The organism is Shewanella sp., assembly GCF_041630135.1.
Classification (GTDB): Bacteria; Pseudomonadota; Gammaproteobacteria; order Enterobacterales; family Shewanellaceae; genus Shewanella.
In genome coordinates this window covers 1-43,845 of the sequence record NZ_JBFKLW010000030.1, presented here as the reverse complement: position 1 = coordinate 43,845, position 43,845 = coordinate 1, and the positions used below count along the sequence as shown (strand labels likewise).

38 protein-coding genes, 1 tRNA gene and 2 pseudogenes are annotated in these 43,845 nt (G+C 46.9%); 13 read left to right on the top strand and 28 right to left on the bottom strand.

Going from position 1 to position 43,845, the window contains the following annotated elements; genetic code table 11:
- Positions 1-82: pseudogene (locus ABYK60_RS10170) on the top strand (IS200/IS605 family transposase); the annotation flags it as partial.
- 73 nt (positions 83-155) lie between these two features.
- On the opposite strand, the gene ABYK60_RS10165 reads toward ABYK60_RS10170, so the two are convergent.
- Together ABYK60_RS10165 and ABYK60_RS10160 are read right to left on the bottom strand one after the other, a co-directional pair.
- Entirely contained in the window at positions 156-1,187 is a 1,032-nt protein-coding gene (locus ABYK60_RS10165) for a porin (RefSeq protein ID WP_372871909.1), read from the bottom strand.
- Between the two features lie 387 nt (positions 1,188-1,574).
- Entirely contained in the window at positions 1,575-2,642 is a 1,068-nt protein-coding gene (locus tag ABYK60_RS10160; protein ID WP_372871908.1) for a porin, read from the bottom strand.
- A gap of 324 nt (positions 2,643-2,966) precedes the next feature.
- Here ABYK60_RS10160 and tcdA point away from each other — a divergent pair, with 324 nt between their 5' ends.
- Positions 2,967-3,791: a tRNA cyclic N6-threonylcarbamoyladenosine(37) synthase TcdA gene (gene tcdA / locus ABYK60_RS10155; protein ID WP_372871906.1), complete on the top strand. Its 825-nt coding sequence runs from the start codon at positions 2,967-2,969 to the stop codon at positions 3,789-3,791.
- A 5-nt stretch (positions 3,792-3,796) separates the two neighbouring features.
- Here tcdA and ABYK60_RS10150 read toward each other — a convergent pair whose 3' ends face one another.
- Positions 3,797-5,437, bottom strand: coding sequence for an ATP-binding protein (locus ABYK60_RS10150; protein ID WP_372871905.1), 1,641 nt, complete (start codon positions 5,435-5,437; stop codon positions 3,797-3,799).
- Between the two features lie 154 nt (positions 5,438-5,591).
- Here ABYK60_RS10150 and ABYK60_RS10145 point away from each other — a divergent pair, with 154 nt between their 5' ends.
- Positions 5,592-6,212, top strand: coding sequence for a superinfection exclusion B family protein (locus tag ABYK60_RS10145; RefSeq protein WP_372871904.1), 621 nt, complete (start codon positions 5,592-5,594; stop codon positions 6,210-6,212).
- A gap of 92 nt (positions 6,213-6,304) precedes the next feature.
- Here ABYK60_RS10145 and ABYK60_RS10140 read toward each other — a convergent pair whose 3' ends face one another.
- The gene (locus ABYK60_RS10140; protein ID WP_372871903.1) at positions 6,305-6,433 is read right to left on the bottom strand and encodes a DUF3149 domain-containing protein; all 129 of its coding nucleotides are present in this window, start codon (positions 6,431-6,433) and stop codon (positions 6,305-6,307) included.
- A 774-nt stretch (positions 6,434-7,207) separates the two neighbouring features.
- Between ABYK60_RS10140 and ABYK60_RS10135 the strand changes: the two genes are divergently transcribed.
- Positions 7,208-7,294 (top strand) — tRNA-Leu (locus ABYK60_RS10135).
- A 196-nt stretch (positions 7,295-7,490) separates the two neighbouring features.
- On the opposite strand, the gene ABYK60_RS10130 is transcribed toward ABYK60_RS10135, so the two are convergent.
- The 6 genes from ABYK60_RS10130 to ABYK60_RS10105 all read right to left on the bottom strand — a co-directional run bounded on the left by ABYK60_RS10130 (position 7,491) and on the right by ABYK60_RS10105 (position 12,769).
- Positions 7,491-7,895 (bottom strand): DUF2787 family protein, encoded by a 405-nt coding sequence (locus tag ABYK60_RS10130; protein ID WP_220066646.1) that lies wholly within the window; start codon positions 7,893-7,895, stop codon positions 7,491-7,493.
- A 12-nt stretch (positions 7,896-7,907) separates the two neighbouring features.
- Positions 7,908-8,354 (bottom strand): JAB domain-containing protein, encoded by a 447-nt coding sequence (locus tag ABYK60_RS10125; protein WP_144224912.1) that lies wholly within the window; start codon positions 8,352-8,354, stop codon positions 7,908-7,910.
- 72 nt (positions 8,355-8,426) lie between these two features.
- Complete coding sequence (locus ABYK60_RS10120; RefSeq protein ID WP_372871902.1) at positions 8,427-8,936, bottom strand: DUF6641 family protein; 510 nt, start codon at positions 8,934-8,936, stop codon at positions 8,427-8,429.
- Between the two features lie 22 nt (positions 8,937-8,958).
- Positions 8,959-10,980 (bottom strand): AAA family ATPase, encoded by a 2,022-nt coding sequence (locus ABYK60_RS10115; protein ID WP_372871901.1) that lies wholly within the window; start codon positions 10,978-10,980, stop codon positions 8,959-8,961.
- Positions 10,977-11,906, bottom strand: a complete 930-nt coding sequence (locus ABYK60_RS10110) for a tyrosine-type recombinase/integrase (RefSeq protein ID WP_372871900.1) — start codon at positions 11,904-11,906, stop codon at positions 10,977-10,979. Before ABYK60_RS10110 ends, ABYK60_RS10115 begins: the two co-directional genes overlap by 4 nt.
- 140 nt (positions 11,907-12,046) lie before the next feature.
- The gene (locus ABYK60_RS10105; protein WP_372871899.1) at positions 12,047-12,769 is read right to left on the bottom strand and encodes a hypothetical protein; all 723 of its coding nucleotides are present in this window, start codon (positions 12,767-12,769) and stop codon (positions 12,047-12,049) included.
- Positions 12,770-13,197: 428 nt separating this feature from the next.
- Here ABYK60_RS10105 and ABYK60_RS10100 point away from each other — a divergent pair, with 428 nt between their 5' ends.
- The 4 genes from ABYK60_RS10100 (at position 13,198) to ABYK60_RS10085 (ending at position 18,381) form a co-directional block, all read left to right on the top strand.
- A complete protein-coding gene (locus ABYK60_RS10100) occupies positions 13,198-15,192 on the top strand; it encodes a DUF3987 domain-containing protein (protein WP_372871898.1) in 1,995 nt (664 codons plus the stop codon).
- 210 nt (positions 15,193-15,402) lie between these two features.
- Positions 15,403-16,605, top strand: coding sequence for a hypothetical protein (locus ABYK60_RS10095; protein ID WP_372871897.1), 1,203 nt, complete (start codon positions 15,403-15,405; stop codon positions 16,603-16,605).
- 107 nt (positions 16,606-16,712) lie between these two features.
- A complete protein-coding gene (locus tag ABYK60_RS10090) occupies positions 16,713-17,120 on the top strand; it encodes a LexA family protein (RefSeq protein ID WP_372871895.1) in 408 nt (135 codons plus the stop codon).
- Position 17,121: 1 nt separating this feature from the next.
- Positions 17,122-18,381: a Y-family DNA polymerase gene (locus tag ABYK60_RS10085; protein ID WP_372871893.1), complete on the top strand. Its 1,260-nt coding sequence runs from the start codon at positions 17,122-17,124 to the stop codon at positions 18,379-18,381.
- Positions 18,382-18,853: 472 nt separating this feature from the next.
- Here the strand turns inward: ABYK60_RS10085 and ABYK60_RS10080 are convergent, their stop codons facing one another.
- The 4 genes and pseudogenes from ABYK60_RS10080 to ABYK60_RS10065 all read right to left on the bottom strand — a co-directional run bounded on the left by ABYK60_RS10080 (position 18,854) and on the right by ABYK60_RS10065 (position 25,740).
- The gene (locus ABYK60_RS10080; RefSeq protein WP_372871892.1) at positions 18,854-21,055 is read right to left on the bottom strand and encodes a DEAD/DEAH box helicase; all 2,202 of its coding nucleotides are present in this window, start codon (positions 21,053-21,055) and stop codon (positions 18,854-18,856) included.
- The gene (locus ABYK60_RS10075) at positions 21,052-22,362 is read right to left on the bottom strand and encodes an ATP-binding protein (RefSeq protein ID WP_372871890.1); all 1,311 of its coding nucleotides are present in this window, start codon (positions 22,360-22,362) and stop codon (positions 21,052-21,054) included. Before ABYK60_RS10075 ends, ABYK60_RS10080 begins: the two co-directional genes overlap by 4 nt.
- Positions 22,359-24,638, bottom strand: a complete 2,280-nt coding sequence (locus tag ABYK60_RS10070; protein ID WP_372871889.1) for a TerB N-terminal domain-containing protein — start codon at positions 24,636-24,638, stop codon at positions 22,359-22,361. The genes ABYK60_RS10075 and ABYK60_RS10070 overlap by 4 nt, the downstream gene beginning before the upstream one ends.
- Before the next feature lie 201 nt (positions 24,639-24,839).
- Positions 24,840-25,740, bottom strand: a pseudogene (locus tag ABYK60_RS10065) (IS5 family transposase).
- Between the two features lie 261 nt (positions 25,741-26,001).
- Between ABYK60_RS10065 and ABYK60_RS10060 the strand changes: the two are divergent.
- Together ABYK60_RS10060 and ABYK60_RS10055 are read left to right on the top strand one after the other, a co-directional pair.
- Positions 26,002-26,163 (top strand): YhfG family protein, encoded by a 162-nt coding sequence (locus ABYK60_RS10060; RefSeq protein ID WP_372871888.1) that lies wholly within the window; start codon positions 26,002-26,004, stop codon positions 26,161-26,163.
- The gene (locus ABYK60_RS10055; RefSeq protein WP_372871887.1) at positions 26,156-26,746 is read left to right on the top strand and encodes a putative adenosine monophosphate-protein transferase Fic; all 591 of its coding nucleotides are present in this window, start codon (positions 26,156-26,158) and stop codon (positions 26,744-26,746) included. The genes ABYK60_RS10060 and ABYK60_RS10055 overlap by 8 nt, the downstream gene beginning before the upstream one ends.
- Positions 26,747-27,440: 694 nt before the next feature.
- Here the strand turns inward: ABYK60_RS10055 and ABYK60_RS10050 are convergent.
- From ABYK60_RS10050 to ABYK60_RS10000, 11 genes are all read right to left on the bottom strand, one after another.
- Positions 27,441-27,836, bottom strand: a complete 396-nt coding sequence (locus ABYK60_RS10050; RefSeq protein WP_372871886.1) for a hypothetical protein — start codon at positions 27,834-27,836, stop codon at positions 27,441-27,443.
- A gap of 73 nt (positions 27,837-27,909) precedes the next feature.
- Positions 27,910-28,242, bottom strand: a complete 333-nt coding sequence (locus ABYK60_RS10045) for a DUF6488 family protein (RefSeq protein ID WP_372871885.1) — start codon at positions 28,240-28,242, stop codon at positions 27,910-27,912.
- A 26-nt stretch (positions 28,243-28,268) separates the two neighbouring features.
- Positions 28,269-28,793 (bottom strand): hypothetical protein, encoded by a 525-nt coding sequence (locus ABYK60_RS10040; RefSeq protein ID WP_372871883.1) that lies wholly within the window; start codon positions 28,791-28,793, stop codon positions 28,269-28,271.
- Between the two features lie 23 nt (positions 28,794-28,816).
- Positions 28,817-29,512 carry a HupE/UreJ family protein gene (locus ABYK60_RS10035; protein WP_372871882.1) on the bottom strand — a complete coding sequence of 232 codons (696 nt, stop codon included), beginning with the start codon at positions 29,510-29,512 and terminating at the stop codon, positions 28,817-28,819.
- The gene (locus tag ABYK60_RS10030; protein ID WP_372871881.1) at positions 29,502-32,651 is read right to left on the bottom strand and encodes an efflux RND transporter permease subunit; all 3,150 of its coding nucleotides are present in this window, start codon (positions 32,649-32,651) and stop codon (positions 29,502-29,504) included. The genes ABYK60_RS10035 and ABYK60_RS10030 overlap by 11 nt, the downstream gene beginning before the upstream one ends.
- Positions 32,652-32,662: 11 nt before the next feature.
- Complete coding sequence (locus tag ABYK60_RS10025; RefSeq protein ID WP_372871880.1) at positions 32,663-33,916, bottom strand: efflux RND transporter periplasmic adaptor subunit; 1,254 nt, start codon at positions 33,914-33,916, stop codon at positions 32,663-32,665.
- 8 nt (positions 33,917-33,924) lie between these two features.
- The gene (locus ABYK60_RS10020; protein ID WP_372871879.1) at positions 33,925-35,211 is read right to left on the bottom strand and encodes a TolC family protein; all 1,287 of its coding nucleotides are present in this window, start codon (positions 35,209-35,211) and stop codon (positions 33,925-33,927) included.
- A 13-nt stretch (positions 35,212-35,224) separates the two neighbouring features.
- Positions 35,225-36,205, bottom strand: a complete 981-nt coding sequence (locus ABYK60_RS10015) for a M56 family metallopeptidase (protein WP_372871878.1) — start codon at positions 36,203-36,205, stop codon at positions 35,225-35,227.
- 4 nt (positions 36,206-36,209) lie between these two features.
- Positions 36,210-36,590, bottom strand: a complete 381-nt coding sequence (locus ABYK60_RS10010; protein ID WP_372871877.1) for a BlaI/MecI/CopY family transcriptional regulator — start codon at positions 36,588-36,590, stop codon at positions 36,210-36,212.
- Between the two features lie 138 nt (positions 36,591-36,728).
- Positions 36,729-37,646 carry an IS5 family transposase gene (locus ABYK60_RS10005; protein WP_372871876.1) on the bottom strand — a complete coding sequence of 306 codons (918 nt, stop codon included), beginning with the start codon at positions 37,644-37,646 and terminating at the stop codon, positions 36,729-36,731.
- A gap of 457 nt (positions 37,647-38,103) precedes the next feature.
- Positions 38,104-39,408, bottom strand: a complete 1,305-nt coding sequence (locus ABYK60_RS10000; RefSeq protein ID WP_372871875.1) for a DUF2628 domain-containing protein — start codon at positions 39,406-39,408, stop codon at positions 38,104-38,106.
- Between the two features lie 158 nt (positions 39,409-39,566).
- Between ABYK60_RS10000 and ABYK60_RS09995 the strand changes: the two genes are divergently transcribed.
- On the top strand, positions 39,567-39,809 hold the full coding sequence (locus ABYK60_RS09995) for a helix-turn-helix domain-containing protein (protein WP_372871874.1): 243 nt from the start codon (positions 39,567-39,569) through the stop codon (positions 39,807-39,809).
- On the opposite strand, the gene ABYK60_RS09990 is transcribed toward ABYK60_RS09995, so the two are convergent.
- Positions 39,785-41,065 carry a tyrosine-type recombinase/integrase gene (locus tag ABYK60_RS09990; RefSeq protein WP_372871873.1) on the bottom strand — a complete coding sequence of 427 codons (1,281 nt, stop codon included), beginning with the start codon at positions 41,063-41,065 and terminating at the stop codon, positions 39,785-39,787. The genes ABYK60_RS09995 and ABYK60_RS09990 overlap by 25 nt on opposite strands.
- A 501-nt stretch (positions 41,066-41,566) precedes the next feature.
- Positions 41,567-41,758 (bottom strand): DUF2787 family protein, encoded by a 192-nt coding sequence (locus ABYK60_RS09985; RefSeq protein ID WP_372871872.1) that lies wholly within the window; start codon positions 41,756-41,758, stop codon positions 41,567-41,569.
- A gap of 132 nt (positions 41,759-41,890) precedes the next feature.
- On the opposite strand from ABYK60_RS09985, the gene ABYK60_RS09980 reads away from it, so the two are divergent.
- The gene (locus tag ABYK60_RS09980) at positions 41,891-42,463 is read left to right on the top strand and encodes a hypothetical protein (protein WP_372871871.1); all 573 of its coding nucleotides are present in this window, start codon (positions 41,891-41,893) and stop codon (positions 42,461-42,463) included.
- A gap of 6 nt (positions 42,464-42,469) precedes the next feature.
- Here ABYK60_RS09980 and ABYK60_RS09975 read toward each other — a convergent pair whose 3' ends face one another.
- Positions 42,470-42,667 (bottom strand): hypothetical protein, encoded by a 198-nt coding sequence (locus ABYK60_RS09975; protein WP_372871870.1) that lies wholly within the window; start codon positions 42,665-42,667, stop codon positions 42,470-42,472.
- 144 nt (positions 42,668-42,811) lie between these two features.
- Between ABYK60_RS09975 and ABYK60_RS09970 the strand changes: the two genes are divergently transcribed.
- Positions 42,812-43,845, top strand: a 1,034-nt coding sequence (locus ABYK60_RS09970) for a histidine kinase dimerization/phospho-acceptor domain-containing protein (protein WP_372871869.1), incomplete at its 3' end; no start/stop codon positions are given.

The following is a 43,845-nucleotide window of genomic DNA, read 5'->3' as shown; positions in this document are numbered from 1 at the left end:
TAACGAAGAGATAATTCGCCGATATGTGAGACATCAAGAGAAAGCGGAAAGGCAAGAGCAAGCTGAGCTTGCTCTGGAATAGAAGGCCCCCTTTTAGGGGGTTAACGCAAAGCCACCTTCTTCAGAAGGTGGATTATTTACATCACAGTGGATGATTAGAAATCGTAACGCACACCCACGGTGAATACGTTATCGTCTTTCAGGTCAACCTTGTTTCCGGCAACCATGTGGTCACCTTCATACATGGCATAGTGACCGAATACCAGCGTTGACTTGGAAACGCGATAGTCGGCACCCAGGGTAATGTTGGTGACGTTAATGTCAGATGCGGCTTCTTTGCCTTTCAGAGAAGAGTAGTACTTACCGAAACCGGCTTCATCTTTGCCGTACTCAGCCTTCAGGTTTACACCATTGAGGTTGTAAGCCACGTTTACAAAGTAGGTGTTGTTGTCGTCACCGCTGTCTACTTTTTCACTGTTCTGGAACAGGCCGCCAATCTTGAACTCGCCCAGTTTAACCTGAGCTACGGCGCGATATGCGTCGATGTTGCTGATACCTTTGTTGTAGGCACCGGCAATATAGAAGTTTTGCTTCTTCAGGCCTTTGTCACCGAGAGTAACAGACAGGGCGTATTGGGCATCATCACTGCCGTTGTTATCTTCCATCAGGTAGGTGGCGTTGATGGTAACAAGGTCAGCAATAACCGGAGAGTGATACCAGATACCATCGGCACTGCGGGTTTGGCCGCCAACCAGGCGGTCGATGTCGGCGTTGGTGTTGCCGAACAGGTCTACGCCACCTTCGGCCTGTTTGAATACGGTGTCGTTACGGCCGACCAGTACGGTACCTGCCGATGTTTTCGCACCCAAATATGAGTTACGGGCCTTGAAGGTATCGCCTGTGGAAGAGGTGTTTTCAACCTGGAATTCCAGTTGGTATACAATATCGATACCTGAGCTGATGGTTTCGCTGCCTTTTACGCCAACGTTGGAAAAGTTGTTTTCAAAGTAGGTTCCGCTTTCGCCAACCGTTACACCATTGGTGCCGCTTTGCAGGGTTGAGCTGGCATCAGAATTGGTAACAGAAATATCGATACGGCCATAGAACTGTGGACCTTCGGCCAGCGCGCCGAATGATGCCAGGGCCATTACCGACGCAACAGATGCAGAGATAAGGGTCTTCTTCATTTTTTCATGCTCCCTAGAACCGAAGTTCTAATCCATTTTTATGGTTATTAATTTGTTTCACGCTATTTTGTTACGCTGACAACAGGCCGTAACAAAGTTGCCGTCAATTTTTACAGGTTTATCGGATGTAAGCTGTGGAGTGGATCAAGCTTTTGGCCACCATATGAAGGATTTAAGACAAAATTATTACGCAGTCCCATCTTGGAGGCTTTTTACGCTAAAAGCATTCAAAAACACGGCATTATGCTGCTGGAATCAACCGGATACAGCAGCTTTTTCGATATAACTTTAGCAGTGATTAATGTAGCTGCAACAAAAATGACATATTGCTGACATAAAAAAAGCGGCTGAAAAGCCGCTTGGAATGTTGTTTATGACGGTTTAGGGTCAGAAGTCTACGCGCAGACCAACAGTCACTACATCGTCGTCCAGATCCACTTTCGCTCCACCCAGGGACATATCGCCGTTAAATCGGGTGTAATGGCCATAAATCAGGGTGTTCTTGCTGAGGCGATGATCGGCGCCCACGGTGTACTGCTTGAGCGTCACATCGCTGACATCCTCCATGCCCTGTTCGGTGTCACCAACGAAGCGGCTTACATATTTACCCATCCCTGAGTCATCCTGGCCATAAGTGGCTTTCAGCGTGGTGTTGCCAAGCTTATATCCGGCGTTGATAAACCAGGTGTCACCTTCAAGGTTGCTGTAGCGGTCAGCCACGTGCTCAGAATTCTGATACAGGGCACCGAGCAGCAACTCACCAAATTTAACCTGTGCGACAGCCCGGTAAGCTTTGATACCATCCAAGCCATCGTTGTAGGCCGCGGCAACATAGTAGTTTTGCGCCTTCAGTGCCTTATCACCCAAAGTGGCGGACACGGCGTAATTATTGCTGCTCCATTCGTCATCCTTACCCGGGTTGTACCAACTGCCTTCACTGTAGTTGTCAGACATGATGTAAGTGGCATTCAGGGTCAGGATGTTGGCGATTTTGGGCGAGTAGTAAGTGATACCGTCGGCCAGACGGCTTTGACCGGCGGCCAGCAGGTCGATATCGGCGTTGGTGTTGCCAAAGAGGTCGAAGCCTCCTTCGGCTTGCTTGAATACTGTGTCATTACGACCAACCAGTGCGGTACCGGCCTGTGTTTGCAATCCTACGTAGGTATTACGGGCGTTGAAAGTATTACCGGAGTTGTCGAAGTTATTAACGCCAAACTCCATCTGATAGATTACTGCGATGTTATCGCTCAGCGCTTCAGAACCCTTTACTCCCAACCAGGAGAAGTTGTTCTCAAACACAGTGCCGTCCTTTTGGTTTTGGGTTGCATAGCCCAAATCCGAGTTGGTCAGAGCCAGATCTGCGCGGCCGTAAAATTCAGGACCTGCGGCCAGTACGCCAAAAGATGACAGGGCGGTTGATGAAGCGATGGCCATGGCCAGAACGGATTTTTTCATAGAAGCGTTCCTTGTATTGAGTAAGTTGTTTATGGGGGGAGCCCATATTTGCTAACTTGGAAACCGGCCGCAGTTTGGCAGGAGAAAACGGCTTTGAGTGTGATAATGCTCACATCACCCAAAAAGGTGGTGTGGTTCTATCATTATGTTTTACTTGAATAAAACAGCTGATTTATGGTGCGGCAACCCATGTGAGGTTAAGTTCGTACTCATTGCTGACAGCAGCAACAGTTCGGCTACAGTCGCAAAGGCGTGTATCACCTGTTTGCCTGGTGCGACAGGCTTTATGCTGCTGTGGGTTTACGCTAAAATGCGGCGTTTTTTATGGCGCGGGGTAACAGGGTGGAACAGCAACTTTCTCAGGCTTATTTAAGTCGCTTCGGTGGCATTGGCAGGCTGTATGGCCAAAAAGCGCTGACCCGTTTCCATCAGGCCCATGTGATGGTCGTGGGCATTGGCGGTGTGGGCACCTGGGTTGCTGAGTCGCTCGCCCGCAGCGGTATTGGCCAGATAAGTCTGATGGATCTGGATGATATTTGCGTTACCAACACCAATCGCCAAATACATGCGCTGGCGGGCACGATTGGCCAGTCCAAAGTGGCGGTGATGGCTGAGCGCATTCGAGAGATTAACCCTGAGTGCCAGGTTAATGAACTTGAAGACTTTCTCACCACCGATAATCTCGTCGATTACCTGCCACGGGATGGTGGTATCGACTATGTGATTGATTGTATTGATGCCGTAAAGCCGAAGGCGGCACTGATTGCCTGGTGTAAGCGTAATAAAATACGGATAGTGACCATAGGCGGCGCAGGTGGGCAGATGGACCCTTCTAAAATTCAGGTGACGGATTTGTCCCGCACGGTACAGGATCCGTTACTCGCCAAAGTGCGTAACATTCTGCGCCGTGAATATAACTTTTCCCGTAATCTTGAACGCAAGTTTGCCATTGAAGCGGTATTTTCTACCGAGCCGCTGACTTACCCTGGCAGCGACGGAGAGGTATGCGCCACCAAGCCTGAGAATGGTGGCAGTATGCGGATGGATTGCTCGTCCGGTTTTGGCGCAGTCACCGTTGTTACCGGTACTTTTGGTTTTATGGCGGTCAGCCGCGTATTGGCCAAATTACGCCAGCAGGCAAATTCCTGACCATTTCAGATATGGTAGTGGTATCCGGCAGAGGGTGGTGTGCCTTGTTGTAAGCCTTCCTGCGTTATGGGAATGCTCAGTACAAAAGTAGCGCCACCCAGCGTGGAGTGCCCTTCGTATCTGAGGCTGCCCTTTAGCAGGGTTGCAGCATTAAAAGCCGCCGATAGCCCCAGTCCTGTGCCGCCTTTTGAGCGGCTTGTAGTGTAAAAAGGCTCAAACATATGCTCAGCAACATCGGAGCTGATGCCCTTACCGTTATCTTCCAATCGCACTATCAACATGTGGCTGTCCAGATACGCTTCAATCCGGAATTTGTTTTCGCGGTTGGGACTGAAGGCATGGGCATAAATGTTAGACATCAGATTGTTGAGGATTTGATTCAGCAGGTTGTAGTTTGTTTCAACGGTTAGCTCGTCCGGAATTGACAGTTCCAGCGTGGCTGACATGGGGGCATACATAACCTGCGTCGCTTCATAGATGTCACGACATACCTGTGACAGCAAAATCTCTTCATGGGCGTCGTTGCTTTGCTCAGCAGCAATGGTTTTAAATTTTTGGATAAGATTACTGGCGCGGGTGATATTACTGACAATTAACTCACAGCTCTGCTGATATTCTTCCAGAATGCCATTGATCTCTTCCAGGGTTGCATCTTCGCTGTGGATGAGTTTTATCAATTCATCTATATGTGCAAGCTGGGCGCTGGCGGCAGTGAGGCAAATGCCGATGGGGGTATTTATCTCATGAGCTACCCCAGAGACAAGCCCACCAAGTGCAGCCATTTTTTCCTGTTCAACCAGGGCTTCCTGAGCTCGTTTGAGAATGAGCAGTGACTGCTCCAGCTCCATGGTGCGTTCTTTGACTTGTTTCGCCAATTCATCTTTATAGGAACGTTCAAGCTCCAGTAAGCGTTCCCTGTCTTCGAGTGCTGTTTGTAACTCAGATTTCGAGCGTTTGAGTGCGCCGAACGAGCGATGCAATTGCTCCTGCATCTCATTGATAGCTAACGCGACCTGATCGAACTCATTTTGTGAGCCGCGTTTGCTGAATTTGAGGGGGTTATAGTCTTTTTCTACGTCGATATTTTGGCAATAGGCCGCCAGTGAGTTCAGGTGTCGGGTGATATTAAGCCACACCAGAATGAGAATCATGCCTGCCACAAGGAAAGTCTTAATGGCGTTAGATAGCAGGATAACTATCGCTTTGTCATAGAGCCGATGATAAACCTCATTGAGATCGGCCTGTATGACAAGCTTACCAACGGAAATGTTTTCAGTGCCTGAGTTGTAGTTAAGGGCAAACACCCGTTCTATGATGTTTTTTTCAATAGCGACGCCGCGACTCCAGTGTTGCCCACTGTCGTCATCAATAGAAATATAAGTAATATCAGGTAATTGTATTAGCCCTTCAAGCTGGGTGTTAATAAGGCGCTCATCGATTACCCAAATGCTTGCTGCCAGCACATCAAGGCTGACTTTTTCGATGTTGGAAAAAGCACGATCTATACGGTGCAGATCGCCATTGTAATCATTGTAGAGTTGGTAGCCAGTAGTGATCAGAGTGATCAGCGAGCTGAACAGAACAATCGAAATCATCAGCTTCCGACCAATTTTGCTGCTTACCGCCTGGCGAGAAAAAACCAGCATTTGTTTCCTTGCATCCTGGTCTCATTGATTTAGATATAAGCATAGTTGGGATGCGAAAAAAACACAGTTTTTGTGGACTTATCTTATCTTTCCGTGATGGCCTCAAATTTGCTTGTAAGCTGGCATGTACAATTTTTTGACGGACGGAATTGCCATGTACAAACCAAATTGGGGTGCGTTGAAAGGGGCTTCTGCTAAAGAGTGGGGATTCAGAGCCATGTTGTGGCTGCTTATCGCTACATCGGCTTTGAAGTTTGCGCCTATGGATTGGCTGGCGTTATTGCACCTTGATGGATGGACTGGCGCCAACTCATCCCTGTTGGGGTTGGGGCTGATCATCTCGGTGGCGTTTTTTGTGGCGCTGCTGGCTAATTTTCTGCTGGATGAAGCGATAGGTTACCTTGGCAGCAAACGCAAAAAAGAAATCATTGAACATAAGGTTCAATTACTCGATCCGGCTGAGCGTGCGTTGCTGCGGGAGTTTTTTTTACAGGGCAAAACCATTTTGACTTTGCCTGTTGAAGAATTGGCGGTACGCAGTTTAGTTGAAACCAACATCCTTGAGTGTATCGGTAATATCAAACATTATGCGATACAGGGGGCTACTGCAGATTACAAGATAAGTATGCTGGCCAGGGTTTACCTGAACCGCAGCGTACTGAGATTGCCAAATGGTGAGCTGAGTCAGGAAGATATGCTGAATCTGATAAAAGCTCGCCCCGGATTTGCCAGCAATGTTGTTGCTCACCGCAAACCTCCCCAGCGAGCGGCCTAAATTTTCACTGCGAGCAGATAAAAAAGGGGGGCCATTTGGCCCCCTAATTCACTCTTGAAACATGCACAGTTAAGAACATTGAAAGCAAAAAACTAAGGCTTTGCAGACTTCGAGAACAACATCCACGTGATGTAGGAAACAATTCCAATAGTGGAGAAAATTACAATCATTGAGAGTAACCCAATCGGGTTGCCAAACATCAAATCCAGCCAAAACGCCATGATTGAAATCCTCTTTCTCTCGAAGTCAACGCTAACTTACTCCCAGAGATGTTTTGCTTTTCTGATCTCGATCAATAAAGCCCCCTAATTGATTACACCACTGAAAAACAAGTGTTAATAAATTGATGTGCATCAAGTTTTGCTTAACTTCAAAACCCTGAATCACGCCTGTTACTGAGCGGGGGGCGGTCTTCAGACGTGCATATCACTTTGGAGGTTAATGGTGCTGGATTTGCCGGGCCGGAGTGCCAAGCATTTCAGTTACGAAAAAGCGTTGTTCACAACCTTCGGCTTGCCTCAGCAGCACAACCAGGCGGCTAATAAATTGTTGTTGCGGTATTGGATTATCAGCGCAGATTTGGCCAGGAAGAAGATTTCAATGCTGAATTAATGTGATTGTTCAGTGTCTGGCTAATAGAACCTATGCCTGCCAGTGACGTAGGTTGTTGCCCATTTTTTATCAGTAAAGGTATCAATTCACTATGTTGGCTGATTTTTTAAGCGATTGACTGTCAGTGGCATTTAAACTCAGGTAAAGGGCTTGCCAAGTGATGGGGCACAGGTATAATCCATGCCCAGAGTCGATGACCGAATTCGGTTACGACCACACAATATGATGCCAGAGTGGTGAAATTGGTAGACACAGGGGATTCAAAATGCGCTGCGTCTTCTCAAAAAATTTCGCTAAGCTGTTGAAAGTCAAAAGTTAGTTTTAAAAAGTTAACATGTGAAACCCTTGCAAAGTTTTGCAAAGAATTTCGCGAAAAAATTTGTGCCAGAGTGGTGAAATCGGTAGACACAGTGGATTCAAAATCCACCGCCCTTAAAAGCGTGACGGTTCGAGTCCGTCCTCTGGTACCATCCTTAAAGCCGACATTAAGTCGGTTTTTTTGTATCTAAAATAAGGTGTTACACGCTTACGCCTTAGTCCGGAATCGGTTCCGTTTTCTGCTTTTTTTACCCTTCAGTCCTTCCAAATTTACCATCCTTTGCAAGGCACTCCGGCACCTTTTTGCTCTCGATTTTGCCCCTAAATTGACTATCTCAGCTTTGCACATCATTCCGGCGAAATGGTTACGGTAAATACGTCCATTTCGAGCCAGTAACTGAGGAAGTTTGACTCCCATACTTGGTATATCTCCACAGCTGACTTGATGCTGTAGACGCCAACCATGTTCTGAAACACCTTGCAGTCGAAGTCAAAGTCCAACTCCTTCGCGAGCTCCCAGCTGTCACCCATACCGACATAGCAAAAGTCGGTGATGTAACTTAGGCGCAGGTATTCTCCCTGCCGTTCAAGACGGATTTCCACTGGATGAAAACCGCCTTTGCTTGGACTGTAGTTCGGATCTTTAAAGCTGATTGTGATGACTGAGCCGACCGTGTTGCTGACACGCTGCTCAAGCGCACTCAGCATTTTCTCCGACACAGGTAAGACTAACTTTCTGATGATGGTATTCATGGTGTGGTTTCCTTATTCAAAGATGTCGCTGTGCGACTCACGTAGGCTATGGTGTTGGTTTAATCCGATAATCACGTGATCAATCACAGTGATATCCAGCAACTTGCCGGCCTCGACGACTTTGCGCGTGAACGCAATGTCATGACGGCTGGGCTCTGGGTTTCCCGACGGGTGGTTATGGATGAGGATGACGCTCGGCATATTGAGGATCACAGCGCTGCGTAGCACTTCTACTGCGCGCATACTGATGCTGTTGACTGTGCCTGTCGCCACCACTTCAACGCAGTTAATCGTGTTCTGTGACGTCAGATTCGCGACGACAAACACTTCCTTCGACTCGTACTTGAGATAGTCGAACACTTCTGCAGTCTGCGCAGGACGCTTGAGCTCCTTTTCAGCGAGCTCGGAATTTATCTCGCGGAATTGATACTTCACGTTGATTTCCCGAATGATAGCCATTGGATTTCTCTCCTTATCAAACGCCAGAAACAACAAAGGGGCCGAAGCCCCTTGCTGGAGTCGGCAATAGCGTCATGCGTTAGCTTTGGTGGTGTTGGTGGCAGTAGGTTTTGACTTGGCGGCTGTCTCTGACTTCGCAGTAGATTTGCTGTCATTTACAGGCTTCTGCTTTTCAGGCGGCAGTAAAAAGTCATCCAGCTCTCCTTTCTCAACTGCATCTATCAACAGTCGCAGGATCTCCGGCAACTTGGCTTTGTCTCCCACATCAATGGTGGGCTTCCCCTTTTCCAGCTCAATGACTTTTCCACTGACTCTGACTTCGAGAAAGTAGTGTCCATCACTGTCGTAGTACCAGGGCCGGACATTGTATTTCCGGCGAATAGTCTTACGCTCTCCTGTCTCGGGATCTTTCACGGTCTTCTCGCGGAAGGCTTCAAACGGCTTTCCGGCAACATCGCACTCTGCCATTTCCAGTTGCATGTCGAGCTTATCCAGCATCTTCATGCGTTTCCCAAGCACAGGTGGCTTCGGGGCAATTTCAGGGCGAACGACGACCTTGAGCGAACTCAATACATTAGACATGGTGTTTTCCTCTATCGGTGGGTTATCGGATGAATCCGATGGGGCGCTGTACTTGCTTGCGGTTGTTCTCCGCACTTAGCAAAGCAACAGCATTGGCTCTGTGGTTCTGGTTGGGTTGAAACATCATCCTGCGCGCAAGAATGGCAAAGTCTCCGGGCGTCAGATACGTAAGCTTGGCAAGGGCAGACTGCTCATCTACTGTCAGCTTTCGCAGTTGCAGCGTCTGTCGATACAGCAACTCCTTTTGCTGCTGAGTGAGATAGTCACACTCCAACTTGAAGTCGAAACGACGCATCACAGCGCTATCGAGCGCATTCAGATGATTCGTCGCTGCAAACACAGGCACTTGGCAGCATTCGAGCTGGGACAGCAATTCATTAACGAGTTGCACTTCGTGAACTGCATTCGCGCTCTCTCGCTTCGATAAGATGCTGTCGACTTCATCAAGTAATATGAGCTGCTGCGACTGCTGAGCACTGCGAAACAGCGCAGCGAGCTTTTGCTCACTGTCCCCAACATATTTGCTGAGTACATCCGAGCTTTTAATGTGCAGTACATCGAGTCCCATGCACTCTGCGAGATAGTGCGGCCAGGCGGTTTTCCCTGTCCCTGGTGGTCCGGTGAGTAGCACCCGTACCGGAAGTCCTTCACTGACTGCAAATTCAATGTCAGCAAGTGTTGCATTCGCTTCCTGTCCTTTGAGATTGAACAGCGCAGGATCGAACGCAATATCGCCTTGATAACGCGTGTTGGATACCTCCTTGCCGCTTGCCTGCTGTGTTGATGCAATCACGCTGTCTATCAGCGCTTCTGCTTCTTCTCCTTGAAGCTCCAATGTCTTCGCAATATGCGCAGCATTTGCAATAACGGCAGGTGATACGTGAAGACTTCCTGCGAGCTGCAACATGAACTCCTTGGAGACATTGAGCGGACTCAGAATCGGCTTATTCATCCGATAATAGAAGTGCTCATCCGGTACAGGCAGTTCCATCACAAGCTTGAAGCGACGCACATAGCTTTGCTCCAACAGCTCCACATGGTTGGTAATCCAAATAGCAGGAACAGCATTGGATTCCAGTAGACGCACAAACGCTTCCTTCGTGTAGACAGTGCTGATGTCATCAAACAGTCCTTCACATTCATCGACGAGCAGGACAGTGCTGTGACTGTGCTTCAGCAGCGATTGCAGCATATTCATATAGCCGAGCCGCCTGCGTGACGGAGAGCCTGTACCTATGTCATCGAGTAAACGTCCTTCTTCGACATGCACACTTCGGACTTCCAGTAATTGCCTGTTAATGGACTTTGCGAGTGTACGCGCTAACTCCGTTTTACCAGTGCCAGGCTCGCCATACAGCAGGATATTGATCCCTTTAAGCTGCTGCTTGGTCGCGGCAGCAAGATAGCGTTGCAGCATCTGTGCATCGACATGCTCAAACTGCTTCAGCGTGAATTGCGCAGCAGGACTTTGGACAGTGACTTCCGACAGTAGCTCGGCAGGTTCACTCAATTTATGCGTCGTCAGCGTATTCGCTAAACGCCCGGAGAGACGCAGTAATCCGAGATGATATGTCGATGACGCACAGATTAGCTGGAAGTCCGTCAGCGTTTTGAGGATGTTATTGAAGTCGTCTTGCGTGATGTTGTAATGCGCACAGAGCGTACGTTCCAACACCATAGGATCTGCATCTGACAGTTGCTGCATCACATGCTGTAATCCATCGTTGCTGCTCAGTACTATCATGAACTCCAGCATCTTTTCAGCATGTTTCGGCAGTTCGAAGGTGCGGCTCAGAAACGCAGAGTTGTGCTGCACAGTCTCGGATACGACAGGATTGCTATCCTTCGCTGGAAGCAGCGCAGTGATGTCATCCCACTGATAGCGCTGATGCACACTTGCGTCTTGTCCTGTCAGGATCCTGAGTGTTGTTCCCGACAGCGAGAAGTCCTTTTGCCATGCCTCATTTACGAGTAGCTGAGCGTAATGGGATGCGAGAAACTGACACTGCTTGTTGTTTCTCAAGCAACGTTTTCGCTTAATCATGTCTGTCTCCTGCGCTTGCGTATCGGCGGCGCATCAAAGTTCAACTGCGCTGCAGCTTGTCGCATAAAGTCATCGCTGCGTTTGTCATACAGCGTTGTTGTACTGATATCAGCGTGTCCCGCCATTTGCCGGACTGTGTTGATATCCACGCGCTGGGACAACAAGCGGGTAATAAAGGTGCGGCGAAGGTCATGGGGAGAAACGCCTGGAACGCCGAGCTCTGACAACGTTTCCCGGACGATGCGATATAACGTATCTGGACTGACAGCCGTACCCGTTCGCTTAATCCCTGTGAGACTGCATTTGCAGATCAGATAGCCTTGCTGCTGCCCACGGACCTTGAGCCATGTAACCAGTGCCTGCTCTACCCATGCTGGGAGAAACAGAATGCGACTCTTGTTACCTTTACCTGCGAGTACTGTCAGCGTCTGCTTCTCTAAGTCCAGCTCTGAGAGCTTGAGCGCTGCAAGTTCGCTGCGTCTTAGCCCTGTGCCGAGGAACAGCGCGAAGATTGCGAATGTCCGTTTTCCGTAGTCAGTCTTTCGCTCTTTCAGTCGCGTAAACAGTGCTGTCACTTGTTCGTTTGTGAGTGGATTTCCCTGATGCTGTCCATGCTTCATCTGTCCTATCGTCTCGATATGCGCAACTTGGGAAACATCTGCTTTTCCCATCAGCGCTGCGACTTTGACGATATTCCGAATAGCTGTCATTGCTCTGTTGATGGAACGCGCTGACCAGCCAGCATGCACCATCAGCGCCCGAAGCTGCATTGCTTGCTGATAGTCGATCGCAGAGAGCTTTAGTTCCAGTTCGCTGCTGTGCCAGTCCATCAGTTTGCCGATGCTGCGCATCTGCGAATGGATAGAACGCTGACTTGTCGCCGATAACCGGCTCAAATACAGCGCGTACGGAGTCGCTGCAGTCATAGTTAACTCCAGTGGATTCAGATTGAGATGTTGAGATAGTGGATTGAATAGATGTGGGATAGCGATACCACGCTATAAAGCCATGGTATCACTGGAAAAGCGGTGTTTCAGCCGGTGTTTTTGACACGGCTGAAGCTCGACTATTTTTTCCTGGACTTAAGAATAGCCTTTGCGTTACCAGCTATAGATTGACTTTCGCCAATGTTCTTTTCCTTTGAATTTGTTTGATTTTTTTCTTGTTTTTGCATGCCCCAACGCCTGTTTATCTTGACGTTAATAACCCCACGATTTAATTCGATGAACGCATAACGTGTGCCCTGGCACTTTGCATCTACATTCGGGATATCATTTCCATATGGGACAGTTGTAAGGGTAAGCAATCCTAAGTCATGTAACTTTGTCAGATACATATGAATCTGCTCAGGAGCATCTAAAATGATGTTTTCTTTCTTTAGCATGTGAAAAAACGAGGTTTTAGGTTTTAGGTATTTTTTGACCTTTTCTAGGGCGGGAGACTTGGCATATATGTACTTTGGCGATGGGTTTTCTTGTTGGTTATCAATGCTTAACGTGATATCGATTAATTCGATTTCAGAGATTTTCTCGAAGCAATACAGTTCATAAAGGAAAAGAGCAAGCTTAATTTCATCTGCATTGATCTCTTTTGCTGCAATGATGTTTAATACATGATGTAGATACTCCGAATTCTTTGAAAATCTTGCAAAATCAGGTGTTTCTGAGGTTGGCATGTGTTTTTTGAGTAGTGCTCTCTCAGTAATTTTTTTTGTTAAAATGATGGGGTGGTCTTTAGTTCCCAACTTTTCTATATCCATATCTATATCCATATTTTTGCTCTCCAACATTGCATCTCATTGTATTTAAAATACATTCTCTATTTTACTCATGAAAGTGTGAATGCATGCCGCAATCATGAAATTTGTCAATACACGAGCTTTCCATCTCCCCTAAGCATTGAATCTACTGGATTCCAACCACTTTCATGAAGAGATATTTTTAAAAAAATTCAGAGCGATAGATGTAGAACGGTCGGCATTCGTTCTCAAAAAACAAAATCTCTCTATGTCATTGTTTTTAAATACCATTATTTGAACTCTGTGTAGCTACCAAAGTTCTCCCACCTTTTTAGACTCAATTTTGTTACGAGACCTTATGTGATCCAGAAGTGGGAGTCGGAGGGAATACCTTATTTTTCATAATGATATTGTATTTCCGTTGACGAAGTTCTGAGCTTCTCTCGACCAGCCATTGAATAGCTAAGGAGTTATGACAAATGAGTATCAATAACGCAAAAAACCTAGAGATCGTTGAAGCCTGTCCGACAGAAATGCGGACGATTGCTCATGAAACAATCTTGTGTCTGATGGGACTTAAGGACGGAATTAACCACCTGAAATTTTTTACTTATGGTTCCGATGACAATGGGGGACAAGTGGAAGGGATTAGACCCAAAAGCCCCTTTACCTTCTATGTTCAGGTTAAATATCCAAAAAGCCAATGTGGTAATGACTTGGAGGTATTCTCAGCTCGGACGAAAGATGCCGTCTATTGGTACAGTTCAAAGCAAGCGTTTGCTGCGGTGTATTGCTGCGAATGTAATGATGAGGCTCGTAAGCACTTGAAGTCTATTACTGCTCCGACACATTGTGAATTTCGCATCCTGTCAAACGTTCGCCTTGGTCGAAAGAATATCAAAATTTCGAATCAGCCTAAGATATTGACACACTACGAAATAGTAAGCCGAATCGGCTCGATTGATTGGCTCCCTCATAGATCATTCTCAGAAATCGGAGACTACGCAATGTCTCTTGATGAACTTGCTGTCCCACCAACCTTGTTCAAGGCGGCAAAATCGATATGGATGCGAGGCAATAGCAATTTTGACTATGTTATTGGTTCAATCATTGGTCTTACGGGAGCTATCCTTGCTCAAGACTTCCGGGTGGCAGTGCATAAGGGCTCTACAACTCATGTATCCCCTAATATTTGGGTAATGAATGTTGGTCATCCTTCAGCAGGGAAAACACCAGTGATGTTGGCAGCCTTAAAAAGTGCAAGCAGTTGCATATTTCAGCGTGACGAAAGTCGGGAGCGGAAGGAGGAAATGGCAGAGCAGGTCATACGTCAACAAATTAAGAGCAGTCTTATGAAAGCTGCCAGCAATAGTGATGACGAGGAAAATCCTTGCCTTTCAATAGATGAAGTTGAGCTCCAGTGCAAAGCAAGACTAGCGAAAATCATGCCTAAGCGCAGAAATAACAGAGGAATTCACATTTCCACGGATACGACTCTTGCAGCGCTTTATAAGCTGATGCAACTCGGCCGACCGATTGCTTATGTTGCCGACGAAGGTGGAGCGTTCTTTAAAGGTATGGAAAAGCCTGATGCTTCGTCATCAGCACTTCGCGGCATTTTTTTGAATAGTGAATCTGGTAATGGGCATCTGAACATTTCACGTGCCAATCAGGATGATAAGGTCATAGAGAAGGCTGTCGTTTCAGTGCTTGCAGGAATTCAGCCTGATGTTCTGGAGCCTTTTATCAGTGCAGCTCAATCAGGTAATGGGAATGATGGATTGCTAAATCGTTTCCAGTGGATGGTGCTCCCCGTTACAACTCATGACATTCCATCAATTAAAGGTGGATTCTCTGAGCTGCAGATTATCACTTGCAACCAGTTTTTTGATTCTCTTGCCAAATGGAGACCGAATCTGCTGTCTAGTGGTAGTGGCGACCATTTGCAGATTCATTTTTCCAGTAGTGCCCGTAAGGCTTATGAAAACTGGCTTATTCATCTGCAAAATGAGCGTCGTAAGTATGATCCTAAGCATCTGATGCACAGCCAACTCGGCAAATACGAAGCGCTAGCTTGTAAGTTAGGACTGATTTTTCAGGTATTCCTTAATTACGATGTTGATCATGACACATTTACGCCGATTAAATTCATTTCTGCAGAAGCTTTTGATTACGTTGAGCAGACTATTGACTATCTAAAGTCCCATGCGATGACGATTTTTGGGGTTGATGGGGTAGCAAAACAAGAAAAGTCCAAGCTTTTGTTTGAAAGGCTGAAGAAGAAGGACGTAACGAAGATGTTGTCAGTTTCTGAAATGGCCCAATGCAACTGGAAGGGCTTTAGTGGACGCGGCGATGAAGCAAAAGAAGCACTCCTGGAAGCTCTCCACTACCTCGAAAAGTGCGGTTTGGTTAGGCCAAAATTTAAGGACGGTAAGAAGGTTTGGCAAATCAACCCCAAAGCTGTCTGGTAGACCTCATTGATGTTTGGGGAGAAGCCCTCCCCGCAAGGTTACTGGTGTGATTAGTGTGCTTAGTGTGCAAATTCAAAAGTGAATCCAAAAACAATGGTCACTGCTCTAACAAATTTGGAACACAACACTAATCACGCTAGCCAGTGTAACTCACTATAATACAACAGTATTTTTTGTTGTCTCTATATTGAACTATCTAGAGAGCAGTGTATGACATCTCCTTTTAGTAAGAACTTACCTAGTGTGATTAGGGTTCATTCTGCAACTACTTATAAGCATGCGGTAGGTGCTTACAAAGAAGCAACGAACCATCTGCGATTACCGGCATGCAGAACCCTTAAGGCCCCGAAACCAGTAAGGCAAGAGTTGAAGGATTGGTATCGCCATAAGCCAACAAACCGGAAATTCAGTAAAAACATGCTTGCCAAGCTGTCCCGCTACATGAGTGCGATGTTGGAAGATCCCGCTGAATATGACTGCGAACCATTCGTCGACATGCTGTATCTGACAGTGGATGCTGATTCTTCTGTTGTAAGCGGGTTGGATGAGGCTGTGACACAATATCAAGGGAGTCTGCTGAAACTTAAGAAAAGTGGTCCAACATGGATGCTTAAGAATAACAAAGACGTTTACATAAACTTCGCGTCCTTCGTTAACGTCGAAAAGTCTAAAATCCGTATCAGCTGGGGCCTCCATGAGAAGGTAAAAGAGCATCGCCCGAACCAGCGGCTTTTGAAAATTGCTTTTAATCCTGCAAGGCACACAGAGCAGGAGCTTATTGAGTTTTTTCAGTGGATAAAGTCTTTGCTCGGGAAGCGTGCTAAGGCTTTGTTGAGGGTAGCTAATGTTACACGAATAGACATCGCAATGGATCTCTTCGGTGTACCACTACGTTATCTCCTCATAGACCGCCCGAACGTCAAACATCTCAACCATCACCTAAACCTAGCGGCCAAAGGCAAGCTAATCGGTACGCAAAAGTTCGGTAATCCCGCGTCAACGTGCCTTCATGCCTACGACAAGGTTCAAAAATACTATGATGTGGGGCCATACATTGTTTCGCTGCTTGGTTACAACGTCGAGGACGCCGGACTCATTCCCATTTCGAGAGTAGAAAAGGCGTTTAGGCCCGCCGACACCGTTCCTGTGAGCCTTGGTAACCTGGAGGCCTTGCCTTATTTTCTTAAAGGCACCTGCTTCTACTGTCCAACATTGATCAATTTGCTAACGCCAATGCAAAAGCTTGAAGTTAAACAGTATGGCTTTGCGTACTGGTTTCGAAAGCTCAAGAAGAAACAATGGGCACACAAGAAGCGGATGGACAGTTACGTGCTTAAAGAGGATCACGACACGCTGCATGCAGTTCAGATAGAAGCCCTGAAAAGGTTAAAACGACTGATATTGGACGCATGACACTGTACGATCATGGCACTTAAGTAACTGCCTGTGCCCATAGTCATTGCCGAAAATGGCCAAAACACACTATACTGTATATATGAACAGTGATTTGTGTGTATTCCATGAAAGTCATTCCTCTTAGAGCGAGAGCAGGGATCACCGGCTTTGAAAGTCCCGCAACGGATTACTACCAACTCCCCCTGAGCCTTGATGAGCTACTTATCGAGCATCCGAGTGCGACCTTTATCGGTCAAGCGGCAGGGGACTCCATGCAAGGGGTTGGGATTTTCGATGGCGATGTCTTGATCGTAGACAGGCACGTGATGGTGAGAAGTGGCGATGTGATAGTTGCAAACCTGAATGGCGAGTTTGTCTGTAAGCTGATAGATACCAGGCGCAAGCTTCTGTTGTCTGCCAACGAATCTCATCAGCCAGTTCCTGTATTGGAGTGGGATCAGTTTTCCATTGAGGGAGTGGTGATCCGCTCTATCCGTTGTCACAGGCCAAGCAAGGTCTTGGAGGCGAGCTGAAATGTTCGCCCTGGTCGATGCCAACTCCTTTTACTGCAGCGCCGAGCAAGTATTCAGACCGGATTGGCGCGGAAAGCCCATTGTGGTGCTGTCAAACAATGATGGCTGCGTAGTTGCTGTAAACAAGCAAGCCAAGGCCGCAGGGGTTGAAAAATTCAAAGCCTTCTTTGAGGTACGAGACTTGTGCCGGAAGGCAGGTGTCATAGCACTATCATCAAATTATGAGTTGTATGGCGATCTCTCATCCAAGATGATGCAGATCATTGGTCGCTTTGCACCCGAACAGCATGTTTACTCAATAGATGAGTCCTTTCTTTCTTTTCGCCGCTCATATCCAGCCATAAAAGACCTCTATTCCCAGGGCATGCTAATCCGGCGCACAGTATGGAAAGAAGCGCGTTTACCCGTGTGTGTGGGTATGGGCTCAACACTGACACTAGCCAAAGCCGCCAACCATGCAGCGAAAAAACTCGAAGGCTATCGGGGGGTTTGTGTCATTGATAGCGAAGATGTGCGCCAGTATGTACTTGAACAAATGGCTGTAGGAGATGTGTGGGGGATTGGCCGCAAGTTATCAAAAAGACTGGAATTGATGGATATTCGCAATGCCTGGCAGTTGGCCAACATGCCCCCAGGGTTAGCACGTAAACAATTCAGCATCGAAATGGAGCGTACCGTTAGGGAGCTTTCTGGATTGCCGTGTAAGGGCTGGGATGAAGCCAGGGCGGACAAGAAGCAGATATTTTCAACCCGCTCTGTGGGTGAGAGGATCACTGATATGCAATGTTTGAATCAGGCAATTGCCAAGCATGTAGGAATTGCTGCGGCCAAAGCCCGCAAGCAAGGCAGCCTTACTGGCGCTGTGTTGGTGTTTGCCAATAACAGCCCCTATGACGAACGTCCTGTGGGTTTTAAGCGGTTGGTTAAGTTTGCCGTACCTACAAACTGCTCCGCAGTTATAACCACCGAAGTAAGTAGGGTTGTACCTGAACTTTACCGCCCAGGTGTGCGTTACTACAAGATTGGCGTAGGGCTGCTCGACCTGACAGACGAAGTACACTTTCAAGCTGATCTCTTTTCACCGAACCCAGCAAATCCTCGGATAATGCAAGCCTGTGATGCCCTTAACCACCGTTATGGCTCTGATACCTTGTTCCTCGCGGCACAAGGTATCGAGCAAAAATGGGCGATGCGCCGAGAGCTGCTTACCCCACAGTACACGACCAATTGGCACCATCTTCCCGCAATACGGTGTTCCTGATAGCCACTGTCACTTGCCGTATAAATCGGAACGGCGGTAGATAAAAAGTATTAAACCTGTGGCCAATTTTACTTAACCTCTACAATCCTAGATGTCGACCTTCAAGAAGTTGTCTGTCTGATCTACTTGGACAATGACGCTGAGAATCTGGCGGGTCTTCGGTATATGGCTCAGAATATGTTCTGCATCGAGGCAACCAAGATCAGCGTGCGAATGAAGCTTAAGCGTTGCATGATTAATACCGGATTTTTAGAAGGCAGCAAATGAAACCAAAAAGCCTGCTTGATCTTCGTAAACCTTACTCGCCAACATGGAGTTAAGTGATTTATTTTTTATATATTTAATTTCATTAGTTAAAATATAGGAGCCAGAATCCATAAGGCAATAGAGAAAGGAATAAGAAAATTTTTATGTTTCTTTCAAAAATTTTAGTGTTTTCCGCGTCATCAGTATTTCTCACTTCCTTGAGAAATTAGTACTGACTTACCGTAGAGATAAGCCAGTTTTTGGTACTATCAAGATCGAAAGTTCTAGCGCCGTATGCTAGTTGGAGCGCCTTCGGAGGTAAATACTCATCAAACTTTTCAACTCGTTTTTCGAACACAAAATTTGCGAGCTCCTCAGCGCTTGGCAGCTCAAGATCTTTCAGCGATTGTAATTCCGATTTAATATTACTTAAACACGTATTACTGACTTCAATAACCCCCGCGTAAACACCCGTTTCATACCCATTTTTAATGAGTAATGTTGCTATCGTGTTGACGACCTTATCGCCATGCCATGTAAAGATGTATACATCATTACCGTGTTGAAGCAATGAATTCTGCTGCAGTGAAGCCTCGTTAAAAAAAGCCACGCCCTGTCTAAACAGCTCTCTCGCGTTGGCATCAGCAAAGTCAATTTTTTGGTCAGCAACGGCGATTCGGTAATCGCCATCATTTAAAATTTTAAACATTTCCTGGCGCACCACGTTATGCACTGACATACCGCTACCACCGAACTTTGGAGGCTTTCCTCCCTTTGCCCGTTCAACATAAATCGTCCTTTTTTCGCTGTCGATATCTTTGACTATCCACCTTCTTCCGCCAAAAATAATGTGTTGTCCAACGAGTACCAATGAGTCGATAGGCAACGTACCAAGCGTTTTGGTACCACTGACAATCCTGAATTCTTCAGGAGTTTTGAACACGGCATAGAATGAGTAATGCCCAGTTATTCGTTCACCTAAAACACCTAAAACTAACTCTCCACTACCAAGCTGAATAATTAATTCTGAGCTACCCATGTGCAAAAGAACAGCCTTATAGTCTGCTGGAGAAACATTTTTGAAAGGCCCTTGTTTGCAAAGCAGGCTGTACAACTGATCGGCTCTAATACCTCCCCACTGTGCAATAACCGCGAGGATTTGATGCAGCAGCGTTGAAAAGTGATAAAGCGATGTATCGGCCGGCTCATACCACTTACTACTGATAAGCAGTCTTATCATGGCAAGGGACTGGATTAACTCCAGACGCAGCTTATCAATCGGGTTTGAATCTTTAGTCAGTTCATCTTCAGCAATCAACATTCTAAGAATAGAGGCGCCGCCCCTGCGTCCTGAACGCCCCATTCTCTGGCGGAGACTTGAAACGGAGTGAGGGGCCGTAACCTGGACAACTGAATTGACTTTTCCAATATCAATACCGAGTTCCAGGGTCATGGTGCACACCGCTGTTGTGGGATATTGTTCTTGTTGAAGCCGTTTTTCGAGGCTCTCTCTTAGTTCTTTTGAAAGCGAACCATGGTGAGGGAAAAACTCATTAGGTACATGTTGTTGATCACACATGTCGCTTAACGTTGCCGCTATGCTTTCCGTTCTATTGCGGCTGTTAGCAAAGACTAGGTGGTTTCCACCGCGGCAAAACTTATAGAGATCTTGGCAAATTTTATATTCAGCATCGATGGGTTCTTCGACGTCTACCTGAGCAGGATTAATATAGCCTTTTATCTGGACTTTAAGTGTTGAGACAGCATTTGTATCCCTGATAATTTTGCATGGTAATGATTGGTTAGGGCGCAAAGCCAAAGGGACTTTCTCTATTTCGCCTAGCGTAGCACTTAACGCGACCCTTGGAATGGGGGACTTTAATCGTCCAAGTAGGTGTTCTAGCCTATGGAGTAATGAGAGTAAATGGTGTCCACGCTCTGAGCCTAAAAAGGCATGGAACTCATCAATTACAACATATTTTAGTTTAGAGAAAGCCGATTTAACCCACCCGGCATCGCGGATGAGAAGCGACTCAAGTGACTCCGGCGTGATTAAAACAATGCCAGCAGGAGAGGTTTTCAGCTTATTTTTTTTGCTCTGAGGGCTATCTCCATGCCAGGGCGTAACTGGCATATCAAGTAAGTCTGATAGACTTTCCAGGCGCCTGTCTTGGTCATTGATTAGCGCTTTGAGGGGACTGATATAGAGAATACCGACCCCTTCCTGTTGTTCTGCAATAGCACTGATTGCCGGGAGAAAAAACGCCTCGGTCTTACCTGCAGCAGTTGATGCGCTTATAAGAACATCTGTTTTGGCTGATAAAATGGGATCGATAGCAATACTTTGGATCTCTCTGAGTCCAGACCAGCCTTGCTGAAAAATCCAACGCTGAACTCTGATGTCCAGCTTCTGATGCTCATCCCTCATAGTTTAAAGTCGGCCAGATCATCCTCAGTATCTTCTATAGAAAGCTCAACATCGGAAGGTTTTTCTTCTTCAATAGCCACAGAGACGACAAGATTATTCCAGGCAATATTCGGATTCTGATCGATAACCGCAAGCATATCCAAAAATGCCTTAATGGTGTTCCTGGGCGTTCTAAAGTAAGCATCACCGATGGTTTGGCTACAGTGTTTTAAGAACGCCTTTAACGACTCATCAGGAACAAGATACTTACTTTCATCACCCTCGGCATAAACATGACGCAAGTTTTTCAACAGGATGTAAAGTTCTTCCGGCGTCAAACTCGCCAGATGTAATGCAGGGGATGAATAATCGATAACACCGGCTTGTTTAGCAAAGGTGTTACCGGCAAGCCTGGACTGTAACGCTTCATAGCTGTAAAGGCCTTTCCTGGGATCCAGAAGGAATTCGGGAGTACCGCCAAGCAAAAAACCCAAATGCTCCGCAGTTCCCTGAAGACAGTCATTCAGGATGCGTAAGATCTGTTCGTAGTTCGATGTTCTTGCTGTGGTGTTATTGAGTTTATAAAGGTTCACCATCTCATCTAGGTTGACCAAAAGCCCCTGATAGCCGGCTTGGCGAACAAACAAACTCATCAATTTGAGTGAGTCATAAAATGACGTATCGGAGATAATTGTTCTTACACCGAGGTCGTTACGAGCATCGGTTTTAGTTGAGTATTCTGCACGTAACCATTTGATAGCATTTGCTTTAAGTAGCTCGTTATCCGCATCATGACCAGTCCAATAGGCTTCGATAACCTTGGCAAAATCATACCCACCAACTAGCTCTGATAAAGACGCTAACTTTTCATGAATGACAGCATTGATGTTCTTTCCGGTGCAATCAGCTTCCATGCGAGCTTCAGTAATAAACTTCTCAACGACACTTGTTAGCGCATTACCGTCAGGTTTATTGCGAGTAGACATGTTGCGCATTAGCTCTGAATATAGGTTTCTTGCTTGGCCTGCAGAGGCGTGAATACGTCTGTCGGGTGATAGGTCTGCGTTTACGGTAACCAGCTTCCTTTCCAGCGCAATAGCTCTTACAACACTTAAAAAAAAGGTTTTACCCGAGCCATATTCCCCAATAATTAATCTAAAGGCGGAGCCCCCATCGGCGATCCGTTCGATATCTTGGATCATGGCCTTGAGTTCATTTGCCCGACCCACCTGAATATGTTGTATCCCGACTTTAGGCGTTACACCCGATTTAAGAGATTGGATAATTGCGTCTCTTTCCTTAGCCCGAATTCTCTTTGCAATCATCATTTACCCCTTAATTCTTCGACAATTTCGAGATCAACATAGATATCACCATCATCATCCAATACAGATGCGTCGACTTTATCGTAAGCCCATTCATTAATCGTTTCTATCGCACCATCGATCATCAGTTTGAGTTTGCTGCAGAGCTCATGAACTTCATGACGAGTCCATACAGCCTTTGTTATTAGCTGCTCAAATAGGGCTAGGTGGGTCATATCCAGACCACTATTATCAGAGATGGTGACCGAAATTTGCTCAGATTCAGGCTCATCATCTTCAGTAAAAATATTTTCCAACATGGCTTTTGCGTCACTTGTATCGTTCTCATGCATGGCCAAAATGTCTTCATCTAGCTGAAACACATCTTTGGTTTTGTCTGCATCTTGCCGCGCTGATAATGAGCCCTTTTGGGTCATAGTTAGGTGGTGGATGTCGCTTGCTACGAGTGATTTATCCAAGCCCAGGGAGGTATATAACTTTTCAATTTGCTTTACTTCTTGAACATCTACCTTACCGTCAGCAAGGGCAATTGATACGATAAATTTCTTCAGGAACTGGATCTGAGTCTCGTTTAGTTGCTTTATTTTTGCGCTCAAACCAGCAGTATTCGCTGGGCTATTTAAACGCCATGTTAGATATGCAAATAACGAATTCTTCTCCGTTGGTGATAGCTTGTCATCATGCTCGATGATTCTGCGAAGCGCTCTGTTCTCATCATCTGCTAAAACACCATCAATTGTCGCCACCATCGCACCAAGTCTTAAGGCGAGCATTACCTGATGAAAAGCAGGAGACGATTCAAAGAATTCTCCATGTCCCGGGGAAAACAATACGATGTTTCCGTCAGCTTTGAACTTGGTTAAGTGAAAGCGTAGATCCGGTGCGATACCAATTCCCGCCTTCGCAGCGAGATTTGTCAGCAGGTCGATTTCCTTTTTATTAAGAGTTTTTGGTAACGGCATTCCTGTATGGGACCAAAACTCCTGAACTGTTGTCAGCCCTTTGTGATCAGCAATAACTTGCTCAGCCCATTGCTTGAAAGAACCAATGACAGGAGAGTCAGATTCGTTTGCAAGCTCCTTGGGCAATAGCATTAATGCAGCGATATCATTCTTAGACGTATCTGCCTTTCCTAAGTACCGGCTATAGCTATTTAGCTCATCAGTGCACTGCTCAGCTATCGGTATGATTTTGTTTAATGGCGCTTTAAGCACGCTAGGGTCGGGTAAATCTTCCAAATTCAAGTCAACGCTATGTATGCCGTTACTGGCTGCATGATAGGAAAGCATGAGTTTTGTTTTGTTGGGCTTTACCGGTATCCCATCGCCAAATTTATCTCTAAACCTTATTTGAAAAAGTTTTCTGAATTCATGTTCGCACCTTCTAGCAGGTGTCTTTAGAGTGTATTCAAATGTATTTTTTAGCCAATCCAGTGCAAGATCTGCGTTAACAGGTTGGCTATTAGCAATCGTGGTCGCAAGTCTAACTTTGAACGACAATCCGTTGTTTATTTCTGGGACATCTGCCGCTCTATGTTCTAGCAATGCCGGTCTTAGCAGGGTCATTAACTCCAGGAAGTTTGTAGAATATCCTCTGAAGGAACGGTTGTCATTGAACACTTTATTGAGGCGCAAGACTTCATCAAATATGGTTAAAAACTCTTTATCTGATACTGAATTATTTGTCTTGTTTTCAATAATTCGTCTTTCAAATCCGTAAAAGTATATGAATACATAGCCAATTGGCGTTCTTGGATCAGAACGGTCCGAAGCCAAAAAATCAAGGTATGCACCCCTACATCCCTTGGATAAAGTGGCATAACTTGGCCAGTAACCGAGTGACTCATCAGTGTATAGATCTGAGCCAGTTTTGAATGTTTTTGCTAGTGCCTGGCGCTTTTCATCGACTAATGATGGCTCAATTCCGTACCCCGAGAGGGCTTTCAGCACCCCGCCAAAATAGAAAAAACCTCTGCTTATTTGCCTGCCATTAATGGTCATTTGGTCTTCTTCGCTGACCCAACGGCCTTTCTGAGTGTTGGACGACTTTTCCGCTTCTGCGCCATAACTTGTATAGACCCTGAATGTCGCGAAATCATCATCTCGGGCACTTTCAACCTCAGAACTAGCAGATGAACGAGTGTTTTTTGAATTGATACTATTGCTTGTAATGCTTACTGACGGGCTAGTGTTAGTACTTACATTCGCTTTTGGTTTTGGTTTCCCAGACCCGAGTTTATAGAGAACAAAAATAACGATTGCACCTATAATGAATTCCATTTTCTTGTCCTTTCGGCGTTCTAGAATCTTTACGTTGCTCGAATTAGGGTTCAAATTCCCTAAAAAGACAACTGAAATTGATAACATTCTTTGTATCAGATTTCGCCTAAGCTGGCAAAAAATAGCCTAGTTTGCAGGGTAAATTGGCGTTGTTGATCAAATCATTGCGTGAACAGCTACTGCCCCAAGGTCTTGCTCGGTTTAACGACCGGTTCCCCCCGAGGGCATACCCAAGCTAAGCATTTTGTTCAAAGCCTTGACTCCGACCATAGCTTCCCCGACTTGGGCATTGTAGTCACGCAGACTCAGGCTTGGGCTTATCAGTTGCTTTTTCGGTACATGGCCGTTTCTGCCAGTGACCTTTTGCAGTAGTCTTGTTGGCGTTTCCACTCTGCCAACTGATCTGCTTTCAAAGCGATTACCGCCTAGTTGCGGATGTGCTCTCCTCGCCAAATGCCTGCATTTGGCCTCGGCGGGATAACTGCGGTGCTCCCTTTACGTGTCAGCAATCGATGACAAGCCTTGGTATCATAAGCGCCATCGGCAGAAACATGCTCAATGCTACGACGCATCGGCTTGAGTAAGGTGCCCAGCACGACGTTGTCGCCAACGCTCTCAAGACTGACTTCCGCCGTAATGATGGTATGTGTTTGGGCATCGACTGCCAAATGCAGCTTGCGCCAGATGCGGCGCTTTTGTTTGCCATGCTTGCGGATTTTCCATTCGTCTTCGCCAAAGAATTTCAAGCCTGTGGCATCGATAACGACATGGGCAATCGAGCCATGTCTCGGCGCTCGGTAGGCAATTTTCACGGTTTTAACTCGCTTGCTGAGGCTGCCAAGGGAACATCCATCAGCTTAAACAAGGAATTAATGAACCCCTCTGTGGCGAACAACGACAAGCCAAAAACGCTTTTCAGCATCAGAGTTACTTCAATCGCTTGGTCTGTAAATAGAAAGCCGCGTCCTCGCCCACCATAATGCTGATGGCATAACCAGCCTTTAATGGCCTCATCATCCATCCAAAAGGTCAATGAAACGCGATTGCGTAAACTCTTGTTGTACTCAGGCCAGTTAATGATTTTGTGCTTGGCTTTGCCCATGATGATGACTCTGTCAGTCTGTGCTGAAAGATCTGATCACCAGCGGCTGAAATGGCTCAGAAGGATTTAGTCAACAACGCCGTCAGTAAATACAAAAAAGCTTAACTGTTCGTGTAAACGTGCGATTTGTGCATGTTAATATGTAATAACCGGTTTAATGGAATAGCTGGCGTAATCGTTATAATGCGCATCTATTCATAAAATTGATTTTTAACATATTGTAGAGTAAAATTTGCTCTAGTAGTCTTTTGGAAGATAGTTATGAAGAACAATGCATTGAATTTCAAGCGTTTTGAGGCATCAAAGGTCAGAAACTATGCTGAAAGCTTACGCTTGGAGGGTTACGACTTAGCTCAAGCAAAAAAAGTTAATAACTCCAAGGTTTTGGCTCGGTTAGAGGAGTTGACAAAGCTAAATGCCTGATAAGTATGGTGTCGGACAAGACATTTATTGCTACCCAGACAGTAATGTTTTAATTAATAATTTCGATATTCGTGACGAAGAAGAGCTTGAGGCTGCAGAAATCTCCTTAACAGCAGCTCGAATAGTTTCATTCAATCCTAATTTTGAAAACCTCTCGTTTGATTATTTTTGCGAAATCCATAAATATCTTTTTCAAGATCTTTATTCTTGGGCTGGAACAATAAGAACTGTTGACATATCAAAATGCGATACTAGATTTTGTAGTGCCAGGTATATCGAAAAGGAGTCTTTGAAGCTATTTTCTCAGTTAGAGATGCTAAATTTTCTTTCTGATCTTGATAGAAATACATTTGTCAGAGGCTTGTCTAATTTTTTCTGTGAAATGAATGTTATTCATCCATTTAGAGAAGGGAATGGCAGAACACTAAGGTTGTTCTGTGAAATATTAGCTATCCCAGCCGGATATGAATTGAACTGGCAATCCGTATCAAGAAATAATTGGTTAAATGCCAATATAGAAGGCTATTTAGGCAACTTGAATCCTCTCATTGAAGTTTTTGATGGAGTTGTTACGAAGACATGATAAAAATCTTTAATTACGAGCAAGTAGATGAAATATCGAGAGATTGGGTTTTAAAGTTCAGACGAAGTAAGTGCCTAAATACCTTGGATTTGATGGTCGACAAGGCAGAAAGAGACCATAAGTCTGAACGGTTAATTCTTGACGCAATCAATTTAGCTTGGTGTGTTAGAGAACAAGAGATTAAAAATGGAAAATTCATATAAATCTCTTTATGAGAGTAATTAGAGTTAGCATATAAGTAAAAATCTCAGAGTATTGAATATGACTCAGTAAATCTTATGTTCTGAAAAGTGACACTAATAATTTAATTAACTCTGTAAGTAAAATCGTATTAAATTGATGCGTAAATAATTGCATGTTAAGAGTAATTAAAACGTATGCAGTGTACAAAAATAACGGATGTTGTTCATCATGTTCTTTTGAAAGAAGGAAGCGGGTTTCCCATAGAATTTTATCCAGAGAAGATTTACACAAAATGTCATTATGGAAAGTGTTAACCAGCATTGGAGCAGAGTCTTAGATGAAGCCAGATACAATATAGAGCTATGGCTTGTTCTCACAACCATGTTCCCCACCTTGTACAGTGAACAATGTGCCATGCTTTGCATGGCATCATAAACTCTAAAACTCATCATGCGATGAGTACTAATCTAGGGGAAGGCTCGGAGTAAAGATGTAACGTCCTTGATGTTGATTACTTCACGGTGAGAACAACTTTTTCGATATTAGAACGATTCAGTGGGGAGGATTGAAAATGGACATGAGGGACTTTAGTTCTGTGGGATTTATCTATGGCATCAAACCGCTTTTTGAGTTTTTCGGGGTTGTACGCTATATGTTCTACACCAATGATTTTGTTATCTGAGTCTAGAAATTGAAGTTGAATGACTCCTTCAGCACCAGAGCTATTGCCACTAGATCTCAGTACGCCCTCAATGACAGTACCACTTATCGTTTCATCGATTTTTAAATCTCTAATGATAAGGCCATTTTCTTGGTCGGAAAAATGAAGCTGTAGACCCTCCGCATGGACTGAGTAAGGTAATAACAGATACATCAGTATAAATATCAATTTTGTTTTTGAGAGCATAGCAATGGACCTCTTTTACAAGCTTCGAGAGAAGCTGAAGTGCCAGCGTCTAAGCAAGACGCCAGCACCAACATCATTCAAAGAGCTTCTTTTTAACATCAACAACTTGACCATTCATGCTAACGACTATCAGTATGTGGTCATGTTTCAATTTATTCTCTGCTTTGATGACATAATATTCAGATGTCGTTTGGTGTAACGTGTAACTTACGTCATCTGTGGACTTCCAGGATTCATCCAGTTTACCCACGTCAAAGCCCATGTCTTTGAAAGTCATCTTTTGAACCGACTTGGTTGCGATGTTGATGGCATTTTGACCACTGATCATACCGTGATCACCATGTGCGAATACGCCATTACTTGCCAATGCAAAGCAAATTGCGACTACTGATATTAAAGATTTCATTTTAGTCTCCATTTTCCAAAGGTTATTTATTGCTTGAGGCCAATCACGTCGTATTGCCCTTTCACCATTAACTGAACGGCCACTGGTTTATCTGATTTGTTTTTCCAGTACCAACCATGAGAACCCGCGAATGGCGCGGTAAAGCTGCCTTTCATTTCACTCGACGTTGCAATGGTGTAACTCTCGAAGTAGCCGGTAGTGTCACCATCGGGTTCGCCGTGAAGGTCAAAATACAAGGGTTCGCCATCGGTCAGCCATTCATAGGTCATTTTGGCGAACTGGTGCATGGCAAACTTATACTCCACGCCTCGACCTGCAGGAACCGTGATTTCGATGGTTTGAAACTCATCGCTGCCTTCCACATTCACGATTGGGGATGCTTCCGCTTCTGCGGCCTGAGCTATGCTGGTCAAGCCCAAAGACTGCCCGATGCCCGTTGGGTCGATGTTGTACTCGGCGGGCAGTATCAATGTCACCAAGGTTAAGGCAGCCACAACAGTAGCCGACAGGCTCGCTTTAATCAGGGTTTTGGTACTTACGGTATGTTGCATAGGATTCTCTTGTCTCTATTGAATTAATTAACGAAATAACCAGTCAGCTGATAACCCATCAACATCACGCCAGTACTCATCAGTAGGGTATTCGTGAGGGTCGAAAAGCGTTGGAATGATGGCGAATGGCGCCAGGCATTGATAATGATCAGGATAAAGGCAAGTGCCGCAAACTGGCCCAGCTCAACCCCGATGTTAAACGCAATCAAGTTAGTCAAAAGGCCATCTGGTAGTAAGTGGAATTCCTGCAGCTTGGTTGCCAGGCCAAAACCATGAAACAAGCCAAACACCAGTACCGCAATCTTGGTGTTCGGTTGCCAGTTAAAGCAGCGCTTAAAGCCGCCGAGATTATCAAACCCTTTATAAATGACAGAAAAGCCGATAATCGCATCAATCAAATAAGCGTTGACCTGAATGTCACTCAGCACACCAAACAATAACGTTGTGCTGTGGCCAATGGTAAACATGGTGACGTACAGCAACACGTCTTTGCTGCGATACAGAAAGAAGATCACCCCGACCAAAAACAGCAGATGGTCATAGCCGGTGATCATGTGTTTGGCACCAATGTACATAAAAGGGATGAACTGAACACCTTGATTTTGCTCCAAAAAGGCTCGGGTACTATCGTCAACACCATGCGCAAAGGCGCCGATACTGAATAAGGCCAAACTGGCAATCAATAATGCCAGTGCCAGCTTAAGTACATTAGTTGGCATGTGAAGACTCCAATACTTCTGATTCGGTCAAAATCGACTCCTTTTCTTTGTGTAAAATGCGGTACAGCGCGGGAATGACAAACAGTGTCAGCAGGGTGGACGAAATAATGCCGCCAATCACCACGGTGGCCAGTGGACGTTGTACTTCAGAGCCAATACCGGTGTTGAGTGCCATTGGGATAAACCCCAGGGAAGCAACAAGGGCGGTAGTCAGTACAGGACGTAGTCTGGTCAAAGCCCCGTCATAGATAGCCTTTTCCAGTCCAATCCCTTCCTTACGCAGCTCTCGAATAAATGAAACCATTACCAAGCCGTTTAAGATGGCGATACCCGACAGTGCGATAAATCCCACGGCTGCGGAAATGGAAAAGGGAATATCGCGTAGCAACAAGGCCGCTATTCCACCTGTCAGCGCCAGGGGAACGCCGGTAAAGATGATCATGGCATCTTTGAACGAGTTAAGTGCCAGCACCAGCAAGCCCACAATCATCAATAGTGTCACTGGCACTACGATGCTGAGGCGCTCAGAAGCTGATTGCAGTTTCTGATAGGTGCCGCCGTATTCAACCCAGTATCCAGCAGGAATGTCGACCGAGTCAGCTACCGCCAACTTGATGTCGGCCACAAAACTGCCTAAATCACGCCCACGCACGTTGGCCGTCACCACCATGCGGCGCTTGCCATTTTCACGGTTAATCTGGTTGGCGCCAGACACCAGCTCCAGTGCCGCCAACTCCTTAAGCGGAATGGCATAGCCATTAGGCAAATGGATTGGCAGGTACTGGAGAGCATCTATATCTTGCCTGCGCGACTCTGCCAGTCGTACCACAATATCTGAGCGGACGTCGCCCTGATAGAACTTACCTGCAACCTTACCGCCTATCGCGGTCGCCAGCTGTGATTGCACTTCAGCGACACTGATCCCGTGCTGGATAAGTTTTTGCGGGTTAGGGACGATGTTGAGCATGGGCAATCCAGTAGTTTGCTCGACCTGCACATCAGCAATACCATTGACCCCGGAAATTGCGGACTCTATCTCGGCTCCCAGTGCTGTGAGTGTGTCGAAATCGTCGCCAAATACCTTGATGGCAAGCTCCGCACGCACACCGGCCAGCAACTCATTGAAGCGCATCTGTATTGGCTGCAAAAACTCGTACCTATTACCAGGTATAGGTTCAACCAGAGCCGAGAGCTCTTCAACAATCTGCGCTTTGGGTTTGTCCGGATCAGGCCACTGGTCACGGGGTTTTAAGATAATGAAGTTGTCAGCGACACTGGGAGGTACCGCATCCGTAGCCACATCTGCAGTACCAATTTTGGCAAATACCCTTTCAACTTCAGGCATTTCTTTGACTTTCAGTTCCAGCGTTTCCTGCAGTGCGATTGCTTGACTGAGTGAGGTGCCTGGAATGCGCAGAGCATGCATGGCGATGTCGCCTTCGTCCAGATTGGGAGCAAACTCGCTACCCAGCCGGGTTGACTGATAGCCGAAGAACACGACCAGCAGCGAGGCACCAAGCACCACCAACCAGCGCGCTTTCAGTACCCACACCAATGCTGGGCGATATGCGGCAGCGGCAGCGCCAATGATCACGTTATGCTTTTCCTGTACCGGCTTTTTGAAAAGCAGCGCTACCATCGCCGGAACAAAGGTAACAGACAGCAACATGGCGCTAAGGAGTGCAATTACAACCGTGATGGCCATGGGATGGAACATCTTGCCTTCAACGCCTTCGAGCGCAAAAATCGGCAAATACACAGCGGTAATGATAAACACGCCAAAGAGTGCAGGCCGAATTACTTCTCGGGTGGCTTCAAACACCAGTTCAAGCCGCTCTCTGAGTGGTAAGTGTTCAGAGGTTTGCCCCGCCTGACTAAGCCTGCGCAAGCAGTTTTCAACGATGATGATCGCCCCATCAACCAGCAAGCCAAAATCGAGTGCGCCGAGGCTCATCAGGTTGGCACTGACCCGGGTTTGCACCATACCGGTAATGGTCATCAGCATGGCGAAGGGGATAACCAGCGCGGTGAGCAACGCGGCGCGGAAATTGCCAAGCAGTACGAACAGTACCACGATAACCAGAATAGCCCCTTCGGTGAGGTTGGTTTGTACTGTGCTCAGGGTGTTGTCAACCAACTTTGTCCGGTCATACACTGCTGTCGCTACAATGCCTTCCGGCAGGGTGGCATTAATTTCGTTAAGCTTTTCACCTACAGCATGGGCGACGGTGCGGCTGTTTTCACCAATCAGCATGAACACAGTGCTCATGACCACTTCACGACCGTTTTGGGTTGCCGCGCCGGTGCGTAAACCCTGCCCATTTTCAATATCTGCAACGTCGCTGACAGTCACCGCCGAGCCCTGATTGGTCATCAGCGGTATGTTACCGATTGCGGTCATATCTTCGACCTGCCCCGGCATTCTGAGCAGCCACTGTGCGCCGTTTTGCTCGATAAAACCGGCGCCCTGGTTTTGGTTGTTCTTAGCGATGGCATCAACCACATCTGCTTGAGTTAACCGATAGGCGAGCAGTTTTTCCGGTTTGAAGACCACCAGAATTTCACGTTCATAGCCGCCAATCGGGTTTACTTCGACCACACCGGGAACCCGCATCAGCTGGGGCCGAATGGTCCAGTCGTGCACAGTTCGCAGATCCATAGGCGTAATAGGCGAACCATCTGCATGGGTTGCATCTGGCTCAGCATCCACGGTAAACATGAAAATTTCGCCAAGGCCGGTTGCAATGGGGCCAAGCTGAGGTTCGAGACCCGCAGGAAGCTCAGCCCTAGCAGCCGAAAGACGTTCGTTGACCAGTTGACGCGCAAAGTACACATCGGTGTCATCGCTGAAAATCGCCACCACCTGCGACAGGCCGTAGCGCGACACCGAGCGGGTATAGGTTAAGCCCGGTAAACCCGCCAGGGCGGTTTCCAGCGGGAAGGTTACCCGCTGCTCGACTTCAAGCGGTGTATAGCCCTCTGCTTCTGTATTTATCATCACCTGAACATTGGTGATATCCGGCACGGCATCAATGGGTAACTTGGTGAAATTCCAAACTCCAAGTCCGGCAACCGCCAGCACCATGACCAGCACCAAAAATTTTCGCTTAACCGAAAAGCGTAAAATCGCTTCCAACATGAATTACGCTCCTAGTGGTCGTGGGATGCGCCGGACTTTTCGATATCGGCTTTCAAGATAAAGCTGTTTTCGGTGACGTATTCGGTGCCGGGTTCTAAACCGCCAAGCACTTCAATCCATTCAGCGTCCTGACGCCCCAATTCCAACATTCGCACTTCGTACTGCTCACCGACTTTCGCAAAAACCACCGTAAAATCTCGAAAACCCTGCAGTCCAACACGTTTAACCGCCAAAGGCACGGCGATTGTCGCCACCTCAATTTGGGCAGAGACAAAGCTGCCTTCGGTCAGAGAGCCGTCATTGGCGAGCTTGACCCAAACGACTCTGGCCTGATCGTCCCGCACCTTGGGTTCGATAAAAGAGATGGTGCCTGAGTAACCGGCCGATAAACCTTCTAACTGCATACTGATGGCGGAGCCGGTTCGTACTTTTTCGAAATCCTGGGGATATACGGCCAGCTTTGCCAGATATTGGCTGTTATCGGTAAGCGTCATCAGCGGGCGGTTGGCGGTTTGCTCGCCGGCATTGGCGAATAACGCGGATACCACCCCATCCGCAGGGGCCTTGATTTGGTATGGCTTAAGGCTTTCGTTACTTTCAACAGTCAGTAGGGTTTGTTCTTGTTTAACCTGCTCGCCAACACCAACATGTACCTTGGTAATCTCACCGTCGAAGCGTGCACTGATGCTGCGCTCCGCTCCCGGTGGCAATGCCAGCGTGCCGTAGGCCGGGATCGTTTGATGCAGTGTCGTTGGGCCTGCTACCTCGGTTTTTATCTCCATGGCTTCGGCGACAGCCGTTTCTATCGTGGTACGTCCCTCGAAGTTATCGTACTGCCAGCGATAGGTATTGCCCTGATATTTGGCCTCGATGCTGACAATAAACGAATGAGGCTCATAGATTTCCATGTCGCCGCGAAGGAAATCGCTTTGAGCGTTGAAATGGATGTCATCAACCACATTGCCTAGACGGATCAATTTGACGTTTAAATCCACCTCTTTTGGATCTATTGCCTTGCCATTTTCACTCATCCATACCCGGAACTCTGGTGGAACGCCTGTTTCAAAAATGGATAGTTCCAACGCAACCCCCCCTTCACGCAGCATACGTCCACGGTGGGGGCCTTTTTCCGGTTCAGCCTCCTCGGCCGCAGGGGCAGAAGAAGCAAACGCTGAATTGGTTGCCAAGGTGCCAAGGCCAAGACTAAGACTGAGGTTTAATAATATCGCCAGACTCAATGACGAAAGGGTTATCGTGTGTTTCATGAATAGGCTCACTGAGAAAGGGAGGTGCCGGTCAGGCGTTGAATTTCAATGTGTTGCAAATGCAGATCTTCGATGGCACTCAGCAACTGATGTTGGGCATCAAGCAACTCTCTACGTACATCACTGTACTGGGTGTAGCTAAGCTGGCCGCGTTCGAACGCACGTTCCGCTTCATTCAGCGCCTTTTCAAGGGTAGGGACGATTTCGTGGCGAACAGTGCTGATAACATGTTGTGAATGAGCCATTTCCTGCAAAAGGACATACAGCTGTGCATCCATCGTTTGCATCAACGCAGCTTGTTCACTTGCAAGCACTTCCTGTTGTGCCTGCAAAGCTGCGATAGTGCCAGCGTTACGGTTACTGTCACCCAGCGGAATAGAAATGCCAGCCATCAGGCCAAAGTCGTCAGTTGCCTCATAGCGCCGTATGCCTGTGGTGAATTGCCACTGTGGCTTGGCCTCCATTCGGGCGAGCTCCATTTGAGATTGCGCCACACGCTGGGCACTGGCAAATTGCAGCAATCTGGGGTTATGCTTGAGGGTGGCCAGTTGGCTGTCAACCGATGGTATAGCCGGTATATTGAGTAAATTCCCTTCCAGCTGATACCCGGTGGCAGGCTTACCCCACAAAGAGGCCAACTGGTACTGGCTGGCCTTTAGTTCGTGTTCGACATCCTCTACCGCCAGCTTTTGCCGGATAAATTCAGCCTTCGCCAGCTGCACTTCTATGCCTGAGCTCTTACCGGCACTGAGTCGCTTACTTATCGCCTGAACCACGTCTTCTGCCTGAGACATCGCCAGTTTGTTCAGCTTCAGTCGCTCCTGCATCACCAGCACATTAATAAACCGCTTGGCAACGAGAGCGGATAAGTCCAACGCTTTGATTTGCTGCTCAACGGCCATGTTTTCAGCTTCGGTTTTTGACACCTCAACTCGGCTGTTAATTTGCTCTCGCTGCAACAACCAGGAAAACGTCAGTGTCGATTGCATGTTGCCAAGACCACTGTGCTCGCCGGTTCCCAATGCATCTTCGACCATCAGGCCGATTTGCGGACGCTCGCCTACACCAGCTTGCTGAATACGCCCCTGCCAAACTCGCTCCTTGGCTAGCATGGCTTTCAAATCGGGATGGTGATTAAGTGTCAGGGTAATTGCATCACTTAAGTTGATGAGCTGTGGGGGGGGCACCGTCTCGCTGGCTGATACGGATATACTTAAACCCGCTCCAATCAGCACTGCATAAAACCGATTGGCTATCGGTTTTTTAGTGTTGCGTGTGCACGAAATATCTCGCATTCCCAATCCTTACTTAATGGGTAAAAAGAGTTTCAATAATGTGGTGGAAACTATCAACCGAAGACGCCGTGAGCAGGAGCACAGTGCCAAACAGCGCGAGTGACAGGCCTGTTGTCAACCGAGATGATATAAACACCGGGTTAATCAACAACTTTACCCGGATGGTGGTGTGATCGTTACCGAAGTAGCTGGCGTGCAATCTATCTTCGCTGTCCGTCACCGGGCGCTGCATTCTGGCAACATTAATAAGCGTTTGGGCAATGTCGAGACTGTCGTAGACATCAGTGACGGCATGGTCCGCAACCTGTTCGGTTAACAAGGTAAATTGGCCAATAAGCTTGTGTTTGGTACTGGTGGGGAAGAAGCCTGCAAAAAACGCGAACACAACTCTGAGTAAGGGGTCGTATGCGGCGACATGGGCTTGCTCGTGACGAACAATGATATCCAGTTCTTGTTCACTGACAAGCTGGCATAATGCCGTTGTCAGGTAAATCCGCGGAGACAATAGGCCTGCCGTAAAGGCGGCCGGGACGGATACTGGCAAAGAGTAGTATTGCTTCTGACTCTGTGTTTTTTTTGAAACAATGCTGCTGAGCTCAAGCAGGTTAACCAGATTGGAAGATTGCCGGTGGCGCACATACAGTGCTTTTACCAAACCCCAGAACAAATAGAGCGATGCCGCAATCAAGGTCACGGAGTGCCAACTGGAAAAGCTGAAAATATCAATGTGGTGCCAGTGTGCAAATTCATTGAGCCACTGTATAGGCAAACTTTGCTGGGTTGACGGCCAAAAGAGCACAACACAACATACCGCTATCCACCAAGGCGCTGTTACCAAGGCCCACAAGTTGAGCCTGCGGATGCCAAATGCGGCGTTTTCCAGACGAGGCAAAATGAATCCCGAAACCATGGTGATAAATAGGATGCTTATGGCACACGCCAGCACAGCGATGCTCAGTAAGTTCAGTGTTATGGCCAGGTTCCCCACCAGCATCCGGTTACATTCCTTTGCGCAGCCTGCGCTGCTCTTCAATCAGCTGTTCCAATTTATCGAGTTGTGCATCATTCAGGTTTGCCGATGAAGAGCTAAAGGCAGCAATCAGGCTGTGCTCACCTTTTTCGACAAAATCACTGGTGACATTGGCGATAAGCGTCGCTATCAGTGCTTCTCTGTCTACCTTAGCCCAGTAGCAGTAGGCGTGTCCCTGCTTGGTCCGGTTAAGTAGTCCTTTTTTAAACAAGCGATCCAGTGTGCTTTGAATGGTGTTAAGCGAATTGCCCCGAGACTGGCCAAGCACCGAGTGTACTTGCTTTGCATCGGCTTCATCTGTATGCCATAGATACTGCAAAACCTGTTTTTCCAATTCACCTAACTGCATAACATGTCTCTCTTGACCCGAACGCAGACATATTGCACCACAAAAAACCGATAGGCAATCGGTTTTTTGTGGTGCAAGTAGTGGCGTTGTTGATCAAATCATTGCGCGGATAGCAACTGCCCCCAGGTCTTGCTCGGTTTAACGACCAGCGCCTCTAGAAGGCATTCCCAAGCTCAGCATTTTGTTCATGGCCTTAACTCCGGCTAAGGCTTCGCCAACCTGGGCGTTGTAGTCTCGCAGCGTCAGCGTCGGGCTTATCAGGTGTTTGTATCGGTACATCGCGGTTTCTGCCAGCGACTTTTTACCGTAGTCATGTTGCTGCTTCCAGTCTGATAGTCTGCCTGCTTTGAGCGCATCCACGGCCTCATTGCGAATATGTCCTTCAGGCCAGTAACCCGCATTCGACCTAGGCGGTATCACTGCTTTTATGCCTTTATTTTTAAGCAGGTTGTGGCAGGCTTTGGTGTCATAAGCGCCATCGGCAGAGACTTGCTCTATGCGATGACGCAGCGGCTTGAGTAAGGTGCCCAGCACTTCGTTGTCGCCGACGCTCTCAAGACTGACCTCGGTTGCAATAATGGCATGTGTTTGGGCATTGACGGCCAAATGCAGCTTGCGCCAAACGCGGCGCTTTTCTTTGCCATGCTTGCGGATTTTCCATTCGCCTTCGCCAAAGATTTTCAAGCCCGTGGCATCGATAACGACATGGGCAATCGGACCATGGCTCGGCGCTCGGTAGGCTATTTTCACGGTTTTAGCCCGCTTGCTGAGGCAACTAAAGTCCGGTGAGCTCAAGGGAACATCCATCAGCTTAAACAAGGAGTTAATGACCCCCTCTGTGGCGCGCAACGACAAGCCAAAAACGCTTTTCAGCATCAGAGCGACTTCAATCGCATGGTCAGTAAACTGAAAACCGCGCCCCCGACCACCATGATGCTGATGGCATAACCAGCCCTTAATCGCTGCGTCATCCATCCAAAAGGTCAATGAACCGCGATTGCGTAAACTCTGGTTGTACTCAGACCAGTTGATGATTTTGTGCTTGGCTTTGCCCATGATGATGACTCTGTCAGTCTGTACTGAAAGATCTGCTCACCATCGGCTGAAATGGTTCAAAACGATTTAGTCAACAACGCCGCATTGAGGTCCAACAACAGACAGTTATTCAGCGCCTTTAATTAAATAAATTCGATTTAACAGTGTGTACCTTTTTGACAGGCTTTTTGTGGCGTGAGGATATCTAAAATCGCATTGGTGGGTGTGTTGCAGGAAATCTAAGGCATTATCAGCCGAGCCTATATTGCCTTTGTCTTGTGAAGACCAATGAACCATGGCAAGAAAAGGTACGAATGAGTCTCAGGTACGAGATATTGGCATTAATGCCTGAGCCATGGATAAGCACCAAATGCGCCTTGTCAGCAGCACGTTTTCAAGCGCCAACAGACTTGGCGCTTGTCTTTTCGCTACTTTGGAGGTTCATTCGCTCTCAATGTCTATCTGAGGAGCCGCCAAGTCAATTTATCTTGTGCGGCATATGGTTGATTACTAGATTGTCGAGCGTGAACGCATCCGCAACAGCGTCCGTGAGGCGATTGGCATAGATGTCCTTCAGCACATAACTCGGATTCACAAAAGGAGAATATGTCTTTCCTTCACCGTATTTTAATGCCCACTGGGCACCGTTGATTTCAAAGGTGTCATCAATATTAATTTGGAAACTGACGGCAAGCACTGCGACATCGATCTGAGCGAGAAAGCTATCGTCCATTTGACCTGTTACAAACACCAAAGACCGTTTACCAAGGTTTTTGACTTGCTCCGCATTCATGCTGCACTGATAGATTACGCTGATAGCACCATTGCTGGCTTGCTGCTCGCGCCATGAGGTCTTATTACAAGCCTGCCACCCATCAAAAGCTTGGCCAATCGTTGTCTGCCTATAACCTGTTAAGTAACCATCCTGAACTATCGACACATTATTCGCAGCCATCATCTCTGAGTATGCGAGCAGCACAACACCGACAAGACTTGCACCTACCAAGGACACGGTACCGACCCCACTCGCCATCCATTTTGGCATCCAGTTCCAGGTGGTTTCCCCCAACTTGTAATAGCGGTAATAGTCATAATTGGCGGTCAAGCCGTAGATACTGGAGTTGATGATGTACAGGACTTTGCTGATGTCTCTGTCTGTGAAAAAGCTTACCAACACCAAAGACATCAAGTTCAGTCCCAGGGTCAGAAGGAACAGATAGAGTCCCTTCTTCCACATTCCTTTTGTTATGTAGTAGAAAGGGCCAAAAATGAACGCCAGCACATTGAAGTTGATGACGTTCTGTCCTTTGATTTGCTCCTTCTTAGAACGGGATAAGTGGGGCTGACTTTTGGCCGATGCAAAATACCCCAACTTATCCGTCTGTCGAAAATCGAACTCAGCGAAAATTCTTTGCCAGCGAGCACTCAGTCCGTCATAGGTGACTGCCGGTGCCACGGATGCTGTGGTGGGTTCAGACGACAGTTTTGTTGTTGGTTTGAAGTCGGGCTCAGGTTCTGATTTGGGCCGATTTATCTGCGTAGTACTCACGGCAGCGGGAACTTGTTTAAGATGAGTAATAATCCCCGCAGACAGTAACTTTGCTTTCATGGCCTCAGCTTGATTTGCTGTTAGCCCCTTTTTGATACTGATTGGGTTGCCGGAAAACAACAGATGCGCCTTAGACTCCGGTATGTTAAGAAATTTTGCCAAAGCCAAGCTGAGTTTATGCCTATCTTTCCCTTCTTGTATTTCGCCTTTAAAGATGAGGTTGAACGATGTCATGGGTAATTCCTTCTGCATGATGTTATGAGCTGGCTTAACGAAGTTCCTTGCAGGCTCAACGGCTTAAAAGAGGATTATAAGCATCAAATGCGGATTATAATCCGTGGTTAATTGCGAGGCAAATTCCCATAGTGGTTCCGTTTCCAAAAAGGAACCCTATGAAAACGTTAGCGATTGAAATTGGTCGAGCAGTGCGGCATGTACGCAAGTCCCGAGGGATATCTCAGGACGAATTGGCGCTGCGAGCTGACATAGATCGCAGCTATGTTGGTCGGATTGAGCGGGCCGAAACCAACATCACTTTAGAGATGCTGTATAAGATTGCTGATGTGTTGGAGTGTGAACCACACGATCTTTTACCTTTTCGTAAGCAGGTTCAGATACATCCCCGGCTTTTGTAGTTATTCTCCCATTCCGCATACTTGCGCTCGAAATACTTGATGGACTTATCGGGCAGTGGCTCAAACTTAGCAATCACCTTATCCGGATCCGGTAGATCCACGCCGGACAATTCCTTACTGAACATTCTTGGAATCACGTGACTGTAGTGCTGTTCAATCATCTGAATGCTGGTGCCACATTGTTTTGCCAGTACGTCGATGGTGACGTTTTGTGCAACGAGCTCCCAAGTTATATAGGAATGGCGAAGCGAGTAAAGCGTACGACTCCCGAAGTTAGAATCCTTAAGACCCGCCAGTTCGACGGCTCTGTCGAAGTGACGCCCCAGCTCACGGGTGGTGTTGCCATCTCGCAGTCGGAATAACTTATCCGTTGCTTTTCTGTCCTTAAAACGTAAGGTCATTTGTAGGATGGTATCATGTAGCCCTGCCTTACAAACGACTTCACGAGTTCCTGTGTGCTTAGTTGTTTTGCCTTTGCGAACAGAGATACTGAAGCGACAGCGGTGTCCCTTTCTTTCGATGTGCAGATCACCCCAGGTGAGATTATCGAGCTCAGTTCCCGGGCGCATACCCGTATGGATAGCGAACTCCATGTAATCGGTGAGTAATTCCCTTATCTGCCTGGTGATTTCCTTGCGGCTGTTATGCTGCATCTCAACCACAGTGTCATAGACCCTGGCATATTCCTCAGGGGTAAATGCGGCTCGGCGTTTTGCTTCAACCCCGGCGGTTGATAACGATGGAATTTGCCCCGGTAGCATCCACTTTTGAGCCACTGCTTCCTGAAATACCATCTGCATCGCTGCATTGTGGTTCAAGATGGTGGATTTGGCAGGGACGCGTTTTAGTTGCTGAATTCGCCATGCATCAAATTCCCTAAGTTTATCCATATCGATAGTGCTGATGTGGATACCGTCGAAAAAGGGGATGTGGTACTTATTCAGGATAATGATGTAATCGCGAAAGTTGGCTTTACCAGTACCTTTATCAAGCTCAGACTGCATAAATTGTATGGCTTTATCAGCGGCATCGCGAAAACGTTTTGAAGTTACCAAAGTGCCGGTTTCTGAGCGGATTTGATACTCCATCAGCAGCCGATAAGCGGCATGAATAGCTTTGTCTTTTTCTTTCTGTTTAGTCGCTTTGCACAGCCACTTGCCAGCGACCTTGAACCTTGCGTACCAGAAGTGGCTGTTATCCTGCAGAAAAATATAGAGATCATCCGAGATTGGGTGGCGCTCAAGCTGCTTTGCCATAGGGTGTACTCATCTGAAATTTGCAAAGAATTTGCGAAGTTTCTAGCAATTTTGACCATCTTATTGAAAATTAATCAAAAAGTACACGCGATATTTTTTTCAAAATCCCCCGCCCTTAAAAGCGTGTCGGTTCGAGTCCGACCTCTGGTACCAACTTAAAAGTCAGCCTTGAGCTGGCTTTTTTGTTTTTGGGTTGGCGACGAAGCGAATGAGGGAACCGACCCGCCGCGTGTCGGCTGGGTGGCCAGCCCCGTCGGTCCGAATTTAGGTATCAACTTAAGGTACCAACTTAAAAGTCAGCCTTGAGCTGGCTTTTTTGTTTTTGGGTTGGTGACGAAGCGAATGAGGGAACGGACCCGCCGCGTGTCGGCTGGATGGCCAGACCTGTCGGTCCGACCTCTGGTACCACATTGAAACCGGCGTGAAGTGGTTGTTTGTGACCAGAAGAAGGCGTTACACGCTTTCGTCCTGGTAAGTGCTCGGTTCAGACACCTGTCTTGCTTAGCATCCTATTCCTGTAAATTTAACCTTCTTTGCAAGGCACTCCGGCGAAATAGTCACAGTAAATACGTCCATTTCGAGCCAGTAACTGAGGAAGTTTGACTCCCATACTTGATAGTTCTCCACTGCTGACTTGATGCCGTAAACACCGACCATGTTTTGGAACACCTTGCAGTTGAAATCAAAGTCCAACTCCTTCGCTAGCTTTCAACTGTCACCCATTGACTCTAATATGATTGAAACGGTGAAGGGTGTTTGGGACGCTCACGGTTGGCTATCAAAAGAAAGATAATCCTGGCACATTAACACAGTGGAGCATTCATTTTGATTAAGTTAAGAAAGTTAGAGGCGCTGTATTCGCTATTATGCGGCGCCGCACTGTTTTACAGTGCCGCGCCCGGGGATACAGGTGTCTCTTTTTTTCCTATGTTGCTGGATTTGGAGCCGCTCTACATATGCTTTGCTATCTGGCTGATTTTATCCGGACTTGTCGCCTGGTATTTCGGGCCTGCTAAATGGATGAATATATTGATTTTTGGGGTCATAGGCATGTTGTCTGTTGTCGTGTTATATCCTGTTGAAAAAAGAGTCTATCAGCCCCCAAGCAAGATAGTTGCCGCGGCGAAACAGTATTTGGATGACAACAACGTCTTATATAGCGATTTCAGTGCAATTCCGAGGACTAGTAGCTTGTTTGATCCATTCAGACCTCATTATTGGGCTATCAGTGTTTACGCCAATAATAAATTTCCCCGTGAAGTAGAAACTGGTGATTTATGGGATTCAGAAAAGCATGGGGGGTTTGAAGTGTTTGTTAGAGAATCATTTTGGGGAACTCTGGATATTAAAAGTGGACCAGGGTCATCCGATCCCTCATATATTTGGCATAAGAAATAAGTCGTATCAATAATGGGGATGAGTCAACCTGGCTGGGATTCGCTTCAGCTGCTCAATGCGCCATGCATCGAATTCCCGCAGTTTCTCCATGTCGATAGTGCTGATATGGATACCATCGAAGAAGGGGATATGGTACTTGTTCAGGATAATAATGTAGTCACGGAAGTTGGCTTTGCCAGTGCCCTTATCCAGCTCTGCCTGCATGTACTGTATTGCCTTGTCTGCAGCATCGCGAAAGCGCTATGACGTGACCGGGGTGCCGGTTTCTGAGCGGGTTGAATACATCATCAACTGATAGTGTCGCTGTCATCACGGTTGCCAGGCATTGGCTGGTGTTACAGTTTTTCCATGATGACATTTATCATTTTTAACATTTATCTTTTCTATGGCCTGGTTTTTTTTGCCATTGGCTGCGTCATTGCTTTTCGCAATTTTAAGTTCAGTCAGCTGTCGATATCACCGACGTTGTGGGCGCTGGCACTGTTTGGATTCACCCACGCATTTCATGAATGGTCTGAGTTGTATGTCATTCTATTTTCTTACGATATTGAAGCAAGATATCAGCTTGTTATCGATTCACTCAGGTTGGTTAAGTTGGCTTTGTCCTTCGCCAGTTTACTGCTCTTTGCCTGGCTGCTGTTTTCCATTCTGCCGCTCCGGTTTGGCCGCATTGGCCAAGGGTTAACAATCGCCGTAGTTGTTATCTATCTCGTATCCGTGCTGATGTTGTTTGGCTCAGTTGCGTTGCCCGCAGACAAGCTCTCAGAGGCGGCGTCCTGCACGCGTTTGTTGTTGGGGTTTGGCAGTGCTTTTCTTGCCGGCTGTGGTATGGCTATTTATGGCCACAGTTTGCTTCAGGCGCAGCATGAATATGGTCAGTACTTTATGGCAACCGGAGTGGGATTATGGGTATATGGTGCCTTGGCGGGCCTGGTTGCCACAGATGTGCATATGCTGATCCCGGTTCTTCGAACTCTCGCCAGCGGCTTCGTTTTGCTTACGCTGTTCAAGGCGCTGAAAATCTTTGATATCGAGCGGGAACAGCAAAATGAAATCAGATTAAAACGCGCGCTGGAAACGGATAAATATAAAGCGATTGGGCAGCTCGCCTTAGGTGTCGCGCATGAGATTAACAATCCATTGGCATCTTCGACGCTGGCGCTCGATCTCCTGCAACGAAAATACCCACCGCTGGATATACAGCAAACGGAGTATTTCAATCGCATTCGTCTTGGGATCAGCCGGGCTGCGGATATCAGTAAAGAGTTACTGGCATACGCCAGACCCGCTTCTGAGCAACGCTCTGAAGTGAAATTGTTGGATGTGATCCATTCAGCAATAAAGCTGTTGTCACACAAAGAGCGGGAGTACTCCATTCAGGT

Excerpts from the sequence above, each read along its gene's own strand:
- ABYK60_RS10165 (WP_372871909.1), bottom strand. The coding sequence starts at position 1,187 with ATGAAGAAGACCCTTATCTCTGCATCTGTTGCGTCGGTAATGGCCCTG.
- ABYK60_RS10160 (WP_372871908.1), bottom strand. The coding sequence starts at position 2,642 with ATGAAAAAATCCGTTCTGGCCATGGCCATCGCTTCATCAACCGCCCTG.
- tcdA (WP_372871906.1), top strand. The coding sequence starts at position 2,967 with ATGGCGCGGGGTAACAGGGTGGAACAGCAACTTTCTCAGGCTTATTTA.
- ABYK60_RS10150 (WP_372871905.1), bottom strand. The coding sequence starts at position 5,437 with ATGCTGGTTTTTTCTCGCCAGGCGGTAAGCAGCAAAATTGGTCGGAAG.
- ABYK60_RS10145 (WP_372871904.1), top strand. The coding sequence starts at position 5,592 with ATGTACAAACCAAATTGGGGTGCGTTGAAAGGGGCTTCTGCTAAAGAG.
- ABYK60_RS10140 (WP_372871903.1), bottom strand. The coding sequence starts at position 6,433 with ATGGCGTTTTGGCTGGATTTGATGTTTGGCAACCCGATTGGGTTACTC.
- ABYK60_RS10130 (WP_220066646.1), bottom strand. The coding sequence starts at position 7,895 with ATGAATACCATCATCAGAAAGTTAGTCTTACCTGTGTCGGAGAAAATG.
- ABYK60_RS10125 (WP_144224912.1), bottom strand. The coding sequence starts at position 8,354 with ATGGCTATCATTCGGGAAATCAACGTGAAGTATCAATTCCGCGAGATA.
- ABYK60_RS10120 (WP_372871902.1), bottom strand. The coding sequence starts at position 8,936 with ATGTCTAATGTATTGAGTTCGCTCAAGGTCGTCGTTCGCCCTGAAATT.
- ABYK60_RS10115 (WP_372871901.1), bottom strand. The coding sequence starts at position 10,980 with ATGATTAAGCGAAAACGTTGCTTGAGAAACAACAAGCAGTGTCAGTTT.
- ABYK60_RS10110 (WP_372871900.1), bottom strand. The coding sequence starts at position 11,906 with ATGACTGCAGCGACTCCGTACGCGCTGTATTTGAGCCGGTTATCGGCG.
- ABYK60_RS10105 (WP_372871899.1), bottom strand. The coding sequence starts at position 12,769 with ATGTTGGAGAGCAAAAATATGGATATAGATATGGATATAGAAAAGTTG.
- ABYK60_RS10100 (WP_372871898.1), top strand. The coding sequence starts at position 13,198 with ATGAGTATCAATAACGCAAAAAACCTAGAGATCGTTGAAGCCTGTCCG.
- ABYK60_RS10095 (WP_372871897.1), top strand. The coding sequence starts at position 15,403 with ATGACATCTCCTTTTAGTAAGAACTTACCTAGTGTGATTAGGGTTCAT.
- ABYK60_RS10090 (WP_372871895.1), top strand. The coding sequence starts at position 16,713 with ATGAAAGTCATTCCTCTTAGAGCGAGAGCAGGGATCACCGGCTTTGAA.
- ABYK60_RS10085 (WP_372871893.1), top strand. The coding sequence starts at position 17,122 with ATGTTCGCCCTGGTCGATGCCAACTCCTTTTACTGCAGCGCCGAGCAA.
- ABYK60_RS10080 (WP_372871892.1), bottom strand. The coding sequence starts at position 21,055 with ATGAGGGATGAGCATCAGAAGCTGGACATCAGAGTTCAGCGTTGGATT.
- ABYK60_RS10075 (WP_372871890.1), bottom strand. The coding sequence starts at position 22,362 with ATGATGATTGCAAAGAGAATTCGGGCTAAGGAAAGAGACGCAATTATC.
- ABYK60_RS10070 (WP_372871889.1), bottom strand. The coding sequence starts at position 24,638 with ATGGAATTCATTATAGGTGCAATCGTTATTTTTGTTCTCTATAAACTC.
- ABYK60_RS10060 (WP_372871888.1), top strand. The coding sequence starts at position 26,002 with ATGAAGAACAATGCATTGAATTTCAAGCGTTTTGAGGCATCAAAGGTC.
- ABYK60_RS10055 (WP_372871887.1), top strand. The coding sequence starts at position 26,156 with ATGCCTGATAAGTATGGTGTCGGACAAGACATTTATTGCTACCCAGAC.
- ABYK60_RS10050 (WP_372871886.1), bottom strand. The coding sequence starts at position 27,836 with ATGCTCTCAAAAACAAAATTGATATTTATACTGATGTATCTGTTATTA.
- ABYK60_RS10045 (WP_372871885.1), bottom strand. The coding sequence starts at position 28,242 with ATGAAATCTTTAATATCAGTAGTCGCAATTTGCTTTGCATTGGCAAGT.
- ABYK60_RS10040 (WP_372871883.1), bottom strand. The coding sequence starts at position 28,793 with ATGCAACATACCGTAAGTACCAAAACCCTGATTAAAGCGAGCCTGTCG.
- ABYK60_RS10035 (WP_372871882.1), bottom strand. The coding sequence starts at position 29,512 with ATGCCAACTAATGTACTTAAGCTGGCACTGGCATTATTGATTGCCAGT.
- ABYK60_RS10030 (WP_372871881.1), bottom strand. The coding sequence starts at position 32,651 with ATGTTGGAAGCGATTTTACGCTTTTCGGTTAAGCGAAAATTTTTGGTG.
- ABYK60_RS10025 (WP_372871880.1), bottom strand. The coding sequence starts at position 33,916 with ATGAAACACACGATAACCCTTTCGTCATTGAGTCTGGCGATATTATTA.
- ABYK60_RS10020 (WP_372871879.1), bottom strand. The coding sequence starts at position 35,211 with ATGCGAGATATTTCGTGCACACGCAACACTAAAAAACCGATAGCCAAT.
- ABYK60_RS10015 (WP_372871878.1), bottom strand. The coding sequence starts at position 36,205 with ATGCTGGTGGGGAACCTGGCCATAACACTGAACTTACTGAGCATCGCT.
- ABYK60_RS10010 (WP_372871877.1), bottom strand. The coding sequence starts at position 36,590 with ATGCAGTTAGGTGAATTGGAAAAACAGGTTTTGCAGTATCTATGGCAT.
- ABYK60_RS10005 (WP_372871876.1), bottom strand. The coding sequence starts at position 37,646 with ATGGGCAAAGCCAAGCACAAAATCATCAACTGGTCTGAGTACAACCAG.
- ABYK60_RS10000 (WP_372871875.1), bottom strand. The coding sequence starts at position 39,408 with ATGACATCGTTCAACCTCATCTTTAAAGGCGAAATACAAGAAGGGAAA.
- ABYK60_RS09995 (WP_372871874.1), top strand. The coding sequence starts at position 39,567 with ATGAAAACGTTAGCGATTGAAATTGGTCGAGCAGTGCGGCATGTACGC.
- ABYK60_RS09990 (WP_372871873.1), bottom strand. The coding sequence starts at position 41,065 with ATGGCAAAGCAGCTTGAGCGCCACCCAATCTCGGATGATCTCTATATT.
- ABYK60_RS09975 (WP_372871870.1), bottom strand. The coding sequence starts at position 42,667 with ATGCAGGCAGAGCTGGATAAGGGCACTGGCAAAGCCAACTTCCGTGAC.